This is a genomic window from Ruminococcus albus AD2013, from assembly GCF_000526775.1.
GTDB lineage: Bacteria > Bacillota > Clostridia > Oscillospirales > Ruminococcaceae > Hominimerdicola > Hominimerdicola alba_A.
In genome coordinates this window covers 1,672,474-1,730,144 of record NZ_JAGS01000001.1, presented here as the reverse complement: position 1 = coordinate 1,730,144, position 57,671 = coordinate 1,672,474, and the positions used below count along the sequence as shown (strand labels likewise).

The following is a 57,671-nucleotide window of genomic DNA, read 5'->3' as shown; positions in this document are numbered from 1 at the left end:
TCAAAAGCTGCAGTGGATTCCTATGGTCTGCCGTCGGAATATATGTACGGTGCAGGAGCTATCTGGGAAGAGCATATCCATGAAGAAGACAGGGAAGCTTATCACAACGGGCTGGCGGATATCTTTGCCGGTATCAGCAAAGGCCATGATATGCAGTACAGGGCAAGGCGGATAAACGGAGAATACAACGTATGTACCTGTCGGGGTATCGTTGTCAATGACGAAAACGGTGAGCCTGAATATTTTGCCGGGACTATCAGAGATCACGGAGTGCAAAGCAACATTGACAGCCTTACGGGGCTCAGCAATCAGTACGGGTTCTTTGATGAGGTGCAGTCAAATATCGTCAAAAACAATAAAATGCGCATAGCATTGCTGGGCATAGCAAAGTTTTCTGAGGTCAACGAGATCTACGGTTATCATTTCGGTAATCTTGTACTCCAGAAGGTCGGTCGTTTCCTGTTTGAGCATATCGGTAACTACGGCTGGGTTTACAGACTGGACGGAACAAAGTTTGCCATACTCAGTACGGATATTGATTCTGCCGAACGTTTTATACGGAAATATAATGAGCTGCGTGGGCGTTTCAGGGAAGGTATTGTCATAGACGACAAAAAGATAATGCTTGAACTCAATGTGGGACTTATCAATGTTGATAATTTCAATGTGGATTCGCAGACGATAATGACCTGTCTGTCCTTTGCGTATAATGAATCCAAAATCAAAAAGCATGGAGATGCAGTTGTATTCAACAACGACCTTGGCAGCGGTAAGATCCAGAGGATAGAGAAATTCCAGGCGATCAGGGCTTCGATAACACGAGGATTTGACGGCTTCTATCTTATGTATCAGCCCTTTGTGGATGCTAAGACCGAAAAGCTGAAAGGCGCTGAGGCACTGTTAAGGTGGAAAAGCGAAGAGTACGGTATTGTACCTCCCGATCACTTTATACCTCTGCTGGAACAGGATCCTATTTTCCCTTCGCTGGGCGAATGGATACTTACGACTGCAGTAAGAGATGCGAAGAAGATGCTGGAAAACTATCCTGACTTTACAGTCAATGTCAATCTGTCCTATTCTCAGATAGAGAAGGCTGATTTTGTGGATATGGTGATGGATATTCTTGATAAAACAGATTATCCGCCTGAACATCTCTGCCTTGAAGTGACAGAAAGATGCAGACTTCTCGATATCGATATGCTCGAGAATACTTTATGCAGTCTGAGAAGCAGGGGAGTTAAGGTGGCTCTCGATGATTTCGGTACAGGTTTTTCATCTATCGGCATAGTCAAGGAACTTCCTTTCGATACGATAAAGATCGACAGGAGCCTTGTCAGCAGGATAGAAGAGGATATCAAGGAACGAGAGCTGATAAAGACTTTTGTTATGGTTGCGAACACCTGCGGAGCCAAAGTCTGTGTCGAGGGCATAGAAACAGCCGGCATGGGCGATATACTCAGGCAGTATGATGTTGACAGCTTTCAGGGTTATTATTATTCAAAACCTCTTGTATACGAGGATTTTATGAACTGGAGGAAAACCTGAGTTCTGAAAAACATATATGATTTTTATGGCAGAAATGTCATTCTGCCTATTGACAACAGTGTTGTGCTGTGATATAATTTAGATGTCTTCGGGGCAGGGTGAGATTCCTGACCGGCAGTTATAGCCTGCGAGCCGCAATGCGGCTGATCCGGTGTGATCCCGGAGCCGACGGTATAGTCCGGATGAAAGAAGATGACTGCGCCGTTTTTACGGTAAATCGGATTTCCTGCCCCCGTATGTACGGGGGCTTTTTGTATTTTTACGAGAGGGAGTGTCATCATGGAGCATGAAGATTATATGCGCAAGGCTCTTGCTCTGGCTGAATGCGGTATGGGTCATGTTTCGCCTAATCCGATGGTGGGAGCTGTCATAGTGCGTGACGGTGAGATCATCGCTTCGGGATATCATAAAAGGTACGGCGACCTCCATGCCGAACGCAGTGCTTTTGCGGAATGTGACGCAAAGGGCATAGATTGCCGAGGAGCTGATATGTATGTCACCCTGGAGCCCTGCTGTCATCACGGAAAGCAGCCGCCATGCACCGATGCGGTGATCGAACACGGCATAAAACGCGTGTTTGTAGGTTCTTCCGACCCTAATCCTCTTGTTGCGGGTAAGGGAACAGCTATACTTCGGGAGCATGGGATAGAAGTCACCGAGGGCGTGCTGAAAGATGAATGCGACCGCCTGAATGAGATATTCTTCAAGTTTATCACGACAGGTCTTCCGTTTGTTACCCTGAAATATGCCATGACCCTTGACGGTAAGATCGCCTGCTATACAGGCAAATCTCAGTGGATAACAGGTGAGACGGCACGAAATCACGTACACCGTGAAAGACTGCATCATGCGGCGATAATGGTGGGCGTTGGTACGGTGCTGGCTGATGACCCAATGCTAACCTGCCGCATCGAGAACGGCAGAGATCCTTTGAGGATAATATGTGATACTCATCTGCGCACACCTCTTGACAGCAATATCGTGCGTACATCGGATAAAGTTCCGACACTGATAGTCTGCGGTGATGCGGACAGCGGCCGTATCGGTGAGTATGAGAAATGCGGCTGTAAGGTGCTGAGTATGCCTGATAAAAATGGAAGTACCGATCTTGCGGCACTTATGGCATATCTCGGAAAAGAAAAGGTAGACAGTGTGCTTATCGAGGGCGGCGGAACGTTGGGCTGGTCTGCGTTGGAAAGCGGGATAGTCGATAAGGTGATGGCTTATGTTGCACCTAAGATATTCGGCGGAAGTACCGCGAAAACTCCTGTCGGCGGACAGGGCGTGGCTGTGCCCGATGAAGCTTTCATGCTGGAAGACCGCAGGATAACCGAACTTGACGGCGATATACTTATAGAAGGACGGGTGAAGAAATGTTCACGGGACTGATAGAGGAAACAGGCACTGTATGCGAGGTCTGCCGAAACGGAAATGCATCTTTTATACGCATAGCCGCTGAGAAAGTCCTTGAGGGGACTAAAGTCGGTGACAGTATCGCAGTAAACGGCGTGTGCCTTACGGTTACCGAGCACGACGGCAAGATATTCAGGGCTGATGTTATGAACGAGACCCTTAGCCGATCTTCGCTGGGAACACTGAAACAGGGAAGCAAGGTGGATCTTGAAAGGGCGATGTCGGCGGAAGGCCGTTTCGGCGGGCATATAGTTTCGGGTCATATCGATGGTACGGGCACTGTCAGCAATATTAAGCAGGACGGAATCGCTGTTAGGTATACCATATCGGCGGACGAAAAACTGCTGAGGTATATAGTCGAAAAAGGCTCTGTAACATTGGACGGCATAAGTCTTACCGTGGCTGCGGTGACAGATACGGACTTTACTGTATCCGTGATACCTCATACTGCCGAGCAGACCATACTGCCGTATAAAAAAGTAGGGGATATAATAAATATCGAAACGGATATCATAGGAAAATACGTGGAAAAGCTGCTGCGACCTGCCGAGCCGAAAAAAAGCGGCGTTACCATGGAGCAGCTTATGAAGAACGGATTTATCTGAGGAGTGGGTATATGTTTGAATATAATACTATTGAAGAAGCACTGGAAGCTCTGCGAAACGGAGAGGTCATACTTGTGACCGATGATGAGGACAGAGAGAACGAGGGCGATATGATATGCGCGGCACAGTTCGCGACCACCGAGAATGTGAACTTCATGGCTGCACACGCTAAGGGTCTGATATGTATGCCCGTCAGCGAAGCTATCTGTCACAGGCTGCATCTGCCCCAGATGGTGGATTACAATACCGATAATCATTCGACAGCATTTACTGTGTCGATAGACCATGTGGATACGACTACAGGCATATCTGCGGAGGAAAGGGGATATACGGCAAGAGCCCTTGCAGACCCCAGCTCTAAGCCCGAGGACTTCCGTAGACCCGGTCATATGTTCCCGCTGACAGCCAAGAAAAACGGCGTTCTTGAACGTGAGGGACATACCGAGGCTACCGTTGATCTGATGAGACTGGCAGGTTTGGAAGAATGCGGTCTCTGCTGTGAGATAATGCGCGATGACGGCACCATGATGCGTACAGAGGAACTTCAGGAAAAGGCTAAGGAATGGGGCATGAAGTTCATAACGATCGCACAGCTGAAAGAGTACCGCAAGGTACACGATAAGCTTGTGGAGCGTGTGGCTGATACCAAGCTGCCCACCAAGTACGGCAATTTCCGTGCAATAGGCTTTATCAACAAGCTGAATGGCGAGCATCACGTGGCACTTGTTAAGGGTGATATCGGAAATGGTGAGGATATACTCTGCCGTGTACATTCCGAGTGCCTGACAGGTGATGCTTTCGGTTCGCTGAAATGCGACTGCGGACAGCAGTTTGCGGCGGCTATGACCGAGATAGAGAATGAGGGCAGGGGTATACTGCTTTATATGCGTCAGGAGGGCAGAGGTATAGGTCTTATAAACAAACTGCGTGCCTATGAACTTCAGGACAAAGGTATGGATACCCTTGAAGCTAACTTAGCACTTGGCTTCCCCGGAGATATGAGAGAATACTACATCGGCGCACAGATACTCCGTGATCTGGGCTGTAAGACTCTCAGACTTCTCACCAATAACCCCGATAAGATATACGGTCTGAGCGGTTTTGGCATTGAGATAAAGGAACGTGTGCCGATCCAGATGTCTGCCACCGCATACGATCTGTTCTACTTAAAGACAAAACGTGATAAAATGGGTCATATTCTTGACTACTGATAAATTTATAAGGAGCTGTTATTATGAACACTTTTGAAGGAAAACTTATCCCCGAGAACGTGCGAGTTGGTATCGTAGTTGCACGTTTCAATGAATTCATCACATCGAAACTGCTGGGCGGCGCTGTTGATACTCTTGTACGTCACGGTATATCCGAGGACGCTATCGACACTGCATGGGTACCCGGTGCTTTCGAGATACCGCTTATCGCAAAGAAGATGGCAAAGTCAGGCAAGTATGACGCAGTTATCTGCCTTGGCGCGATAATCAGGGGCAGCACTTCTCACTATGATCTGGTTTGCAACGAAGCTGCAAAGGGCATCGCACAGACTTCACTTGAAAGCGGAATACCTGTTATGTTCGGTGTTATCACCACCGAGAATATCGAGCAGGCTATCGAGCGTGCAGGCTCAAAGGCAGGCAACAAGGGCAGCGAGTGTGCTGAGGGTGCTATCGAGATGATAAACCTTATCAAGGCTATCGAAGGCTGATAAACTATAACATGAAGAACGGATAGACCGTTAATATCGGTGGCTATCCGTTTTTTTGTACATTTATATTATCCTGAACTGTGTGGGTGTCATGCCCTCGTAGCGGCTGAACAGTTTTGTGAAGTAGCTTCCGCTGCAAAATCCTACTTTTTCGGATATAGCTTCAACGGACATATCCGTTGTTGAAAGCAGTTCCTTGGCGGTCTGAATACGCCGCTTGGCGATATATTCCATTGGGCGGCATCCGAGATGACGCTTGAACAGCCTGCAAAGCTGCTGCTTTGAAAGACCCGTCACAGTGCACAGTTCTTCCATAGTGATCTTGTTCATATAGCTGTTATTTATGTGGTCGATAGCCGTGACGATAGCGCGGTTGGAGGTTTTCACAACTCTTCCCGAGTTTTTCTGCTGATAAAGTTCGATGAGAAAATTATACAAATATCCCGATGCTCTGAGGTTGCCGTTTATGCTGTCACCGAGTATTGATTCGTGCATTCGTGAGAAGAAATGTTCCAGCAAAGCCAGATCTTTTATCTCAAAGACTGTTGGCTTTTCCATTCCGATGTACTTCAGCAGATAATCACAGGCATATCCGTCGGGCACGACCCAGTGAATGTCCCAGTCATCGGAAGTGGGATAGTATTCGTGAGGATATCCCGCAGGCAGGAATATCGCGGTATGCGGGGGTATTTCAGTGATATTTCCGTCAATGCTGAGAATTCCGCTCCCCTTTGTGCAGTAGAGTATCTGCGGGTGTGGGAAACCTCCGCTTCTGGCAGTGTGCGGCTGACAGGTGTGCTTGCCGATATTGTCAATGAATATGGGCAGACCAAGCTCCTTGTTTTTGATGGGATAATCATTGAAATACATTTTCGATCCTCCTCAAAAAAGATGGTACTATTGTTATGATAATATACTATCATTTATTGACATCTTTGTCAATATGGGTATAATATATAGTAACAGATTTATTTCCGACTATATCACAATATTAGTTATAGTGGTTGGCTTATGAGAAAATCGTTATATAATTTACCATAACATTATAAAGGAGAAACTATGGATATTTCCAGTATTGCAAAAAAAGGTTCACCAAAATCAGAGATGATATACCACGAAGACCCGCGTATGCTCCATATCGGTACACTGCCCGATCATGCATATTTTATACCATTCGGGAAAGATCAGGACGCTTTTGCCGCGCGTGGGAACTCGCAGTATTATGAACTTCTGAACGGAGAATGGGACTTTTCTTATTACGATAGCATTATCGATATACCCGATGATTTCACGGATATGCAAAAGTGCAAAAGTATTCCTGTGCCATCAAACTGGCAGTTGAACGGATATGATAAGGCACAGTATACCAATATAAACTATCCGATACCCTACGAGCCTCCTTATGTTCCCGATGATATCCCTGTGGGCGTTTACGGCAGAGAATATAATTATACTCCCGACGGCCTGCGGCGAATACTCTGTCTTGAGGGTGTTGACAGCTGTCTGTATCTTTATGTTAACGGAGTTTTCGCGGGATATTCACAGGTATCGCATCATACCTCCGAGTTTGATATCACCGATCTTCTCCATGAGGGCACTAACCGTCTGACCGTTGCTGTACTTAAATGGTGTGACGGAACATATCTTGAAGATCAGGATAAGTTCAGGCTTTCGGGTATATTCCGTGATGTTTATATGCTTTCGCGTCCCGAAAAGCGTCTGCTAAATTTCCGTATCACAGCCGAACCCGACAGCACCTTTACAAAGGGTGAATTTCGTGTTTCGGTAGAGGGTTCATCGGCAAAAATACGCCTGTATGACGGAAAGACCCTTATCTGTGAGGGTGATGTATCTGAGGATAAGCCTTTTGAATGTGAGGTCACAGATGTAAAGCTGTGGTCAGCTGAAAGTCCTTATCTGTACAGTTTGGAGATCGAAACGGAGAGCGAACTGATCGGCGAGAAAGTCGGATTCAGAAAAGTCGAGATCACGGACGGAATTTTCAAACTGAACGGCAAGCATATCATACTGTTGGGTGTGAACCGTCATGACAGCTACCCCGACACAGGCTACTACGCTGACCGAGAGAAAATGCTTCGTGACCTTACACTTATGAAGCGAAATAACATAAACGCTGTGCGTACTTCTCACTATCCGAATGCCCCCGAATTCTATGCCATGTGCGACGAACTGGGGCTGTATGTTATAGACGAAGCCGACCTTGAAACTCACGGCTGTGTGAATGTTTACAATGATCTTAAATGGTCAGCGGAGAACGCATATAACGGTATCGCACTTATTGCAAAAGACCCTCTTTTCCGAGAGGCTATACTTGATCGTGAGCGTCTTCTCGTCAGCCGTGATGTGAACCATCCCTGCGTGGTGATATGGTCACTTGGAAATGAATCGGGTTACGGTGAAAACCTGCGTGAAGCCGCAAAGCTGATAAAGTCGCTGGACAGCACTCGTCCCGTACATTATGAGAGCACCCATAAGCTTGATGAAACATCAGATGATGTTCTTGATATGGTTTCGGAGATGTACACTTCACCCGATGATATTCGCAAGTTCCTTGAAAGAGAGGACGAAAAACGTCCCTTTATACTGTGCGAATATTGTCATGCCATGGGCAATGGCCCCGGCGACCTTGAAACATACCATGAGCTATTTATGGAAAGCGACAGGCTTATGGGCGGACTAGTCTGGGAGTGGGCTGACCATGCGGTGATCTTTGGATATACCGCAGATGGCAAGCCGAAATACGGCTATGGCGGTGACAGCGGTGAACGTCACGATGATGGAAATTTCTGCATGGACGCTCTCTGCTATCCCGACAGAAAACCTCACACAGGTCTTGCCGAGGTGAAGCAGGTATATCGTCCTGTTCGCGTAACTCGCATATCCGCCGACAGATTTGCAGTAAAAAATCTCCTGCGTTTTATTGATGCGGGTGAATATCTCACCTGCAACTGGGAAATAACCTATGATGGAGGAAAGGCGGCATCGGGAAGTTTTGATTTTTCAGCTGAACCTATGGGCTGTGCGGAAATAACTATCCCCGAAGCAGAACAGACTTTTGAGAATGATGCATATATCCGTTTTATTTTCACAGCAAAGAACGGATACAGCGTGTTTGCCGATGGCGAGGAAGTCTGCTTCGATCAGATAAAGATATTCACAGCGAAAAAAAAGACTGTTATCTTCGCAGGTAAAGCTCCCGAATTTACCGAAACACCCCTCAGATATGAGATAACAGCAGGTGAAATAAGATATGTCTTCAACAGGCGGACAGCACAGTTTGATGCTATTTCCAAGAACGGCAGAGATCTGCTTGCAAAACCCATGGAGTACAACTTCTTCCGCGCCCCTGTTGACAACGACACGATGAAGAATGACTGGTACTCGGCGCATCTGAACGACTACATCACAAAAGTATATGAAACGAGTATATCAGCGGAAGACGGCTGTGCAGTCATTCGTGTGAAGCAGTCCTTCGGCTGGAGCATATATCAGCCATTTGCGAAAATGACAGCCGAATACCGTATCGGAAGTGGCGGAGAACTGGATATCAAATGCGATTCGGAGTTCTCAAACAAGGTCGAGTTCCTGCCAAGATTTGGTCTCAGGCTGTTTGTTGAGAAATCTTTTGACACTATCGAGTATTACGGTTACGGCGAAAATGAAAGCTATAGCGATAAGCATCAAGGATCCTATGTGGGCAATTTCAGCGCAAAGATAGCCGATATGCATGAGGACTACATCAGACCTCAGGAGAACGGTTCTCACTGGGGCTGTACGAGAATGTCGGTGACAAACGGGAATGATACCCTCGCATTTTCAAACCCCGATGGCTTTTCTTTCAGCACTTCGGAATATACTCAGGAAGAACTTGCTGAAAAGCGACACAACTTTGAACTTGTAAAGTGCGAACACAATGTAATATGCGCAGATCTTGCGATGGCAGGTGTAGGCTCGGCGGCCTGCGGACCACAGCTTGCTGATAAGTACAGGCTCCCGCTCCCGAAGATAAGCGGTAGGATAAAAATAGTACCAAATTGACAGAAATAAATCAGCGACGGCATCACACAAACGTGATGTCGTCGCTTTGTAATTTATTTAACGGCTTTAAGTTTCCATTTTCCGCTTTTGTATCTCAATATGCTGACTGCACCTGTAATTGCCCATGTTATGGCAGTGGTTATCCAGATACCGCGCCAGCTTATGAAAGGTATCCTTGTAAGTACAAGCGAGAAAAGTATCCTGCAAACTACTTCGGTGATACCGTTGACCAGCGAATAGCCTGTATCGCCCGCGCCGTTTAAAAATCCCCTTGTGATATGTATAGCCCCGAGAGGGATATAGCAGCTTCCTGTGATGATAAGTGCCAGTGCGCCGATTTCTTTTGTACGGCTTCCGTTGACGAAGATACCGATAACATTCCTGCCGAAAAATGCAAACAGAATGAACATGACTGCCGCAAATACCGCGCCTATCTTCATTGAAGCTCTGTATCCTTTGACCGCACGTTCCTGCTTGCCTGCGCCGATATTCTGTCCTGTGAAAGCAGTCACTGCCGCACTCATACTGAAATATGGCTGATGAACAAGCTGTTCTATCCTCATTGTGGCGGTATATGCAGTCATTATGTTCTCATCAAATCTGTTTGTAACGCTTTGCAAAGCTACCATAGAAAGCGATATCAGACCATTCTGTGCAGCTATCGGAATGCCTGTGGTTACACATTTTTGGATGAGTTTAGGATCGATCTTCAGTTCTCCTTCTTTCGGGCGGATATCTGCATTTGTCTTAAAGCAGTAGATTATACAGCTTGCCGCTGAAATTCCCTGAGCCAGAACAGTTGCAAATGCCGCACCGCCGACTCCCATCTTGAAACTGATCACAAACAGCAGATCAAGTATGACATTAAGTATCGTTGATACTATCAGAAATATCAGCGGAGTTTTCGAGTCACCAAGCGCTCTCATGACGGAGTTTATCCAGTTGTAGGCGGCTACACATATCGTACCTGCGCAGGCTATCTGCATATATGTTGCCGCGCGTCCGAGGAGGTTAGCTTTGACTCCCAGAAAAGTCAGGATCTGCCTTGCGAACAGTACAGAGGGGATAGTTGCCGCTATGGCGAATATCAGTGTTATCACCGCCGAGTTGACCACCGCCGCACGGACTTTATCGGGGCGACCCGCACCGAAATACTGTGATATCAGTACTCCTGCACCTATCGAAAGCCCTATGCACAGTGTGTAAAACAGGTATGTTATCGAACCCGTAGCACCCACAGCCGCAAGAGAATCATCGCCAAGATATTTACCGACTATCATTGTATCAACAAAATTGTAGGTCTGCTGCAAAAGGTTTCCCGCTAAAAGGGGAAGCGTAAAGCTGATTATACATTTTGCTTCGCTGCCCTCTGTCATTATCCTGCTGCTTGACATCGTATACCTCCATTATAAAAATAATACTCCTATTATAATGCTGATCAGGTCAAAAGTCATCTGAGATAATGTGAATATTCTTATAATTATTATGGCAGACAGCTTCTGCTTTTGAGATCGATCATGTTACGTCAGAGTAATATTTTTGAAAAAATGCAACCGATGCAATACTTTGGGTTAGCAGTAAAGTGAAAGAATACTGCCAACTGTTGTTACAGCCCATAAGCAGGGTATGTCAGCTGAATAACCATTTTTATTTTCATGTCTGGTGATAATGCACAACAATTTCCGACTAACTATATATGAAAAGTAAACATTAGATGAAAATATATAATTCCTATTGACAAACTAGAGATTACAATGTATAATAAATCATAGCAAAATTATAGGAATAAAATATTTCCTCATACCAGAAAGGAAAGATAAGTATGTCAGAATTACTCAGGATAGAAGATCTCTCGGCTGCGGCTGAGGATAAGGAACTGCTTCACGGTGTATCGCTTGAAGTATCGGAGGGTGAAACTCACGTTGTGATGGGTCATAACGGTGCAGGCAAATCAACTCTCGGCTCGGTGATAATGGGCAGCCCCGAATATAAAGTTACAGGCGGAAAGCTGATATTTAACGGCGAGGATATCACTGCACTGGGTGCGGACAAGCGTGCAAGGCTGGGTATATTCCTCTCGTTCCAGAATCCCATCGAGATACCCGGTATCACACTTTCGGATTTTCTGCGCAACGCTCTTGAACAGGTAACAGGCAAGCATCTGAAGCTCTGGGATTTCAAGAAAAAGCTGGCAGCTGCAATGGAGCTTCTTGATATGGACAGCTCATATGCAGACCGTGACCTGAATGTGGGATTTTCAGGCGGTGAAAAGAAAAAGGCTGAGATACTCCAGCTGCTGATACTGGAACCTAAGCTTGCGATACTCGATGAAACGGATTCGGGTCTTGATGTTGACGCGGTCAAGACAGTATCCAAAGGCATTGAAGAATATAAAAAGCGTACAAACGGTGCGCTGATAGTTATTACACATAACACGAAGATACTTGAAGCGCTGACCGTTGATAAGACACATATCCTTTCAGCAGGTAAGATAGTTTCGGAAGGCGGCGCAGAGCTTGTAAATGAGGTCATCGAAAACGGCTTTGAGCAGTTCGCGGGCAGGGAGTGATATTATGAAGGAAAAAACACAGGTAGTCGATATCGACCGTTCGCGATATGATTTCCGATATGAGGAAGATGAGAGCGAATATCTTGAAAGCGGCATCGCGCCCGAAATAATCAAAGCGATATCCGATGAAAAGAATGATCCCGAATGGATGCGGGAATTCCGTCTTAAATCTCTTGAAATATATGACCGTACACCTATGGTGGACTGGGGTCCCGATATATCAGGGCTGAATGTTGACAGTATCGTTGCATATATCCGTCAGAAAAACCGTATGAAGACTGACTGGGAGGACGTTCCCGAGGATATCAAGGAAACCTTTGAAAAGCTGGGTATCCCCCAGGCAGAGCGTGAATCGCTGGCAGGTGTGGGTGCGCAGTATGACAGCGAACTTGTATATCACAATGTCCGTAAGGAGGTAGCGCAGTCAGGCGTTGTTTATACCGACCTTGAAAGTGCTATGCATGACCCCAAGTATGCTGAGATCATAAAGTCCCATTTCATGAAGCTTGTACCTCCGACAGATCACAAATTTGCGGCACTTCACGGTGCGGTATGGTCGGGCGGATCATTCGTATATGTACCAAAAAATGTACATCTTGATATCCCTCTGCAAAGCTATTTCAGACTCAACGCAAAGGGCGCGGGACAGTTCGAGCATACCCTGATAATCCTTGAAGAGAACAGCTATCTGCACTTTATCGAGGGATGTTCAGCACCGAAATATTACGAAGCATCGCTTCACGCAGGCTGTGTTGAGCTCTATGTCGGCAAGGGCGCAAAACTGAGATATTCTACCATAGAGAACTGGTCGAAGAATATGTACAATCTCAACACAAAGAGAGCTCTTGTAGAAGAAAACGGAACCATAGAGTGGGTATCGGGAAGCTTCGGTTCTCACGTATCTTATCTCTATCCTATGAGTGTATTGAACGGCAGGGGAGCTAGCGCTGAGTTCACAGGCATAACCTTTGCAGGTGAAGGTCAGAACCTTGATACAGGTGCAAAAATGGTTCATAATGCTCCCGAGACTTCTTCGTATATGAACACAAAATCCATCTCGAAGAGCGGCGGCATAAGCACTTTCAGGAGCGCTGTTGTCGTTAAGGAAAACGCTAAGGGCAGCAAGAGTTCGGTGAACTGTGAGTCCCTTATGCTCGACAGCATATCTCGTTCGGATACGGTTCCTGTTATGGATATACGCACAAAACAGTGTGATGTCGGACATGAAGCTAAGATAGGACGCATCAGTGATGAAACAGTTTTCTATCTGATGTCAAGAGGTCTTAGCGAAGAACAGGCGAGGGCAATGATAGTCCGCGGTTTTGCAGATAACGTTTCTAAGGAGCTCCCTCTGGAATACGCAGTTGAGATGAACAATCTCATCGGTCTTGAAATGCAGGGAGGCATAGGGTGAATAATATGAGCGATACAAAAATTAATATTCTGCCCGTGCCCACATTCAGATGGCTCGGGGTCAATGATTATAAACACGATATAAAAGAATTTCAAACCGGATCAAGCGAGATATCGGTTTCCGAAAATGAAACCAAATCGGAAGTAGTATATATTGACCGTGAGGGTTCAACCGATATCCGTATCAGTGCTGAAAACGGTTCAAAGATAAAGCTGGTTCAGGTGTTTGATGTAAAGGGTCAGGCAAAGTCGAAAGTTACGGCTGAACTTGGTGAGAATGCATCACTGGAACTGGTCGAGCTGTTCCTCGGCGGAGAGGTCGTAAACGAGATAATCACCGATCTTAAAGGCAGAAAAGCATCATTTGAAGCTGATATCGGATTCAAGCTTGACAGCGGTGACAAACTTGACATAAATCTTGTAGCCGATCATCACGGCAGAAAGACGATATCCCGCATAAACGCAAGCGGTGTTCTGGGCGGCGATGCGGAAAAGACTTTCAAGGGAACCATCGATTTCAAAAACGGTTCTGACGGTGCAAAGGGCGCAGAAAAGGAAGAAGTTCTCCTTATGAGCGATACCGCCGTCAACAAAACAGTTCCGCTGATACTTTGTGCCGAGGAAAATGTTGAAGGAAATCACGGTGCATCTGTGGGACGTATCGACGAAAAACAGTTCTTCTATATGCAGTCCAGAGGTATTGACGAAGAAAAGATCTATGACCTTGCGGCTCAGGCAAAGCTTGCAAAGGTCATCAGCAGGATAGATGACAAGGAGACGCTTTCCAGAATTTATTCGCGTCTCGGAAGAGGTGATGACAGTGAGTGATAAACTATTTTCAAAGGCAGATTTTCCTGTTTTTGAAAAGTATAAAGATCTGGTCTATCTCGATAATTCCGCAACTCAGCAGAAGCCCCGACAGGTGCTTGAACGTGTTGAGGAATACTATCGTGAGGAAAATGCCAATCCCCTGAGAGGACTTTACGATCTCAGCGTAAAGGCGACAGATGCATATGAAAATTCCCGTGAAAAGGTACGAGAATTCATCGGTGCCAACAGTACCAAGGAGATAATTTTTACCAGAAATGCCAGCGAGAGCCTGAACCTTATCGCGTACAGCTGGGGCAGAGAAAATATCACCAGCGGTGATGAGATACTTGTGGCGATATCCGAGCATCACTCCGATCTTCTTCCTTGGCAGCTGCTTGCAAAAGAAAAGGGCGCGACCCTTAAATATCTCGATTGTGATAAATTCGGCAAATACACGGCAGATGATCTGAAAAAAGCCCTGACATCCCGTACAAAGATATTTGCAATAGCGCAGATATCCAATGTATTCGGCAGGGTAAATCCGATAAAAGAATTTGCAAAGATCTGTCATGAAAATGGTACACTGATCGTATGTGACGGAGCACAGAGCGTGCCCCATATCCCTGTCGATGTCAATGATCTTGACGTTGACTTTCTTGCATTTTCGGGACACAAAATGCTGGCACCAATGGGTATCGGTGTACTTTACGGAAGAGAAGAACTTCTTGAAAAAATGCCCCCATTCCTGTCGGGCGGTGAGATGATAGAGTACGTTACCCGCGAGGGTGCGACTTATGCCGAACTTCCCCACAAGTTCGAGGCAGGTACTGTAAATGTCGGCGGTGCAGTTGGTCTTGCGGCGGCTATCGATTATATCAATGATATCGGTTTTGAAGCTATCGAGAAGCGCGAGAACGAACTCACAGAACTTGCTTTCAACGAGATGAAAAAGATACCTTACGTGAATATCATAGGTTCAGAAAAAGCAGAAGATCACCATGGTATACTGACATTTACCATCGAGGGTGTTCACCCCCACGATATCGCAGCGATATTCGATGCAGACAATATAGCGATACGTGCGGGACATCACTGCGCTCAGCCACTGCATCAGCATCTGAGTGTGCAGTCAACTACGAGAATGAGCCTTGCATTTTATAATGACGAAGAAGACATAAAGCGTTTTATCGAAACACTTAAAACAATAAGAAGGAGAATGGGATATGACAGATAATTTTTACGGCGAGGTACTTGCCGACCACAATCTGCATCCGCTACACAGGCACGACCTGCCCGATGCGACCCATGTGTGTAAGGGTCTGAACCCTACCTGCGGTGATGATATCGAACTGCATCTTGATATACATGACGGTGTTATCACGGATGGTTCCTTTACGGGTCTAGGCTGTGCGATATCCCAGGCATCGGCAGATATAATGCTGGAGCTGATAATCGGAAAAACTCCCGATGAAGCAAGGTACTATGCTTCACTTTTCCATAAGATGATCGAGGGAATAATAACCGACGAAGAACTTGAAGAACTGGAAGAAGCAGGAGCATTGCAGAACGTTTCAAAAATGCCCGCAAGGGTGAAATGTGCAATGCTCAGCTGGAATACTATGGAAAAACTTTTGAATGGAGGTGACAGTTGATATGAAGATCTCAACAAGAGTCGAACTTGGTATCGTAGCGCTTGCGGATATCGCAGTGAATTCCGAAAAAGGCAATACCGTATCCTCTGCGGAGATAGCTGAAAGACAGAATATTTCCCAGAAATATCTTGAACAGATAGTATTGGGACTTCGTCAGGGCGGTTTTGTAAAGGGTCAGAAAGGTTCTCACGGCGGATATGTCCTCACCCGTCCTGCGGATAAAATATTCCTCTCCGAGATACTCAATGCCCTCGATAACAATATCCTTGCAGATACCTACGAGGCAGAAGACGACCAGGATAACAACAATATCAGGGCTTCCGTAAACAGTTGTCTCTGGGGAAATATAAACAACTATATGCGTCGTTTTACCGAGCAGATGTCCCTTGCCGATCTTATCAAAGAGTGTCAGAACGAAACTACCGAAAAGAAGAATTATATGTACTATATCTGATAATACTTTTAAATGAATACCCCCGAAGCGGACAGATCTGCGCTTCGGGGGTATTATTATTTGTCATGAAATATCAGGGCTGGCTATATAAAACATAGAAATCTTCGCCGTCATTCACAGCCTTGACCAGTTCCATCAGTTCCTGTATAGAATGTTTGTCAAGCCATTCTTTGATCTCATGCTTTGCGCATAAATAGTGAAATTGACGCTCGTCTTCATCTTTAGATTGGAACTCGGAGAATGAATCCATATCTTTCAAAGGAGTAGCTTTTTTACCGTTGTCAGTCCTTTTGACCCAGTTCTCATAGCTATATTTTTCGCGGTAATCATTCTGTGTTGCAAGTCCTTCATCGAACCATACCGGCAGATTTCGCTGAGTGTCAGATGAAATATATGAGTGCAGTTCAGCATGAGTAAATTCATGTGCAACTACATCAACATTGAAATACTCATTCGATAAACAGATATAATCTTTCTTGGTAGGGAATGGAAACGTTGTTGTGTCTTTTTCACCTATCTTATCAGATATCTTCTTGTCATCGCAGATGACGACCATTGTGTTATCAAGACATTGCATATCCCCGTAAAAGTTTTTTACACGTGCTTTTGCTTCTGAGGTCACTTCAAGGATCTCGTCGGGGGTCAGTGAATTATCCTTGTTGAGATATACATTATTCTCTATTTCCTGAAATTCCGGTCTGAATGGGATACTTTGGATATAGCCGATCTTTGTGAACTGAAAATACCAGACTGCTGTAATTAAAAGCAGTGCCAGTACAATAAAAATGATTAAAAATTTTTTCTTTGATCTTGCTTTCATGGTGTCCGTCTCCTTTATATTTTTTGATCTGTCTGTGATTAATATTATACTGCTAAATATTGATAATGTCAACAGTTAACTTTATATTATATCTGCTGTAAAAAATCCCCCGTCATCTGACAGGGGATTTTGCATCTATATTATCTTATCTTCAACGAACTTATCAAGCACTGCATCTATCTGTCCGCTTACCTCAAACACGCGGACGTTTTTCGATATCAGATACGCTGCTGCACCTTCGCCGATTTTCTGCACCAGCAAAGCATCGCAGTCCGAAAGCAGTTCGATAATTTTATCGAAACGTGTAGTATCATGACCGAGTGAATGCTGACAGGCAGCTAATGCATCGCGTACATCAAGAAATTTATGACCTGTTTCATTCAGCTCATATACTCTAAAGAAATTTGCATGACCGAAGTGTTCGTTTACTGTAAAACCATCGGATGTTGCTACAGCTATTTTTGACATTTTATGTACCTCACTTTTAAAAATATCTCCTGCCGTCTGACAGGAGATATCTGTTATTATTTATATGTTGCCAACGCAGTGTTGTAGATATCCTCTATAACTCTGAGTCCGCCTGTATAACCAACATAATTCGTTGTCATAACTATGCGGTAAGGTGTAGGACAAGCGATGGAGAGAAAGTCTGCATTGATCTCGGCTGCAAGTTCCTTATCCCAGCCGCTGCCGAGGATAAGACCTCTGCCCTTGTGTTCAAGACCTCTGATAACGTCCTGCATAGCACCTGCATCGGGGTCGAAATATACAGGGATCTCACGCTTGTCAGATGTAGCCTTGATGTCTGCTTCGATCTGTTCCTGATACTTCTTCGGAACATTATCAACTATGAACTGCTCCTTTGGAACAAGTCCTGTTTCGTGAAGCAGGAACTTTGTCAGACCAACAACATATCCGGCATCGTGGAGGATATGTACATAGCTGGGAAGACCGTAACGGAATTCCAGCAGGAAAGTTGCAAGGTTGTCAAGCTCCTCATAGTAAGCTTTTTCCTCTTCTTCGATGAACTTTCTTGCCTTCTTTTCATCGATCTCCGCACCCTGTTCAAGTGCAAAATCTACCACGCCGTTCAGGAACTTTGTAGTCTCGTTTGCACCGACAGGCAGGTAGCCGAACTTGAAATAAGGCTGACCGTATCTGCGCTGGAGATTTTTTACGATGGGCTCACCGTACCAGGGAGATACGAACACATTGAAGTTCGCCTTGGGTATAGTCTGCCATTCCTTTACGCCACCCGAGTGAGGTCCGAAAAGGATATTTACTTTCAGACCCAGACCTTCAAGCAGTCTCTTGTACTCTTTCAGGTTGCCCTTCCAGAACTGATCCTGATAGGGTATGGAAGCTATAACATTTACCAGATTTTTCTCCGAGCGGAAGGGATTTTCTTCCTCAAAACGGCTTACGTACTGGTCGATGATAGCATTTACCACAGCCGAATGTGATACATAGTTGTTGGATTTGAAGCCCGAAGTTTCAACATGAACGATGGGTCTGTCTTCTTCAAAAAGGAACTCATCTGTAACACTTGCAACGTCATCACCAACGATACCTGCGGTACATCCTGTAACGACAACCTGCAGATCTGTATCCAGAACCTTGTAGGTGTTCTTTATAATATTGCGGAGTCTGTCGGTTCCGCCGAATACAACTTCTTTCTCGCTGAAATTCGTGCAGGGTGCAGTTTCACCGCCTGCGTAACCTGACGAACGTTCAAAAAAGCCCTTTATCATAACTCCGCAGCCGGGACCCGAGTGAAGTATCGGTACAGCGCGGGGGATAGCTACTACAGTCTGCAATGCGCCTATGGCACAGGTGTAGCGCTCCTGTTCAATAAGTCCTGCCATATTTATTTCTCCTTTACTTTCCCAAGAATGTGTAGGGCTCCTGATCCAGCCACCACTTTGTATAAGGGTTAGCTGAGTGCTTAGCCAGATTCTTTACGAACTCATCGTTCTCGATAGTTTCGAGTATGCGCTCGCCGTAGTTTACCAGACCCTCATAGCCCATGCCGAAATGCTCATCGCCCACCAGCAGTGAAGGTATGCCAAGCTTTGCGCCCCAGAGAGTCATGCCGCCGTGACGTGCCAGAAGTATATCGGGCTTGATGCGGTTGAGTACGTTAACAAGTTCAAACTCCTGCTTGTTGCAGACGTTGTAGTTGGGAACATCGCCGTAATCCGATACGGTATGTCTTAGGGTATCAGCACGCTCGTCCTCGTTATCGTACTGAGGATCGTGGTGGAATATCGCAGCGCCCTGAGGCTCCATGCCCAGTTCTTTCAGCAGAGCCAGCAGAGAATGTCCGTGGGAAGCACCTGCCGTAACGTAAGCGGTCTTGCCCTTCAGCTTCTCTCGCAGAGCTTCGATCTTGGGCAAATATTCTTTCTTCTTGCGTGCGAGGAATTCTTCAACTTCCTTTTCCTTGCCGATTATCTGACCCAGTTCTCTGAACCAGCGGTCGGTCTGTGCGATACCGTAAGGGGGAGAATTGCGTATCTCGGGTACTCCGAACTGCTGTTCCAGTGCTGCGCCGAGATATGAACCAAGTGTGGAACAAGCCTGTATAGTAAGTGCAGCTTCACTTGAATAGCTCAGGCTGTCAACAGTTGCAAAGGGAGTGATATAGTTTGGCTCATAACCGAACTCTGCGAACCATTCACGGAAAATATCACTGCCCCAGAAGTTGATAACATTGATGATATTTCTCTTCTGTCTTGCAGGCTTGATTATCTTTCTTGCGATACCATGGTATCCCGCATCGAAGCCCGATGTCCACATCTTTGAACGGAAGCCTTCGCAGAATACTGCAACTACGGGTATACCAAGTTCTTTCTGAGCCGCATTGGTAACGCTCTCAACGTCATCACCGATGATACCTGCCGCGCAGGTGGTTATAACGAATATCGCACTGGGCTTAGCGCGTTTATGTACCTCACGGATAGCAGCTTCAAGCTTCTTGCTTCCGCCGTAGATGGTATCCTTTTCCTCTAAGTTGGTGGAGTATATCTTTCTCTGTGTGGGGTGGTCAAGCTGTCTGAGATATGCGTTTACGCGGTAGGTGAAAGCAAACTCATGCAGACAGGTCGAACATCCGACAGGGCCGTGGGAGATTATAGCAGCGTCCTGTATAAGTGTCAGGGTACAGGCAGCATTGGAAGTACCGCAGCCGAGGCACTGGCTGAAAGAACGGTTCTTGTCCTTCATTTTTCCGCCGCAGGCAGAGCAGGCATCTACAAGCTCCTTTGCAGTACCCTGAAATCCTGTGATCGAGTTGAGACGTATCTCACGTATCTCGACCTCAGGTATATTCAAATTAACTTTACTCATTATCAAAACTCCTATTCTGAACGGGTCATACCCGATCCCATATAAGATTCAGCTTCCGAAAAAGTATGTCAATATATTCAGACCGTATCAGATCTTGTAATCGTCCTTCAGATCGTCCATCAGACCATACTCAACAAGGATCTCTTCAAGTCTTTCCTGAGTCATGGGCTTGGGTATTACGAACATATCGTTCTGCTCGATCTTCTCGGCAAGTGCTCTGTATTCGTCAGCCTGCTTGGATTCGGGGAAGTGCTGGATAACTGTCTTCTTGCGGATCTCTGCACGCTGTACATCGTTATCACGGGGAACAAAGTGGATCATCTGTGTACCCAGTTCCTTAGCGAATGCTCTTACCAGTTCAGCCTCACGGTCAACGTTTCTGGAGTTGCAGATGATACCGCCCAGACGAACACCGCCCTGTCTTGCATATCTGGCGATACCCTTTGAGATATTGTTTGCCGCATACAGAGCCATCATTTCGCCCGAAGCGACGATGTATATCTCCTTAGCCTTACCTTCACGTATAGGCATTGCGAAACCTCCGCAGACAACGTCACCAAGTACATCATAGAATACATAATCCAGATCTTCGGTATATGCACCCAGTCTTTCCAGCAGACCGATAGATGTGATGATACCGCGTCCTGCGCAGCCTACGCCGGGCTCAGGTCCGCCTGATTCAACGCACTTTGTGCCCATGAAGCCTTCCTTCAGGATAGCGTCCAGCTCGATCTCGTCCTCACCCTGATCTCTCAGTGTATCCAGAACGGTCTTCTGATGCAGACCGCCCAGCAGAAGTCTGGTGGAGTCAGCCTTAGGGTCGCAGCCTACTACCATTACGTTGTTGCCGCGTTCTACAAGTCCTGCGGTAAGGTTCTGTGTTGTAGTGGACTTACCGATACCACCTTTACCGTATATTGCGATCTGTCTTAATTCTTTAGCCATTTTACTTTACCTCATTTCAAATCTTAATTAATATCTTTTATATTAAATACCGTATATGGTATTTTGAAATACGATCATATATTTCATATGGTATTTTAACCGTGTGAGAATGTATCTTTTCTTGTCAATCTCTGCAAGTTCTGATATATCTCTTCGCCGTAATCCTTGCCGCCGGGGATACCGACCGCATCTGCGCGGCATCTCTGGCAGTGTCTGAATACATCGATATATTTCGATGCTTTCAGTATCACTCTTTCAAGTTCCACGCAATCGGGTTCGCGGCAGTCTTTCAGTTTGTGATTTGGTATCAGCGGTATGATATTGTATATCGTAGCGCCCGCTTCGGCAACTGTTCTTGCGACTTCTTCGATATGGTCGCCGTTTATCTCGGGAACGAATACCGTGTTGACTTTAAGCGTCATACCTGCATCACTGAGTATCTTTATACCTTTCAGCTGCTGCTCGATAAGTATATTTGCAGCTTCTACACCTGTATAATGCTTGCCGTGCCAGATGATACCATCATTGAGCTTTGCTTCTATCTCGGGATCAACTGCATTAACCGTGACCGTAAGGGAATCTATCCCCACATCGAGTATCTCCTGTGCTTTTTCAGCAAGCAGAAGTCCGTTTGTGCTCATGCATTTCACAAGCTCGGGATATTCCTCCTTTATCAGCTTGAAAGTCTCCAGTGCATATGGACTTGCAAGTGTATCTCCCGGTCCTGCTATTCCCGCAACGTGTATATCGGGACAGACCTCAAGTGCCCTTCTGATAGCATCTAATGCTTCCTCCGGGGTTATAACTGTCCTGCTGACACCGGGTCGGATCTCGTAATTGTTGAAACTGCGTTCGCAGAACCGACATTCGATATTGCAGCTCGGGCTTATGGGAAGATGTATTCGTCCCGACCCGTTTTTCTCGCCTCTGGCAAAGCAGGGATGCTTTGTAGTCAGTTCTTCGTATGAGATCGCCATTTGTCCACCTCCCATTGTTTTTCTTCCATCAGCAGACATATAGCCTGCTCGATATCTAGCGGTATCTGATAAACAGTCTTTCCGTTTTCTTGAATATACTTCTTTGCCCCGGGACCAATCCTTTGCGCAACTATCGCTGATACATCACCAAGCTGTTCAAGCACTGCGCCGAACTTTGAAACTTCGTGCCATCCGCCGTTGCACGGGGGACGAACTTCTGTCTGACCTGTTATGTCATATTCTTCTTTCTCGGTATCAAGTGTGACGATATAGAATCGTTCAGCCGAACCGAAATGACTGTCTACCCTAACTCCGTCGGAGCTGGCAAATGCAATTTTATATACCATTAACTCACCGCTATCCGAATAATCCTGTACTGAAATATCTGTCGCCTCTGTCAGGGAGAACGACTACGATATTTCCCTTATCTATTGTTTTAGCCAGCTTTAAAGCTGCTGCCACAGCCGCGCCCGAAGACGAACCGGCGATTATGCCTTCTTTCCTTGCGAGATCGCGTACTGTTGAAAAAGCTTCCTCATCATTGATCTTTATGACCTTATCCACAAGGCTTATATCCATCGTTTCGGGGATAAAATCATTTCCGATGCCCTCTATGTTATAATCGGCGTGTTCGCCGCCGCCTATGGTCGAGCCTTCGGGATCAGCGAGGACACCTATTGTTTTACTGTGATCTTTGAGATATCTCACGATACCCGAATAAGTTCCGCCGCTTCCTGCACCTGCTACCAGATAATCGATATCACCGTTAAGGTCATCGAATATCTCCTTGCCTGTGCCCTCATAATGCGCCAGAGGATTGTTCGGGTTTTTGAACTGTCCCAGAGATATCGAATCAGGTATCTGCGCTTTCAGTTCTTCAGCCTTGCGTACTGCACCCAGCATACCCTCGGCACGGGGAGTATTTATTACCTCCGCACCAAGCGCCCTCATGAGCGCCTGCTTTTCAGCGGAAAATTTCGTCGGGACAGTGAAGATCACTCTGTAACCTCTTCCGAGTGCTGCGAATGCAATTCCAAGTCCCGTGTTTCCTGCGGTAGCTTCAATTATCGTACCGCCCTTTTTTAAGAGACCCTCTTTTTCGGCTGCCTTGACCATGTATTCACCTATGCGGTCTTTGACGCTTCCCGAGGGATTATACATTTCCAGCTTGCCATAAATATGTACATCGGGGGAGACCCCCATATTTTTCAGCCTGACAAGTGGTGTGTGACCGATAAGGTCATGCATATTCTCATACAGCATATTACTTTACCTCACTTTTTGCGATAGCCTGATCAAGGTCATTCAGAATATCATCAATATTTTCGATACCGATCGAAAGTCTTATCAGACCATCGGTTATACCGACCTTTTTGCGTATCTCTTCGGGTATCGAAGCATGAGTCATGCTTGAGGGGTGGCATACCAGCGATTCAACACCGCCCAGGCTTTCAGCCAGTGTTATCAGCTCAAGGCTCTCGAAGAATGTGTTGATATCGTAATTGTCCTTCAGTTCAAAGGATATCATCACACCGCCGTTCTTGGCCTGACGCTTGTTGACTTCGTATCCCTTGTCGGTAGGAAGTCCCGGGTAGTGAACGCTCTTTACAGCACTGTGTTCAGTCAGATACTTTGCAGCAGCTTCTGCATTTGCAACGTGTCTGTCGAGACGTACACCCAGTGTCTTGATACCTCTTATCAGCAGAAAACTGTCAAAAGGAGGAAGTACACCGCCTGTGGAATTCTGTATGAACGCCAGCTTTTCTGCAAGTTCAGGTGTCTTGACTACTGCCAGACCTGCAACGACATCGCTGTGTCCGCCGAGATATTTGGTAGCTGAATGAAGAACTATATCAGCACCAAGTTCAAGGGGTCTCTGTAAATACGGTGTCATGAACGTGTTGTCCACGATAACCAGGAGACCATGCCTGTGAGCTATCTCAGCGATCGCCCTTATATCGGTTATCGTCATCAGAGGATTTGCGGGGCTTTCTATCAGTACAGCCTTTACATCAGGTGTTATATCCTTTTCAAAAGCCGCAGGATCCTCTGTATCAGATATGGTATAGTTTATATCAAAGTGATCGAATACCTTGGAAAGCAGTCTGAACGTTCCGCCGTATACATTTGAAGATATCAGCACTCTGTCACCTGTATTCAGCAGACTGAGTACTGCTGTTTCAGCGGCAAGACCGCTTGCAAAAGCAAATCCTGCGTGGCCGCCTTCAAGTTCTGCGATAAGCGCTTCAAGAGCTTCTCTTGTGGGGTTGCCTGTTCTTGAATACTCATAACCGCGCATCTTTCCGAGACCGTCCTGTTTGAAAGTCGAGGTCTGATAAATGGGAACATTCACAGCACCTGTTCTTTCATCTATTGATATACCGCCGTGTATCAGAGCAGTTTCAATATTGTTGTAGCTCATAGTTCATACTTCCTTTCATATTATTCTTATCTGTTTAGTATGATTTATATCGTGACTATATTGTACAACATATTCTGCTATTTGTCAACACCTAAACAATACCTAAATGTGATAACGTTATCACGCCCTCAGATGTAATATTCAGGCTCGTTCAGCTCACCGTAAGGACGGCAGCTTTCGCGTATTATCAGCGTGCCCTCAACTTCAAGCCGTGAGATTATCCTGTGTCCGCCCTTTATACGGTCCAGCAGGAGCATCAGCGAAAAGCGCACCATCTCGTTCTTTGGCAGTGATATCGTTGTCAGCATGGGTCTTGTGTACTGCGCCGCATCGATATCATCGTTGGATATGATCGAGGGTGAATATATCTTTGATCTTCGTCGGCTGAGAGCTTTCAGCATACCCACCGCAAGGATATCATTTGCACAATATATACCCGACGGCGGATCTGCAAGCCCTGAAAAGTATTCCAGAGCTGCGATACCGTTTGCTTCGTTAGGCGTAGTATCATAGATATAGTCAATATCGGGTGTCAGATGATATGTTGTCATCGCCGTCTGATATCCCATGAACCTCGATTCATTGTGGCAGTCGCCTACATATCCTATCTTTGTGTGACCGAGCTTTGCAAGATATGCTATCGCAGTGCGGGCTATCCTGCTGCCGTCACACAGCACCTCATCAACTTCATAATTTGTCGAGTTTCGGTTTATCGAAACGATATTCTTTTCCTTGGTCTTCAGCTGTTTCAGCGCACGGCTGGTCGCCTTGCCTATTATGATAAGTCCGTCAGACTTGTGTGTGCTGTCGCGGTAGAGTTCTTCGACAAGGTTTTGCAGTCTGTCGTTCTGGATTATCCTTTCATCTGAAAACTCACTCCGATGCCATACGTTATTCACTATACAGCTGCTGTTTCTCAGCTCTTTTTCAAGTATCATCAGAAGCTCATCATAGAATGGGTCGGCGGCACCGCTGCCTAAGTGGGTAACAAGGATATTTATGTGATATATCCTGTCCTCATTCCTGCCCCCCGCTCTGAGTGAACGGGCATTTGCATTCGGGATATAATTTATCTCACGGGCAGCCTCTATTACCCTTTGCCTGACTTCCTCACTGGAACATTTATGGTTCGGATCGCTGAGTATCCTGCCCACGGTCGATACCGATACTCCTGTCATTTTTGCTATTTCTTTCAGAGACATAATTTTGCTCCCTTTTGTGAAATATAAGAAATCCTATCTGATATATATGATTATATCACTTTATTTCCTAGTTGTCAACTAGGTTAATTGTTAAATTTTTGTAATTTCGACTCTTATAAAAAAGACATCCCTGCAAAATACAGAGATGTCCTGATGTCAGAATTATCACAGCAGACCTGCTGCCTTGAATGCCTGTTCAAGATCTTCGATAAGATCGTCTGCGTCCTCTAATCCCGCGGAGATACGTATCAGATTGCGTGGTATCTCAGCCAGCTTGAACTCGTCCTCGGTCAGCTCTGAATGAGTAGTATTTGGAGAGTCAACTATGAGAGAACGTGCGTCACCGAGGTTTACATGATAGTGGAAAAGCTTGATGTTGTTAAGGAACTCAGCTTCCTGCTCGGGTGTGCCCTTTATACCGAAGGACAGTACTCCGCCGCCGCCGTTTGTGAGATGCTTGTCAGCCAGTTCCTTGAACTTGTAGCTTGCAAGGCTGGGGTGACGAACCCATTCAACAGCAGGTGAGCTTTCCAGATATGCAGCGATCTTAGCAGCATTCTTTGACTGTTTGGATACACGTTCGGAAAGTGTCTCAAGACCGATAATACCCAGATATGCGTCCTGAGGTGAGAGCGCAGCGCCCAGCAGATTCAGGTATACAAGTATCGCACGGAATATAAAGAAATTATCCGGGAATATATCCGCAGGAGACTTGCCGCCCAGCATTACTATCGGCTTGTAGAACTGAGGATATCTCTCCTTGGTGTACAGTGACATATCACCGTTATCAAGTATAAGTCCCGCAATGAGATTGCCGTGACCTGTCAGTGCCTTTGTTGCAGAGTATACAACGATATCAGCACCGTGCTCGAGAGGTCTGTAAAGATAAGGTGTTGCAAGGGTATTATCAACTACAACAGGTACGCCGTGCTTGTGAGCAACTTCGGATATAGCATCGATATCCAGCAGATATGCATTTGGGTTGCTGATGGACTCAACATATATAGCCTTTACATCATCGGTTATCTCAGCATCAAGCTTTTCAGGGTCAAGTATAGCATCGGTGAGCTTGATATTTACACCGAACTCGGGGAACAGTCTGTCGAATGCGTCTATCGTGCCGCCGTATACGTAAGGCGAAGCAAGTATCGTGCCGCCGCCTACTGCCAGGTTCAGCAGTGTGTAGCTGATAGCAGCCATGCCCGAACCTACTGCAACTACGTTCTTAGCGCCGTCAAGTGCCTTGACTCTCTCTGCGAAATAGTTAACTGTGGGATTGCCAACACGGGTGTAAAGATATCCTGCTTCCTTGTATGTAAAAAGGTTCTGTGCGTGCTCGGTGCTCTTGAAATCATAAGCCGCAGTCTGATATATAGGGGGAGATATCGCCAGGTTGTTATCCAGAGGGCTGTAACCCGCCTTTATTTTCTTTGTATCAAATCTTAATTCTGCCATGATGATCTTCCTTTCGGTTTTGGTTTGTTTTCGATGTTTACAGTTTACCCGAAAACAGCAGAAAGGTCAATGATAAAAGGTGATATCGTTGTCATATACACGGCAGAAGATGTTTGTATATCGTCATTACGCGGTATCGATATATACCATTTTCTGCATATTTTAAGCTTATTACGATGAAAACATGACAACGTTATCTGCACGTAAATACGGGCTTTTTGATATCAATACAATGCCGTGTTCCAGCCGTCTGATATATTATCACTATGATAATAAGAATACGTTATCATATATATCATATGTTATAAATAATATTTATTGCTCCTGATAAACACTATTTATCGGTTAGGGCTTTGCATTCTTTTGCAGACTCAGTTTCAGCTCCTCGATATATCGTTCACCTATCTCACTTAATGAACCGTGCTTCTTTCTGATATATCCTATCTCCATCACGGTATTGTGATTTTCGCTGTCCTCGCGGAATGGAACAACCACATAATCACTTCCGTTCATCTCTTCACATAGTATACCCGAACAAAGTGTATATCCGTAAAGTGTTTTCATAAGTTCACCCATAGCGGCGCGATCGGTGGCTTTTATCATTCGGGGATATATATTCTCGCTGAGTATCTCTTCTGCAAAAAGATATCCGTTGCTTCCGTTCTGTTCAAATGAAAGGCAAGGGTACGGCGCAAGCTGTTCCAGTCCGATAGATTCTTCCCCCGCAAGAGGATGTTCCCGCCACATATAAACATATGCGCGGCATTTTATCAGCCCTGTAAATTCAAGTTCGTTCTCCTCAAGCATTTTGGTTATGGGCTTGCGGTTAAATGAACTTATATACAGCACGCCTATCTCGCTTTTCAGGCTTCCCACATCATGTATGATATTCAGTGTCTCGGTCTCTCGTATAGCAAATTCAAATTCCAGTGTGCCGAACTGTTTTACAGTCTCGATGAATGCACTTACCGCGAATGAGTAATGCTGTGTCGATACTCCGAATTTTCGCTTCATATCCTTGTTGATATATTTTTCGCAGACAAGTTCGTACTGCCTGTACAGCTGTCCGATACTGCAAAGAAATTCCTCACCCTCTGCCGTTGGTACGACGCCTTTTGGCGTGCGCAGGAATATCTCTGCACCTATCTCGCGTTCTAGTTCGCGCACTGCATTGGTCAGCGTAGGCTGGGATATCCCAAGCTTGTCTGCCGCTTTGTTCATTGAACCGCTCTCGCTTATCATGAGGGCGTAGTTTATCTGCTGAAGTGTCATGGCTAACCTCCTGATTATTGGATTGTATAAACGAAAACGCTCATCGGTATTGTTATCTCGATGAGCGCCCTGAATATTGTTTCCGAAAGACAATATACACGATAGTCGGATCAGATATGCATAGCATCCATCGCCTTGATGTATTGCAGGCTCGGGATAAATATCCCTTCATGCTTATTTCCGCTGTATATCTGTTCGCCGTCTTTGTATACAAACAGCTGTGCGATAGGCACTTCCGTCCATTCATCGCCGTCAAGTGCTGTCGTAGCAAAAATATATCCCGAACCGAGTCTGCGGAACTTCATAGTGTCTTTCATGTTTTTATGTATATAAAGCAGCTCTCCGTCGTATATCATGAGATTAAGCTTGTTTTTATGTGACATCTCCTGAATGAGACCGTCCACAAGCTCACAGCGCTCCTGCTGTGAAAGTTCACCGTTTTGCTGTGCGTTGTTGAGGGTATCCATCAGGAATAAAAACAATCTTTCCGAATCCGTATCTCCGCATTGATTGTTAAGATATGGTATCAGTCTGCTGCCGGAATATATCGTCCCGTTGTGTATGAGTGTCCATTGTCTGCCTGTGATATCGCGCCCCGTGAAAGGGTGGCAGTTTTCCAGCTTTATCGAGCCTACGGTAGCAAATCTTATATGCCCGAGTACAGTTTTCTGTTCATCGATATTCTGCAGCAGCATTTCCAGCATAGCACTGTCAGATGCACGTTCACAGCCCCTTATCAGCCTGTCACCGTACATTATTCCCCAGCCGTGAGGATTGCTTTCACTGTGGGAGAAAAATACCTTTAGCTGTTCTTTGATATCTGTTGGTCCAGCGGCGGAAAAGCCGATAAGTTCACACATCTGTATCACCTTCTATCCGTAAATATTTTCATTGATTATCCTACTGCACAGGCGGTCACTGAGTTTAGCTTTTTCATATGCTATGACATTAAGATATTCTTCATTGTCAGTAAAACGCTCCGCCATCTTATCAAGTATCTGCTCTGCACGTTCAAGTATCGGTATACCATCTATCGTCACACCGTCAAGATCAAGCAAAGCCGCATTCTTGTGATTTTCAACAGCCTGTATCTGCAATTCATCCGTGTATTCAAAATCGGGCTGTTCCGAAAGATATACCGCCAGAAGATGTGCAAAGCGCAGATCGTCAGCGTTTATACCCAGAGTCTCCAGCGGGTTGATATCGAACATTCTAAGCTCGATATGGCTGACACCATTTTCAAAGTTCTCGATACTGTTAATACCCTTTGGTTTCAGTCTTATGGGCAGATACAGCTCACTTGCCGAAAACAGTCTGCCATCATCAACATAGCGCTGTATACTGTCAACATATGCTGAAAGGCTTTTAAATCTGAGTGTCGGTACAAAATTGTTCCAGTATCCTTTTTCGCTGCTTCTTATTGAAGCATATCTGCTCACCGCAGCGCCCTTTGCACCGTCTTCAAAAAGTGAACGGTCATATACGGGGCTTGAGGCAGTAAGCACCAGCGGCAGCCAGCTGTGTCTGCTGAACTGTTTGTACAGCCTTAGATAGAATTTATTTTTGAATTCGGAAAAGTTTTCGCCTGAAGATATGCTTTTCAGATATTCGTCATCAAAAGAAAAATTGAAATGTATACCCGAAAACAGCATCAGCTTTTTTCCGTAGCGCTGTTCCAGTTTTTCACGGTATAAACGCTTGCCCGAATGATCTCCTCTGAAATCTGCCACGTGTATCTCACTTTCGTCCGAAAAATGCGGCGGATTACTGTATATATGGAGTTGCTCATCCATCTCATTCAGTATTTTATTTACATTTCTATCCAGGCGTTCAAGCTCCTTCATAACACCGTCGATACTTGTACAGACAGGTGTTACCAGCTCTATCTGATTTTCACAGAAGTCGCGGGTTATCTCGCCGTCAGCATCGAATGGGTGAGGTATCTGTGAAAGTCTGCCGTTTTCATCAACACGGAGCGTCTCGCGTTCCAATCCGAAATTTCCTTTATATATAAGCTGATTATCCATTTGTCCTCCTTATATAGAAGTTAACGTCCTTATATGCATCTCCATATTATGGAATTAATCCTATTAAATCAATATGATAAATAGATTATATCATATAATTCCTATAATGTCAATATGAAATGTTGTAAACGAATTATTAACACCATTGCATATCAAAAAGCGCGGACAATTCATATCGTCCGCGCATCATATCAGAATTCATAAGGGGTTATCTGATAAACAAAATAGTTCAGCCAGTTTGAGAACAGCAGGCTCGAAGCCGATATCCAGCGGCTCTCGGGTTCTTTATCGGGGTCATCATCAGGAAAATAATTCTTAGGTATATCAGGTGAGATACCTTTATCCGTATCACGGATATATTCCTCAGCCAGTCTGTAAAGATCATACTCGGGATGACCGTTCACGAAAATATTCTTGCCGCCGTCTGAAACGATATATACACCTGTTTCATCGGACTCGGCAATTATGGAAAGTTCATTGACTTTCAGTATCTCATCTCTGTCGATGCCAGTATATCTCGAATGCGGCGCAAAAAAATTCTTATCAAAACCGCGTACAAGTTCATTGCCGGGTTCAGTTACAGTGTGTTTGAATATTCCCGAAAGCTTTCTTTCGAGATCAAACTTTGGCACGCCGTAGTGATAGTATAGCCCCGCCTGAGCCGCCCAGCACAGATATAATGTCGATGTTACGTGTATCCTGCTCCATTCAAATATCGCCGAAAGCTCACCCCAGTAATCCACATCTTCATATTCAAGTTTTTCAACAGGCGCACCTGTTATTATCAGACCATCATAATACTTGTGTTCTATCTGATAAAAGGGAAGATAGTTTTTTAAAAGATAGCTCATGGGAGTATTCTTATATTTATGTGTGGTAAGCCTTATAAATGTAACTTCGGTCTGCAATGGCGAATTGGAAAGCAGGCGCAGAAGCTGCTGCTCTGTCTCTTCCTTGTCGGGCATTATATTCAGCACAGCTATTTTAAGCTCTCTTATATCCTGGTGGATCGCACGTTCTTCTGTCATTGCAAAGATGTTTTCCTTTTTCAGCTTTTCAATAACGGGCAGTGTTTCCTTTAATCTGATCGGCATACGCTAGCTCTCCTTTTCATTATAGTTATCATATAGGTTTAGTATGTTTTTAGATTATAACACATTTTTCTACCCCTGTCAATAGTTTTTTTTCAATTTTTTCTCCCTGAATATCATATCGAAGCTCATAATATTTCAGCCGATATACGCTGTCTATTACACGTTATAAATTCTATCGATAACAAAGCCATTTTGCGATAACGTATTCTTATTATTACACATGATCCACCCCTAATGAAATATTTTTTTATCCTTATGACCCTGCAGACTCCCTTATTATCGGGAAAGATATCGTTATCACCATTGCCGTGAGAAACTGAATAAAATACCGTATCCGATAATAACAGCCCTCTGATATTGCGCAGTAAAGTGCTTTATCAGCACAAACCAAGACAACGTTATCACATTTCCAAATTGACTTTTGCCAATATTTCGGATAGAATTTAGTCATCGAAAAAACAGCAAACACAAAGGAGTTTTGGAAATGAAAAAGGAAAGTATTTTAGCAGCTATAATGGCATCGGCAATATTGCTGGCATCATGTTCGGTAAGCGAACAGGGAAGTTCCGATAATGAGAAAAAGGGCTCTGCTAATAACACTGCACAGAGCACAGGTGATTTCAAATACGGCAAGATAGATATCCCCGGCAAGGACGGTGCCCTCTGCGGCGCTCCTATCTATATAGCTTACGAGAACGGCTATTTTGCAGAAGAGGGCTTCGATGTGACCCTTATATCTGCCGATTTTGAAACAAGAAAGATCGGTCTCAACAACGGTTCCATACCGATAGTAAACGGAGATTTCCAGTTCTTCCCCTCGATCGAGAACGGTATAAACGTTAAGGTCGTCGATGGTCTGCACGAGGGCTGTATCAAGTTTGCAGTCAGCCCCGATTCCGATATCAAATCAGTTGATGACCTCAAAGGCAAGAAGATAGGCGTTGACGAAATAGGCGGCACACCTCATCAGGTGGCATCTCTCTGGCTGGAAAACGCAGGTATCTCCGCAGATCCTTCCGATGGTGAGGTAACATTCCTGCCTTACTCCGACGGCAACCTGGAGTTTGAAGCACTGGCAAACGGCGAGATAGATGTTGCAGCCCTTTGGGATCCGCTGGGTTCTATACACGAAAAAGCAGGCGATGTACGCATACTCTTCGATCTGGGCAAAGACCCCTATTTTGCAGATCACTTCTGCTGCTTCCTCTATGCATCGAATAAGGTACTGGAAGAAAACCCCGAAGAGGTCGCAGCTCTCCTCAGAGCATACCGCAAGGCTCAGGAATGGCTTTATGAGAACCCCGAAGAAGCCGTTGATATCATTATCAACAAAAATTACGCTTCCATCGAGGATAAGGAACTGGCAGTCGATCTGATAAAGAGCTACGGTTTCCCCTCAGCAGCCGAACATGATGCAAACTGGGATGCTCACGTTGAAGAGGACGTTAAGTATTTCGTTGACGGTCTTTCACAGATAGGCTACCTCAAGAGTGATCCCGACCAATTTGCAAAGGATATCTACCAGAAAGTTGAAGTAAAATAATAATCAGTACAGAGAGGAGATACAGTAACGTATGAACGGACAGATAGCTTTAAAAGGCAGCCTTCGGAACTCCGCTGAAAAGGAAAAGCCGACTGCCGAAAAGAAAGCAAAATGGGGATACAGGCACAACGGCTATTATGCCCTGAAAGCGCTGCTCACCATCTCGGGCTTTGTTGCTGCCATAATAATCAATATAGTATTCCCCCAGAAGGCGGCAGTCGAATTCAAGACCTACGTGATAAACGCATTTGGTCTTAGCGTCAGCCTTAATATAAACGATGCTTACATCTTCGTGCTTGTAGCGCTGATATTGATATTCACAGGCGCAGGCATCGTATCACTGAAAGATAAAAACAAGCGCAAAAAATTCTGCAAGGCAGCTGCATTCAGGTTTGCGCTGGGTATCGCCCTTGCGGTATGGGATATAGGCGGAACAAAATTACAGGTGTTCGCACAGCCCTTTTTCCCGGGACCCGCACAGGTCATCGAAGCATATCTTGCCGATGGTGAATATGTGGTACAGAATACCCTTTATTCCCTCAGGCTATACGCAGCAGGATTTTCCAGCGGTGTACTCCTCGGAGTCGGTACAGGCATACTCATCGGCTGGTTCCCGAAAGTATATTACTGGGTCTTCCCGATACTGAAAATAACAGGCGTTGTCCCCGCAGTGGCATGGATGCCCTTTGCACTTACCTTACTGCCTAACTCATTCACAGCAGCTGTGTTCCTCATCGTGATATGCGCATGGTTCCAGATAGCATTCCTTACTGCCCAGGGCATACAGTCCACACCCAAGCAGAATTATGAAGCCGCAAGGATACTCGGCAGTTCCCAGTTAGGTCTGATATTCAACGTTGCCATACCCCATGCTATGCCCGATATCTTCACAGGCATAAGTTCGGCAAATGCTATGGCTTTCACTACCCTCGTCATGAGCGAGATGCTGGGTCAGCCCGGCGGACTGGGTTACTACATAAACCAGTCGAAAGTCTGGAGCGCATATTACAAAGTTCTGGCAGCCATAATCATAATGGCAGTGCTGTTCTCTCTGATTAATTACCTTATAGGACGTATCCGCAAGCGTGCACTGCGCTGGCAGGAAGGAGTGCTGAAAAAATGAGCAGTACCATATTTGTAAATAATGTCAACAGGATATATACCGATGCCGAGGGCAATAAAGTCAACGCTCTTTATAATGTTGACCTTGATATCCGTCCCGGTGAATTCATTTCGATAATAGGACCCTCAGGCTGCGGAAAGACCACACTGCTTCGCCTTATAGCGGGTCTTGATAAACCCCAGTCGGGTGAACTTACCATAGACGGCAGCAAGATAACAGACGTTTCTCCCGAACGCGGATATGTTTTCCAGCAGGGCGGTCTGTTCCCCTGGCTGAATGTTGAGAACAATATTGCCTACGGACTTAAAGCCCGAAAGGTGTACAAGAAAAACAAGGACAAGATAAGCAGATATATCTCAATGGTGGGTCTTGACGGATTTGAGAGATCCTATCCCCACCAGATATCAGGCGGAATGGCACAGCGTGTCGCAATAGCAAGAGCACTTATCAACGAACCTAAAGCTCTTCTGCTTGACGAACCTATGGGCGCACTGGATTCCTTCACCCGTGCCGATCTTCAGGATAAGATACTAGAACTCTGGAAAGAGAACGGTATAACAATGATACTCGTCACCCACGATATCGACGAAGCTATATATCTCAGCGACAGGATAGTCATAATGACACCCCGTCCCGGAAAGATCAGCAAGCTGATCGATGTCGATCTTCCGAGACCCCGTCACCGCGGCGGTTCGGAATTTCTTGCAATGAGAAAATCAATACTCGAGCATTTTGAACTTGCGCAGGCACAGCCTCAGCCAGAGTATATGATATAAGGAAGAAGAATTATTGTGAAAGAAAAAATACGGGATACAGCAGGACTGATATTGTCGCTTCTGCTGACGATCGGATCGCTGACTTTTTTCAGAGCCTGTGATTCGGCAGAGGGCAGACATATGGCTTGCCACTGGGCACAGAATGCGATCACATTGATCGGCATAGTTCTGGTATTACAGTCCTTTATCAAACTTGTAATAAATCAGAAAGGTATAAAAACAGGACTTGCCATCGGTACAGCCGCTCTTGCCATAGTGGTCATATTCATACCCGGTACTGCCATAAACCTCTGCATGATGAAGCCCATGCGCTGTCACACAGTGTTCCGACCTGCCGTTACGGTGGTATCATCACTGCTTGCGATAGTATCAGTTATAGATATCATAACGAACCTTAGAAGATTGGGGAAAGAGAAATGAAACTGAAAACTCTGCCGCTGAAAAATCTGATAAAAAAGCCTTTCAGGACAGGTGCGCTCATACTCATCGCGGCACTGATGACCATAGCACTTTTCGGTGGTTCGGTGGCTTCTGCAAGTATGAAAAACGGTCTTGACAGCCTTGAACAGCGGCTGGGTGCTGATATAATAGTAGTTCCCGAAGAAGCAGAAGCTAAAGTCGAACTTGAAAATATACTGCTTCAGGGCACCCCGGGTTATTTCTATATGGATAAGTCGTTGGAGGAACAGATTGCAGCAATAGAGGGTGTTGAACTCACCTCCCCCCAGTACTTCCTCGTTTCTGCAAATGCCGAATGCTGTTCCGTTCAGGTGCAGATAATCGGTTTTGATGAAGAGTCGGATTTCTCAATAAAGCCTTGGCTGAAACAATGCTATGACGGTACTCTCGGCGAGAATGAGATAATCGTCGGTTCATCTCTTTCAACAAAAGTCGGTCATACGCTGAAACTCTACGGCGTTGACTGCAAGGCGGTCGGCAAGCTTGATGCAACGGGAACAGGACTTGATACAGCCATCTATACCACCCCCGATACGGTCCGCACACTGATAAAGGCTTCGCAGGAAAAGGGCATAGGCGTTCTCTCGAAGCAAAATCCCGATGATGTGATATCCTCGGTGTATGTAAAAGTCAGGGAGGGCTATGATATATCGGAAGTTGCAGGTGCTATAAATCTTCAAGTTGACGGCGTTGAAGCTGTACGCACACGCTCGATGATAACAGGCACCGCCGACAGACTTTCAGCAATTTCTGGCAGTATAGGCATCATCAGGAACGCTGTCTGGATACTTGCGGCAGTGCTGATGACAGCGGCATTTTCCGTACTGGCAGGTGTCCGCAGACGCGAATTTGCAATACTTAGGACAATAGGTTTCTCCCGCAGACAGCTTAGCGCAGAAGTATTTTCCGAAAGCAGTCTGATATGTGCAGGGGGGATAATCGCAGGCATACTGCTGACAGCAGTGACAGTTTTCCCCTTCGGAAGTCTGATAGAACAGCGCACGGGACTGCCGTATCTTTCCCCCGACTTGTTAAGCAATGTCAGATATGCAGTTTTAACAGCCGCGGCAGTTCTGCTGACAGGTGTGATATCCTCCGCATATTCGGCGTACAGACTCAGCCGCGCGGATACGGGAAATATACTCAGAGAGGGTGACTGACATGAATATAAGTGCTGAAAATATTGGAAAAAAATACAGCAAAAAAAGCCGCACTGTCACGGCTGTGCAGACCACTTCTGCCGAGTTTGAAAGCGGTAAACTGACAGTCATTTTCGGTCGCTCGGGAAGCGGAAAAACCACACTTCTGAATATCCTTTCGGGTCTGATAAAGCCGACTTCGGGCAGTGTTACATATGACGGAAAAGATATTTTCTCCCTTGATGACAGGGAACTTTCCAAGTTTCGTGCCGGGAATATAGGTTATATCCCCCAGGGTCAGAGTTCGCTTTCAGCACTTACGGTCGCAGAAAATCTGATACTTCCCGCGGCACTTATCGGCAGAGATATTCCCGATGACGAAGTCGAAAAACTGCTGATAACAGTGGGTCTTGCAGATCTGAAAAACGCATACCCGAATGAACTTTCCGGTGGCGAACTCAGAAGACTTGCCATCGCAAGGGCGCTTATAAACAAGCCCTCTGTGATATTTGCCGATGAACCCACAAACGATCTTGACGACGAGAACACAAGGATTGTTTTTGAACTTTTGAAAAAAACAGCAAAGCAGGGAACAGCAGTGATCGTTGTCACCCACGATACAACAGCGGCAGATCATGCCGACACCATATACCGCATGGACGCAGGAGTTTTAACAAAACAGGAGGGGATAAAACGTGAGATCGCGTAAAGGAAATATAAAAGATCTTGAAGAACTGGCGGCGATAGAAAGTACCTGTTTTCCGCCCGAACAGGCCGCGGGACTTGAACAGTTCCGTGCAAGGCTTAAAAAATACCCGCATCATTTTCTGGTGCTTTGCGATGACAATGATAGGATAATTTCATTCATCAACGGCTTTGTTACCGACATTCCCGACCTTACGGACGAAATGTACGCAAAGCCCGATATGCATAATGAAAAGGGTTCGTGGCAGATGATATTCGGACTTAATACCCTGCCCGACCACAGGCGCAGAGGATATGCGCAGACCCTTATGAACGAGTTTCTGTCCATAGCAAGATCAGAGGGCAGGCGCGGTGCAGTCCTCACCTGCAAGGAATCTCTTATAGAATTTTATGAGCGTTTCGGTTTTGTCAACGAGGGCGTTTCCGCAGGTTCGGTCATAGGCGGAGTTAAATGGTATCAGATGAGGAGATCATTCTGATGCGAAAAACTTATATCCCAATACTCACAGCGCTGTTCCTTATAGGCTGCGGAACTTCCGTAAATGCAAGCGTAGCCGAACCTGTAAAAACGCAGGCGGAAGTGAAGTCCGAGACCACTGATGTCAGCCGCGGAGAGTACGATACATTTTTCGGCGTGCTGATGGACGAGTGCTGTTCCGATATCGAAGACCCCGCATTTCACGAAACCAACTGTATGTTTATGGAAGGCTGCCGTGAAAGCGGATACGGTCTTGATATTAGGCAGGAAGACGGTTCATGGGTGTTTTATATGTTCGATGAAGCAGGTCAGCAGCTGACCCTTGATTATCTTGAACAGACAGAACGCGTTGACGGTCTTTATGTCACCGTTACAGGCACTATGGAAAATGAAGTAATAAAAGTAATATCAATTGAAGAAAGTTGAGGAAAGAAAATGAAGAACAGTATCATCAAAAACGGCACAGCAGTGCTTGCATCATTCGTGGCAGCAGGAGCGATCATTTCTGCGAATACAGCATTTGAAGCATCAGCCGAACAGACAAACAATGTACAGGTCGTAGTTACCGATTATGCCGATCTCTGGACAAGCGAGGATATAACCGTTGAGGAAGGCACCACAGTTCAGTGGTATGTATCTGTACCCGAAGACACCGAACCCAGAGGATGCGGTGCTACCGTAAAGATACCGGGTCTGGGATTCGGTACCGATACTCACAACAAGGAAGAGGGTCACATTGTATTGCAGAAAGGTGAGAACTTTATCTACGAGTTCACCACCGATGAACCCGGTGATATTCTGTTCACCTGCTGGATGGGTTCAGGCTGCCACAAAAATTATATCCATGTAAAACAGGCAGTATCTCCCGCACTGGAAGATCTCAGTTCAGCCGAAGTTGAAGCCCCCGAAAGTACCGTTTCAGTAGAATCAGCCCCTGAAAGTGCTGACGAAAATGCTGCAAATGCAGAGATATCTTCAACATCAGGAAGTACATCTTCAAGTGAAAGTTCAGCAGTATCTTCTTCTGCTTCCGAAGTTTCAAGCAAGGCTGACAGCACTTCAAGCAATACTAATACCGCAGCTGCAAAAGCAAACAATAATCCGCAGACAGGCATAAACCTTGTCGGCGGGACCCTGGCATCAATACTGATGGTAGCCAGTACAGCATTTGTGATAAGAAAAAGGAAGAACTGATATCAGTACATAAACCTGAGTAAAAAATCAAGCCGTAGTATTTCTGACATTTAGTCAGAGGTACTATGGCTTTTATCATTGATCTGTTTTTTTGAAAGTATACGAGTTCGCACCTCTTCACTCCGAACTCGTGCGCGGAAAAAAGAGCGCAGACGTCTATCCGCGCTCTGAATATTTTTATTTGCAAAATCTGCCCGGTCGGGAAGTACGGTCTCTGTCAATTATTCCTCATCGTCAGAGGGCATATTCTCCCAGTTGTGGTAAACGTTCTGAACGTCGTCGTTGTCCTCCAGATACTCCAGCAGCAGACCCATCTTCTTGATGGAATCCTCGTCTGTCAGGGTAACATAAGTGGAAGGTATCTTGTCAGCCTCAGCGGAAAGTACCTTGTATCCCAGACCCTCCAGTGATTCTCTTACAGCAGTTACGCTGTTGGGAGCGCAAGCTATCTCAACAACATCGTCTTCAACGTTGAAGTCGTCAGCGCCTGCCTCAAAAACGTCGTCCATTATCTTGTCTTCGTCAGCGCCGTTGTTCTCGATAACAACAGTACCAACATCAGAGAACAGATAGGATACACAGCCCGAGTTGCCCATGTTTCCGCCGAACTTGCTGAAATAGCTTCTTACATCGGCAGCAGTTCTGTTCTTGTTGTCTGTCAGGCACTCAACGATAACAGCAACACCGTTAGGACCGTAGCCCTCGTATACCATTGATTCGTAGTTGTTCTTGTCGCCGTCGCCCGCAGCCTTCTTGATTATTCTGTCGATATTGTCGTTAGGCACGTTGTTAGCCTTTGCTTTAGCGATAAGATCTCTCAGCTTTGCGTTGCCTGCAGGGTCGGGACCGCCCATCTTAACTACAACTGCGATCTCTCTGCCTATCTTGGTGAATATCTTAGCTCTCGCAGCGTCGGTAGCACCCTTTTTTCTCTTGATATTTTCCCACTTTGAATGTCCTGACATAAAATTCACTCCTTGATCTTTTCCTTGAATTCGTCCTCGCCGTGTTCCCAGCAAAGACCGAACAGCACATCGATTCGTTCATGCTGTGCTGTAAGATATAAATAACCGAATAAACATTCCAACCCCGTAGCATTGCGGTATTCAGCTATCGTGGAATGTTTCGGTGCATTAACTTTAGTGTTGCGTCCGCGCTTGAAGACCTCAGCTTCGTTCTCGGTAAGCACGCCATGCTCCTGTAAAAGCGCCGCACATTCCGATTGATACTCCGCGCATACCCTGCTCACAGCCAGCCTGTGCAGCTTGTGTGAGGGCATATCCGCCGCAAGAAGTATCTTTGTCCTCACCAGCTGTTCATATACAGCATCGCCCAGAAAAGCCAGCGAAAGAGGTGAGTACTGATTAGCTTCGTGTCGCGTCATCTCAATATCCATAGGTATCACCCTTACGGAATATACTCAAACTCGAAATCGAATACCGCAACGGTATCGCCCTCCTGAATGCCCATAGCTTCAAGCTTTCTGATTATGCCGCTTGATACCAGCACATTCTGGAAGTACTGAAGTGACGAGTAGTCGTCCATATCCGCAACTCTGAGTATATCGTAAAGCCAGTCTGCCTCCACGAAGTAAACACCGTCCTCCACCGTGATGGAAAATTCGCGTTTGTTGGTGTTCTTTCTCTCGACTTCCTCGGGTGTGAGGGGCTGTGCTTCAAATCTCTTGACGGGGGGAAGCTCTGCAAGCTTCTCGTTTATACCGTAGATAAGCTCCTGCGTGCCCTTTGTGGTAGCCGCAGATATCTCGTAGTAGGGAAGTTCCAGCTTTTCGATGTATTCCTTGAATCTTGCTATCTGCTCGGGGGAAGCCATATCGGTCTTGTTTGCCGCAACTATCTGCGGTGCCGCAGCCAGGTCCTCCGAGAAATTTGCAAGCTCCTTGTTTATGGCTTCAAAGTCCTCGATGGGGTCACGACCCTCGATGCCTGAAACATCCACCACATGGACTATCAGTCTGCACCTTTCAACGTGTCTCAGGAACTCATGTCCCAGACCGATGCCCTCGCTTGCGCCCTCGATAAGTCCGGGGATATCAGCCATAACGAATGACCTTTCCTCACCCACCTTGACAACGCCCAGTACAGGCACAAGTGTGGTGAAGTGGTAATTGGCTATCTTGGGCTTAGCCGCTGAAACTACCGATATCAGCGTAGATTTTCCCACATTCGGGAATCCCACCAGACCAACGTCCGCCAGAAGCTTCAGCTCCAGCCTGATATTGAATTCCTCGCCCCTGAAACCGGGCTTTGCGAATCTGGGTATCTGTCTTGTAGATGTGGCAAAATGAGCATTTCCGCGTCCGCCCTTGCCGCCGTGTGCCACGGTAACAGGCTCGTCCGCAGACATATCAGCCAGTATCCTGCCTGTATCAGCGTCCTTGATGACCGTACCTCTCGGTACTTTTATCACAAGGTCGGGAGCGCTTCTTCCGTAGGAATTCTTAGCGCCGCCATTCTGACCCTTTTCTGCCACGTATTTTTTCTTGTATCTGAAATCAATAAGGTTCGAGATGTTGTCATCGACCTTAAAGATGATATCTCCGCCTTTTCCGCCGTCACCTCCGTCGGGACCGCCTGCTGCGACATATTTTTCGCGGTGGAACGATACCGCACCATCGCCGCCGTCGCCTGCTTTGATATAGATTTTTGCCTGATCGACGAACATTCTCCGACCTCCTTATCAAAACCTGTAAACTATATTATAAATCATATCCGATGAGCTTTAGAAATAGCCTCTGTCCCTGCGCTCTCTGCGCCGCCGTTCTTCTTCCTTTTCACGCTGTATCCTGGCGTGTGCCATCATCACAAGTGCGTCTTCTTTGTCTGAAAAAGTGAACCCGGGCTCATAAACTCTGTCACTGCTGTAATTATCAGCTACACTCTTTGACTTTAATCCAAGGAATATATTCAATAACCCGATGGCACCGAATATTCCCAACAAAAACTGCGTTCCGGTGGGAGGATCCAGCTTTCTGTATTCACGCTCGGCTTTTTTGCTATTACATTTCAGCTGCGAAACAGGATAGTGCCTGCCCCAGTCGGTGGTGTACATCGTCACCTGTGAGCTTTTGTAATTCCTGAAAAGCTTGTAATACTCATATGGAACAATATCCGAAAACAGTACAGTCTTGCCGTCATTGTCGCTGTCGCTCTCATCACGGTAGTTTATATTGACCTTCATCCTGCCTTCTTCTTTTTTCTGCGTTTTTTTCTCAGCTTTATCAGCCTTATCGGCATCATAGTCGGGATCTTCACGGACTACTTTTACGTAATACGTCGTTGCCGTTCCGCCTTTTGAAGTTCTGCGATGCTTTGAACTTGTAGTCACAGTGCAGTTGTCATAGGTCTCATACTGCTTGACTTTAGTATAGCCGAAAGCCGTTTTATACGCAAAAACAGCGAGAGTAATGCAGATAATGAATATTCCAATCTTAAAGTAAGACCTGCTCATCTCTCTATTGATATTTTGATTATTATTCATTTTTGCTGTCCTAAGATATCATCTGTTGTTTATTCAATATTATGTCGGTATTACCGTCGTTATATCCGATCTTTTTATCTTTTTCTCTTTTATAAAAAGACCCCGAGCAAAGTAAGCTCAGGGTCTGTCTTTTCGCAATTAAGCCTGAGGATAAACAGAAACCTTCTTACGGTCCTTACCCATTCTTTCAAATCTTACAACACCGTCGCTGGTTGCGAACAGAGTGTCATCAGAACCACGCTTAACGTTCTCACCGGGATGAATGTGAGTACCTCTCTGGCGAACCAGGATGTTGCCGGCCAGTACGAACTGTCCGTCAGCTCTCTTCACACCAAGTCTCTTGGACTCGGACTCACGGCCGTTCTTGGTAGAACCCATTCCCTTTTTATGAGCGAAAAACTGCATTGAGATCTTTATCATTTGAAATTACACCTCCATGTAACGTGATAAGTCAGCCTCAGCCGACTTTCAGCTTGATATGCCCAGGAAATTCGTCCTTCAGATTATACAGATGGATCAGAAGTCCCATCAGAATCTTGTCCGCGTTCTCATCGGGCTTTTTCATGTCAAGCCTTATCTCGTTCTCTCCCACCTCGACATCAGCTTCCAGCCTGAAAGCTTCAGTGATGGTGTTAGCCGCCATCATAACAGCGGAACTGACGCTTGCACAGCAAACATCGAACCCGAGATCTGCAAGCCCTGCATGACCCGAAACGCGAAAGCCTGTAAGCATATCGCTTTCATTCTTGAAAAAATCTGCGGCGATCATAAGACCAACTCACAAATTATGCGTTGATAGCTTCGATAACTACCTTGGTGTAGGGCTGTCTGTGACCCATCTTTCTCTTCTCACCCTTCTTGGGCTTGTAAGTGAAAACTGTGATCTTCTTAGCCTTGCCGTTCTTGACTACCTTTGCGGATACGGTCGCACCCTCAACGTAAGGAGCACCAACCTTGATACCTGCATCAGAACCAACTGCCATTACCTTGTCAAAAGTAACGCTCTCGTCTGCATTAACGCTGAGCTTCTCGATGTAGAGCTCGTCGCCTGCCTTTACCTGATACTGCTTTCCGCCTGTTTCAATTACTGCGTACATCTATATGCACCTGCCTTTACATGAACTCGCTACGCGCGGTGGTGTCATCAAGACACACTTATATAAACCGTGAATATGCGGCTTTATTATCATAACATACTTCATTGTAAAAGTCAATATATCTTTCACGCTTAACAGAAATTTTACACTTTCTATCCGAGCTCTTTAAAAGCGTCCTTTATTGACTTAGCTCCGATGACCTTTATGCCGTACTTTGCGGTGTTTATCTTCTTCGCCGCATAATAGGGGATTATCACTTTTTCAAAGCCCATTCTCTCGGCTTCCTGTATGCGCTGTTCCGCATGGGTGATGTTCCTGAGTTCTCCGCCAAGACCTATCTCGCCCAGTGCAATGGTCTTTTCGTCCACCACCTTGTCGGTCACGCTTGAATACAGCGCCATAGCCACAGTCAGGTCAGCCGCCGTATCGTCCAGCTTCAGACCTCCTACTATATTAATAAATACGTCCAGCCCGCCGAAGAAGTATCCCAGCCGCTTTTCAAGCACTGCCAGTATTATGGACATCCTGTAATAGTCAAAGCCCGTAGCCGTCCTCCTGGGCTGTGAGGTACTGCTTTTCGATACAAGTGCCTGAACTTCCGCCATGATAGGGCGTGAACCCTCCATTACGCAGGCGACACAGCTGCCCGAAACGTTAAGCGGTCTGCCCTCAAGCATCAGCATCGAGGGGTTGTCCACCTCCAGAAGTCCCGCGTCAGCCATCTCGAAAACGCCTATCTCGTTGGTTGAACCGAAACGGTTCTTGACCGCACGGAGTATCCTGTAAGTCATATTCCTCTGACCCTCAAAATACAGCACGCAGTCAACGATATGTTCCATTACCTTAGGTCCTGCGATGGCGCCGTCCTTGTTGACATGACCCACGATGAATATGGGTATCTCCTCGGATTTCGCCGTCCTCATGAACATATTGGTACACTCGCGCACCTGTGTCACCGACCCCTGTGCCGAGGATATGCCGCTTATGCTCATGGTCTGTATCGAGTCGATAATGACTATCTCGGGCTTTTCCTTGACTATCGCCGCGCATATGCTTTCTGCGTCCGTTTCAGCCAGCAGGTAGAGGTTCTCGTTATCCACGCCCAGTCTGTCAGCTCTGAGCTTTATCTGCCTTGCGGATTCCTCGCCCGATACATATAATATAGTATGGTCGTCGCCCATGGTCTGGCATATCTGCAAAAGCATGGTGGATTTGCCTATGCCGGGTTCACCGCCCAGAAGTACCAGCGAACCCTTTACAAGTCCGCCGCCAAGCACTCTGTTGAGTTCATTCATGCCCGTGTCATAGCGTATCTCGCGGACACTTGCGTCCACCGCACCGATGTTCAGTATGCTGTCGGAGATATCCTTTACAGCCGAACCTCTGCTTTTGCCCGCAGTTCTCGCGGATACCTGTATCTCCACCTCTTCAAAGGTGTTCCATTCGCCGCATTCGGGGCATTTTCCGTTCCATTTGCTTGCTTCAAACCCGCAGTTCGAGCATACATAAGCGCTTTTCGCCTTAGCCATCACTCACCTCAGAATTCGTAGTCGATGCAGGCTCTTTCTTCCTTTACGGTCGCCACAAATTTGCCGAAGTTTATATGCGTATCCGAAGTCTGATAAGCGTTAAGGTCTTCAACGCTGTCAAAATCGAATATCAGCGAAACATCATAGTTGCTGTCGGGAGTTCTCTTATCGTTGTATACTACCTCGTATCTTTTCAGCTGAGGGATAGCTTTCAGGCTTTCAGCCCTCTCGCAGAATTCCTTTATCAGCGCGTCCTTGTTTTCGTTTTTAAGTTTGAACATACAAATGTGTCTTATCATTTTTTTGACCTCCTCAGATCATTACTGCAACCATTATAACACCTGATAGTGCAAATGTAAAGCCCCAAAAATCAGAAGTCCGTTTTTTTACCCTGAAACAGATCTCTTCTGCGAATGGACACATCTGTCTGTTACCTGAAATCTACCATTAAAACAATGTGAGAAATGCACATATCCGCATCTGTGACGCTGTGCAAACAACTGTTTTTAAATTTAACTCAGACATATTTCTGCAAGAGTTGTACAAAAACGTACAACTTTTCCACCAAGATCGCTGATAGTAGAAAAACATAAATTTTTCTAAGCATAGCAAAAAGCACGAAGCCACTTCCGATACTGCGATGCCCGACCGTGATACTGACCGAGTTTGCGAAGCGTGAAACGATGTAAACGCAGCCGACACTGTCGCCATCGGGGTACGTTGGTGCGGATCTTGGATAAAGCTTTTTCTAATATTTCTTCCGATCATACGCACGATGGCAGGCAGCACCGACTATGACTACGGGATATGAGGTGCGTGTCATACTGTATAAAAGGGGGATATCTCAGGATCTTGACAATACCCGCGTAGATCTTATATCGTTTTTTAGTAAGTATTTCCGCGGGCTCATATGATTTTAGGACGCACAATACGATCGGCGACAGCACACCTGTTTTAATTATAAACATCAGACAAAGATCGCAGTTGACAACTTCGGCCTTTTGCAGTATCATATACAAAAAGGAATTATAGTAAACGAAAGGATGATTATCATGAAAAAATATATACTTTCCCTCGATCAGGGTACAACTTCTTCACGTGCCGTGCTTTTTGACAGAAACGGTGCAAAGGTATTTTCAGCACAGTACGAATTCCCCCAGATATTCCCGAAAGCGGGCTGGGTGGAACATGACCCCAAGGATATACTCGATTCACAGCTTCGCGCCGTCAACGACTGCATCGCCTACCTCACCGCCAACGGAGAGGATATATCCGAGATAGCCGCCATCGGTGTGACCAACCAGCGCGAGACTACCATGATATGGGATAAAAACACAGGTGAACCCGTCTACAACGCCATAGTCTGGCAGTGCCGCCGCACCGCCGGTACCTGCTCGCGTTTTGCGGGACAGGGGCTTGAAAAATTCTTCCGCAGCAAGACGGGTCTGCTGATAGACCCCTATTTCTCCGCCACAAAGATAAAGTGGATATTCGATAACGTTGAAGGTGTGCGCGAAAAAGCACAGCGGGGCGAACTCCTTTTCGGTACGGTGGATACATGGCTGATATGGAACCTCACAGGCAGAAAAGTCCATGCCACCGACTATACCAACGCTTCCCGCACCATGCTTTTCAATATCCATACCCTCCAATGGGATAAGGAGATACTGGGCCTTCTCGGCATACCCGAAAATATCCTCCCCGATGTAAGGGATTCCTCGGGGGATTTCGGCATTACCGACAAGTCGCTGATAGGTGCCGAGATACCCATTTGCGGCTGTGCGGGAGACCAGCAGGCGGCACTTTTCGGACAGTGCTGTTTCCTCAAAGGCGATGTTAAAAACACCTACGGCACAGGGGGATTTCTGCTGATGAACACAGGCGATGAATGTATCGAAAGCGCCAACGGTCTGCTGACCACCATCGCATGGGGCATGGGCGGAAAAGTCACCTATGCGCTGGAGGGTTCTGTATTCGTATCGGGTGCGGTGATAAAATGGCTTCGTGACGAACTCTGCATGATCTCAACCGCCGAGGAGACCGCCGCCATAGCCGAAAGCGTACCCGATAACGGCGGAGTATACTTCGTTCCCGCATTCGTGGGTCTGGGCACTCCCTACTGGGACAGCGATGCCCGCGGCGTTATCTGCGGCCTTACCAGAGGTTCCGGGCGTGCCCATATCGTCCGTGCCGCCCTTGAAGCCATAGCCTACCAGACAGCAGATGTGATAAAAGCCATGGAGGAAGACACCTCAGCCCTCGGTCTTATCAAGGTTGACGGCGGCGCATCACAGAACGATTTCCTGATGCAGTTTCAGGCTGATATCCTTGGCAGAAGCATGATACGTCCCCGCAATATCGAATCCACCGCCGCAGGTGCCGCATTCTTAGCGGGACTTCACTGCGGTATGTGGCAGACCCGCGAAGACCTCAACCGCATCTCCCAGAAATTCCGCGAATTTATCCCCGCCATGACAGATGATAAGCGAAAAGAACTCATCGGCGGCTGGAAAAAAGCTGTGGGGAGAAGTGTGATGAAATAAAAAAATACAAGAATTATAGGAGAATAATATGGGTAACTTTTCAAATACAGTGCATTTTAAGATAGGTGACAAAGAAAAATTTGTCAAGGGATTTAATGCATATATGAAAAAGAAAGGCTTCGTGCCATGTGATGACGATGAAGCCGTGAAAACTTATATCATTGCGTTATCTGTTGATCAGCAGTGGTCAACTCTTGCTGATATGGACAGCAGTGATGATTCAAGAGCGCTTTTTAATGATGCCAAGGCTATTTCAAAAAGCATGAAACTTCCTTGTATTACCGAGGTTATAACCGACAGCGATATCGCAGTACTTGAACTCTTTGACAAAACAGGAGAGAGTGCAGATAGGATCGTTGTGGGCGATGGTGAGATCTACGGCATGGGAAATAATGAAATAAAGCCCGAATGCTGGAAACCATTGCTGAATAACAAAGCAGATATCGAAAAACTCATTGAGTTGACCGGCGAAAGTGATCTCATGGCTGATGAAAGACTTAGCATGATATCATCGCTTTTCGGCGTGGATATGCTCGCTGATAGTGATGAACTCGGCATAAGAAATGACGAAAGTATACTAAAACTCAGTTTTAAAAGGGCTGAAGAAAAAAAGCCGACGTTAAACACTTTGTTTACGCAGATCTACGGTGAGGCACTTGAACCATTAGGCTTTAAAAAGCCAAAAGTTCGTATCCCACTGTACGTTCGTGTTATCAACGATGAGATCATACATATTGTCGGTATCCATGATATGAAAAATCAGCTGGTACCCTTTGGTGCGATCGCTACTGTTTACCGCAAAGATCTTTGTATTGACCGTACATTCCGACAAAACGAAACTTGGTATAAAGATCTATGGGATTTCTATCATGAGTGGCATATAACAGACAAGCCATTTGATAAGGGCGGTTTTGACTATTATAATCTTATGCCTTTATCAGACGCCGTTCAGAATTCATTTAATGCAACTATGACATGGATACTCCCTGTTCTGGATAATGTTAAAACGCTCAAAGATGTAGCAGATTATAATGAATGTATGTTTAAAAATCATATTACGGTTATTTCATTGCCAATAAATGAATCTCTTGCTGCGCCATATAGTGATACTGTGATCAAGTATATTTTAGATAATCCGCTGGCTGATCTTGAAAAACGGTACTCTACTGCGTTGGAAAAGATTGATGAATCAAATAAAAGATACAATTTTTCACAGGAAAAAATAACACAAGATCGTTTAGAATATGAACAACGATATAATGAATCTCGTCAAAGAGTGAAAACATTTCTTGAAGATGAAGAAATACACAAGCAGACAATGGAAGAACTTGAAAGGCGAAAAGAGCATAACCTTGAATTACTCAGGAAATACAAGATTATTTACTGAAATATCATTGACATCAGGAAAAATATGTTATATAATTTAGCCATAATAATACGCCCGTAAAACTCTGTTTCGATTGGAGGAAAAATATGAGGAAAAAATCTGAAAGATCATTGAGCTTTTTAACGGCACTTATGATGGCGCTGACACTGGCATTATTTCTGCCGGATACTGCTGTCAGGGCAAAGGCGGCGCCTTATGAAAACTATTTCAACAAACAGGACGACAAGGAAGTAAAGTATGACAGTTCCTACTGGATACAGCCGCCTTCGTGGAACACCCCGAAGATCGATCCGAGGGATTTTGACGGCTGGGTAATGTTATTTGCCGACAAGATAGGTCTTGAACCCGAATACGCGCACGGCAAGGTGCAGAGGGTATATTTCAGCCTGCTTGGTGTTGAAACGCCTGTAAGCACAATGAAATTCCATATTTTCTATGACACCAGATTGAAGGTCGTTGAAAACTCCAAGGGCGAACTGATAAATCCCGGAAAAGCTGTGGAAGGATTTACCACAGGTTCTGCAATGGTGGAGGAAGGTCAGCTGGCGTTCTATGCCTATTCCGACACAGCGGTACCTATCGAAAAGGCAAGCCTTTTTACGATAGATTTCCGTGTACCCGAAGATGCCGAACCCGGGGAACTTTATCCTATCGGTATGTCATACGTCGATGATGGTGTAGTATGTGATACTTTTATGGGTAATAATCATGACTTTGCTGAAAAATCCCAGATGACATTCGTGTTCACCAAGGGCATATATAACGGATACATATGGATGATCGGCGACCCGAGAACCAAAAAAGCCGACCTTACCCTTAAAACACCCCGCGAGGGCAGAAAAACTTCAACCGACCCCAATGAATGGTTCGGCAATATCCCCGCCGGTGTCGAGATAAGTGATATGGAGTGGACTGAACTGGATTCTCTCAACGAATTCGGCGAGGTCGATCAATTCACGGCAGGAAAGGTCTATGGTCTGAAGTTCAGGCTTTCCCCTGCAAACGGCGGGCTTTTTTCAAAGAAGTTTGAAGCCTCAGTCAACGGAGAAAAGGTTGAATATCATGGCGATGATATAACTAATGGCGGAGTTTTCTACACCGAGATAGAAGCTCTTGATAAAGTGCTCGGCGATATCAACTATGACGGAATAGTCAATATCGCAGACCTCGCGCGGCTTGCCGCCCACATCAAAGGCAGAAAAATGCTCCCCGACCCGACTATCGCCGACTTCAACGGCGACGGAAAGCTCAACATCATCGACCTTGCAAAGCTGGCGGCACATATCAAGGGAAAGAGACTGCTTATCGATCCGGAATATACTGATATCATTGATATACCTGATTGATCGGTGCTGTATCGGAACATTAAATACTAAGGCTATTATTCTCCTCCCGACGCAGTCGGGGGGAGAATAATGTCAACACGATATTTACAGCGCTTTGTAGTGGTGCGGTAAATGGATGACCGTTATTAATAATTATTGTCAGGGCAACAACATATTTTTTGATAGCAATTGAGGATAGAAAGACAAGGAGCGGTTGTTAAGTAATCAAATGAGTTGACAAATGTGATTAAATGTGTTAAAATATACTCAAAGGAGTATATTATTATGAATACATCAAATATCACAAATTACAAACCAAAAGATTTTGCCGAATTGTTAGGTGTTTCAGTAAAAACACTTCAACGATGGGACAGAGAAGGCATATTAAAAGCAAACCGAACCCCAACTGACAGGCGTTATTACACTTACGACCAATATCTTCAGTTTAAAGGTATAAATACAGAAAACGATAATCGTCAGATCGTTATTTATGCCAGAGTGTCTACGAGAAATCAAAAAGATGACTTACAAAAACAAGTATCCTTTTTACGACAGTTCTGTAATGCTAAAGGCATTAGTGTAGACCAATGTATTGAAGATTATGGAAGTGGTTTAAATTATAACCGTAAAAAGTGGAATGAACTATTAGATGAGGTGATGGAACAAAAAATCAAAACTATCATAGTCACACATAAAGATAGATTTATCAGGTTTGGCTATGACTGGTTTGAAAAATTCTGCATGAAGTTTAATACAACTATTGTGGTGGTAAACAATGAAGAATTATCGCCACAAGAAGAACTCGTGCAGGACATTGTTTCAATTCTTCATGTATTTTCTTGCAGGTTGTACGGACTTCGTAAGTATAAGAAACAAATAGAAGGGGATGAGGAAATTGCTAAAGAGCTTCAAGACGGAAATTAGTCCAACATTGGAACAGAAAGCTAAAATCAATAAGACTATTGGAACTTGCAGATACGTTTATAACTTTTATCTTACTCATAACAAAGAACTTTACGATAAAGGCGAAAAGTTCATGAGTGGAAAGAGTTTTAGCGTCTGGCTAAATAACGAATATCTTCCAAATAATCCAGATAAACTATGGATTAAGGAAGTAAGTTCTAAATCTGTAAAGAAATCTATTGAAGATGGATGTGCTGCTTTTACAAAATTTTTTAAGCATCAAAGCGGTTATCCCAACTATAAGAAAAAGGATAAATCTGATGTGAAAATGTATTTTGTAAAGAATAATCCAAAAGATTGTGCTTGTGAAAGACATAGAATAAATATCCCTACTCTTGGTTGGGTAAAACTTAAAGAAAAGGGTTATATACCAACAACTAAAGATGGTTGGAAAATCAAAAGCGGTACAGTTTCTAAAAAAGCAGGAAGATATTATGTATCTGCACTTGTAGAAATACCTGACAACAAAATCACCAAAAACAGCAGCGAAGGTATCGGTATTGATTTAGGATTAAAGGATTTAGCGATTATTTCTAACGGTAAAACATTCAAGAATATCAACAAGTCTGGCAAAGTTAAGAAACTTGAAAAACAATTACGAAGAGAGCAAAGATGTCTTTCTCGCAAATATGAAAATTTAAAGAAAGGAGAGTCCGCTCAAAAAAATATACAAAAACAAAAGCTCAAAGTACAGAAACTTTATCATAGGATAGATAATATCCGTACTGACTACATCAATAAGACAATCGCTGAGATAGTAAAAACCAAGCCATCTTATATAACGATTGAGGATTTGAATGTAAAAGGAATGATGAAGAACAGGCATCTTTCAAAAACGGTTGCGGCACAGAAGTTTTATGAATTCAGAGCGAAACTTCAGGTCAAATGCAACGAAAATGGTATTGAATTAAGAGTTGTAGACAGATGGTATCCATCATCTAAAATCTGCCACTGTTGCGGATGCATCAAGAAAGATTTAAGGCTTTCAGATAGAATCTATAAATGCAGTTGTGGTTATGTCGAAGACAGAGATCTCAATGCTGCCCTTAATTTGAAAGATGCCATGACTTACGAAGTTGCATAATTAAACGCAAACGTAAGTATGTACCGAAGGCTATTTCGGGAATTAACGACTGTGGAGTGTACAAGAACTTGTGAGTAGATATGATTTCGGTCAATCAAAAGCATACATTGTGAAGCAGTAAGTAATGTTCGCGAGAACTTACAACATCTCGATGTAAGTATATTTAATCACATTTTGAGTGGCAGAACCAAAATGAGCAAAAAGAAATACAAGAAGAATAAAAAGAAAATCGAGAAGATCGAAAATAACAAAAAGAATAAAAAGTACCAGTATAACCAAACGCCGCCCAAAAAACCAAAACGAAAAGTTTCCAAAGCCACAGAAAAGCCGAAAAAGACCTCACCTGTCAAGGCAGTGATTATAGCTTCTATCTGTTGCCTGCCATTTCTGATCTTCGGAGCAGCTATGATAAAAATGGGTATATCCGAGATCACACACCAGATCGCCTGCTCAGCCGAAGTTAAGGGCGAAATAGTCACAGATGTATCCGTACAAATAGTAAGGGGAAGAACCAGTAAGGGGATCCGTTCTACAAGCTATAATTATTCAGCCAATTATACTTTTGAATACAATGGCGAAACTTTCACTGATACAATTAAAACCAGCCACAAAATCGAAAAGGGAGATGAGATCAAAGTCAGATGTGATCCCGATGACCCTGAAGATCATTATGTCAAGGATCTTGGTGATTCGGTAATGTATGTATTTCTCATCATCTTCGGGATAATCTGGGATGCAATATGGGTCCTCTTGATCCTTATGATATGGCGGCTGTATCAGAAACCTAAGCAAGAGGTCAAAAAACAAGAGATCAAAAAAGATGAAGCTACAATCTGAGAATGTTGATTTGCGAAAGAAGGTCATACTATGGGGCTGTTTACAAAAAAGAAAACCACAGATGATTATGCCGAAGAGGGAAATGCACTTTTTGATGAGGGTAAATATTCCGAGGCTATACAAGTATGGCTGAAAGGCTTGGATTTTCTGGACAGACCGCTGAATGCGCAAAGTGAAGCAGTGTGGTTTCAGACATCTGTTGCAGATGCCTGGTTCATGGTGGGCGAATATGAGAAAGCATATTCCTATCTGTGTGATGCAAGATCAAATATATCGGGCGAAGGTTATACAAATCCATTTGTGATGCTGCGTCTGGGACAGTGTTCCCATGAACTGGGAAAAGATGATGCTACGGAATATCTTATGCGTGCCTATATGCTTGCAGGCGAAGATATTTTTAAAAGCGATGATGAAAAATATTTTGATCTTATCAAAGATATGATATAGATCATGATTCGGAGGTGAAACAAATGGAGCTGTCAAGAAAGCAAATCAATGATCTGATCACAGGTGTTTTGCTGTCTGCGGAAATATCATCTTCTTCCCGCGATTTGCGACACTTTGTGTCTGTGCGAGGATATGTTGAAACGGAACGCGGTAAAGAAATGCTTGATAGATTCATAAATGAAAACAAGATAGAAACAACAGTTTTTTTGATAATGGATTATGAAGTCCCGAAAGAATATATTGAAAATGACTGGGAGATACCGGACAATAAAATAATAAATGGTATCTTCATTGAAGGAATAGTCGGTATTGAAAATGTTCAGAAAGAATTAAAAGAACATATCCCTGATCTATCCCTGCTGGAGCCGCACTGGAAGTGTGATGCGCCTCTTGGATAGCGAGGAAAAGCAAGAGATCAAAAGAATAAAGTCGATACTTATCCCCCGAGGGTTTCCAAACTCGGGGGCATTCCTTTCGTATCCACCCATCTCAAAATAGAAATAACCTGTCCTTGAACTGTTGACAATTTCGTCACAATGTACTATAATATATAATAGCTTATTATATACGATAGGAGAAAATATCGTGAAAAACAGGGTATACGATAACCGTGAGCTTTCATGGCTCAAATTCAATCAGCGAGTGCTTGAAGAAGCCCGTGACGAGCGCAATCCTCTGCTTGAAAGACTGCTGTTCCAGTCCATATATTCCAGCAATCTTGACGAGTTCTTTATGGTCAGGGTAGGGTCGCTTTATGACGCTTCTCTTGTTGATGATTCCCATAAGGACAACAAATCCAAGATGAAGCCCTCGGAACAGCTGAGCGCTATATATTCAAGGGTGCGTGAACTTATTTCCACCGAGGACGAAAGCTTCAAGACCATACACAAAGCCCTCGAACCCAAGAATATCATGCACAAAAGCATGAAAAATCTGACAATACAGGAGCTTGAATTTCTGGAGGCTTACTATGCCTACGAGATCAAGCCTTTCTTAAATGCGCTCGTTATCGATAAGCGTCACCCTTTCCCCTTTCTGCCCAACAAGAGCATATACGTGGCGGCAAAACTGTCTTCAAAAAGCGGCATAACACTGGGTATAATCGGTTGCAGTGAAAAATTCGAGAGGGTGATATTCCTGCCCCGTCAGGACGATTCCATCGCCTATATACTGGTGGAAGAACTGATATTCCACTTTACCGACAAGATATTCACAGGCTATAAGGTGGAGGAAAAGACCCTGATGCGCATAACCCGCAACGCCGATATCGACGTTGACGAAAGCTTCGACCGCGAGCTGGATTTCAGGCAGAATATGTCTGAACTGATAAACAAGAGAAAGCGCCTCTGCCCTGTGAGATTGCAGCTTTCCAAGCAGATATCCGACCCTTTGCAGAAAGAACTGTGTACAAGGCTGGAACTGTCCAAAAAACAGGTCTTTGTTGAAAAGACTCCCCTTGACCTTTCCTACGTATTCACGGTGTTCGATAAAGCGGCTGACAAGAAAGAACTGTTCTTTGAACCCCAGACTCCACAGCTTTCACGCATGATAGATGAAAGCCGACCCATGATAGACCAGATCGATGAGGGCGACCTCTTCCTGTCCTATCCTTACGAATCCATACAGTCCTTTATAAGACTTCTCAACGAAGCCGCAAAGGACGAAAGTGTTGTATCCATAAAGATGACACTTTACCGTGTGGCAAAAAATTCCAAGGTGATAAAGGCACTGTGCGCCGCCGCCGAAAACGGCAAGGAAGTATGCGTGCTTGTGGAACTCCGCGCGAGGTTCGACGAGGAGAACAATATCGGCTGGTCGAAACAGCTTGAAGAAGCGGGCTGTAGAGTTATGTACGGTCCCAAGGGGCTGAAAGTACATTCAAAACTCTGCCTTATCACCCGCAAGACCCCCGATGGCGTGAAGTATACCACCCAGATAGGCACAGGCAACTACAACGAAAAAACAGCGGGTCTGTATACCGACCTCTGTCTTATGACATCAAACAGGGATATCGCCAAGGACGCTGTTGAGGTATTCCGTGCCCTGTCCGTGGGAGAACTTGTGGAGAAAAGCGACCTTCTGCTGGTAGCCCCCAGATGTCTGCAAAACCGTGTGCTTGAAATGATGGACAACGAGATAGCCATAGCCAAAGCAGGCGGTGACGGTTATGTTGGCGCAAAGCTTAACTCCCTGACCGATAAGGTGATAATGGATAAGCTTATCGAGTGTTCACAGGCTGGCGTTAAAGTCGAACTGGTGATACGCGGGATTTCCTGCCTTGTTGCAGGGGTGGAGGGCGTTACCGAAAACGTGCGCATACGTTCCATAGTTGGACGCTACCTCGAACATTCACGTATATACATCTTCGGCAGCGGTGTGAGAAAAAGCGTGTATATATCCTCAGCGGATTATATGACAAGAAATACCACCCGCCGTGTGGAAGTAGCCGCGCCTGTTCTCGATGCCGGGATAAAAAAGCGCATACTCGATATCTTCGAGACCCAGATGAACGACAACGTAAAGGCAAGGGATATGCTCCCCGATGGTACCTATGTCCGCAAACCCTCAGCAGGAGTTTCCGTAGATGCCCAGAGCAGATTTTTTGCAGAAGCTTATGCGAATGTCCCGAAGCCAAAACCCGAACCCAAACCGGAACCGATACCCGAACAAAAGACGGAACCAAAACCCGAGCAACCGGCAGAATCACCCACGGTGACTCCTGTGACCCAACCGGAGCAAAAACCCGAGGATACCCCAATTGTTCAAACGGATATCGCAGAAAAAACCGAAACCCCTCCCGCGAAAAAAAAAAGCCTCTGGTCAAGGTTCATCGCATTATTCCGTCGTAAAAGTAAAAGTTAAAAAAACCAAATAGCTTCCGTACCTGCACTGCCGCGAAAGTTCATTTATCGCACGGAATGCGGAGCCGATTGGGGGAAAACCCTTTTGGAAAAAAGGGTTATTCCCCCAAACCCCCTTTCCTAAAACTTCTGTTTCTTTTTGGCAGGGGGCAGCTATCCTTATAGAGTTCAGCATATGATCGTACTCTGCTATGCTTTGTAAGAATGTCTGCCCCCTGCCAAAAAGAGTTAAAAGTCTTTGGAAAGGAGTCTGAGGGATAACCTTTCTTCAGAAAGGTTTCCCTCAGTTGACCCCGCACTCGGTAGGATAAATGAGCGTTTGCGGCAAGGCAGGTGCGGAACTGTCTGTGTATGGAGATAAATATGTTCAGACTATTTCGTTACCTGAAAAACTACAAAAAGGAAAGTGTCATAGGGCCTTTGTTCAAGCTTATCGAAGCTTGCTTTGAACTTGCGGTGCCTGTGGTGATGAAGCGCATAATAGATATCGGCATAAAAAACGAGGATATGCCTTATATACTTCGCATGGGCGGTATAATGGTGCTTCTGGGATTTCTGGGGCTTGCCTGTTCGCTGACGGCGCAGTTTTTTGCGGCTAAGGCATCTGTGGGCTTCGGCACGGCACTCCGCACTGACCTTTTGCGCCATATCGACCGCCTTTCCTATTCCGAGATCGATAAGATAGGCAGCAGCACCCTCGTCACCCGAATGACATCGGATATCAACACGGCGCAGTCGGGAGTGAATATACTGCTTCGACTTCTTCTGCGTTCACCGTTTATCGTTATCGGTGCGGTGATAATGGCGTTCACCATATCGGTGAAGCTTACGCTGATATTTCTGGTGATAGCACCCTGTCTTGCCTTTGTCATCTATAAGATAATGAGTATCACCAT

57 protein-coding genes and 1 riboswitch (2 of these 58 only partly in view) are annotated in these 57,671 nt (G+C 45.3%); of the genes, 31 read left to right on the top strand and 26 right to left on the bottom strand.

The window, feature by feature from the left end; translation table 11 throughout:
• The 5 genes from N773_RS21160 to ribH all read left to right on the top strand — a co-directional run.
• Positions 1-1,545, top strand: partial view of an EAL domain-containing protein gene (locus N773_RS21160; protein ID WP_024857234.1) — the final stretch only. 1,905 nt of this gene lie to the left of the window's left edge; 1,545 of the gene's 3,450 nt are visible here — the last part of the coding sequence; the start codon falls outside the window, past its left edge; it ends in the stop codon at positions 1,543-1,545.
• An 80-nt stretch (positions 1,546-1,625) separates the two neighbouring features.
• Positions 1,626-1,743, top strand: a riboswitch (FMN riboswitch).
• 81 nt (positions 1,744-1,824) lie between these two features.
• Positions 1,825-2,934 (top strand): bifunctional diaminohydroxyphosphoribosylaminopyrimidine deaminase/5-amino-6-(5-phosphoribosylamino)uracil reductase RibD, encoded by a 1,110-nt coding sequence (gene ribD, locus N773_RS0107620; RefSeq protein WP_024857233.1) that lies wholly within the window; start codon positions 1,825-1,827, stop codon positions 2,932-2,934.
• Positions 2,919-3,563: a riboflavin synthase gene (gene ribE, locus N773_RS0107615; RefSeq protein ID WP_013498284.1), complete on the top strand. Its 645-nt coding sequence runs from the start codon at positions 2,919-2,921 to the stop codon at positions 3,561-3,563. The genes ribD and ribE overlap by 16 nt, the downstream gene beginning before the upstream one ends.
• A gap of 11 nt (positions 3,564-3,574) precedes the next feature.
• Positions 3,575-4,774: a bifunctional 3,4-dihydroxy-2-butanone-4-phosphate synthase/GTP cyclohydrolase II gene (locus N773_RS0107610; protein WP_024857232.1), complete on the top strand. Its 1,200-nt coding sequence runs from the start codon at positions 3,575-3,577 to the stop codon at positions 4,772-4,774.
• 23 nt (positions 4,775-4,797) lie between these two features.
• Positions 4,798-5,265 (top strand): 6,7-dimethyl-8-ribityllumazine synthase, encoded by a 468-nt coding sequence (gene ribH, locus N773_RS0107605; RefSeq protein WP_024857231.1) that lies wholly within the window; start codon positions 4,798-4,800, stop codon positions 5,263-5,265.
• A gap of 63 nt (positions 5,266-5,328) precedes the next feature.
• Here ribH and N773_RS0107600 read toward each other — a convergent pair whose 3' ends face one another.
• A complete protein-coding gene (locus N773_RS0107600; protein ID WP_024857230.1) occupies positions 5,329-6,135 on the bottom strand; it encodes an AraC family transcriptional regulator in 807 nt (268 codons plus the stop codon).
• A 189-nt stretch (positions 6,136-6,324) separates the two neighbouring features.
• Here N773_RS0107600 and N773_RS0107595 point away from each other — a divergent pair, with 189 nt between their 5' ends.
• On the top strand, positions 6,325-9,324 hold the full coding sequence (locus N773_RS0107595; RefSeq protein ID WP_051454268.1) for a glycoside hydrolase family 2: 3,000 nt from the start codon (positions 6,325-6,327) through the stop codon (positions 9,322-9,324).
• Positions 9,325-9,377: 53 nt separating this feature from the next.
• On the opposite strand, the gene N773_RS0107590 is transcribed toward N773_RS0107595, so the two are convergent.
• Positions 9,378-10,718 (bottom strand): MATE family efflux transporter, encoded by a 1,341-nt coding sequence (locus tag N773_RS0107590; RefSeq protein WP_024857228.1) that lies wholly within the window; start codon positions 10,716-10,718, stop codon positions 9,378-9,380.
• Positions 10,719-11,146: 428 nt separating this feature from the next.
• Between N773_RS0107590 and sufC the strand changes: the two genes are divergently transcribed.
• Genes sufC through N773_RS0107560 form a run of 6 tightly spaced genes read left to right on the top strand, consistent with a single transcriptional unit; the run spans position 11,147 to position 16,222 of the window.
• On the top strand, positions 11,147-11,893 hold the full coding sequence (gene sufC / locus N773_RS0107585; RefSeq protein WP_024857227.1) for a Fe-S cluster assembly ATPase SufC: 747 nt from the start codon (positions 11,147-11,149) through the stop codon (positions 11,891-11,893).
• A 4-nt stretch (positions 11,894-11,897) separates the two neighbouring features.
• Complete coding sequence (gene sufB / locus N773_RS0107580; protein ID WP_024857226.1) at positions 11,898-13,307, top strand: Fe-S cluster assembly protein SufB; 1,410 nt, start codon at positions 11,898-11,900, stop codon at positions 13,305-13,307.
• 5 nt (positions 13,308-13,312) lie between these two features.
• Positions 13,313-14,134 (top strand): SufB/SufD family protein, encoded by an 822-nt coding sequence (locus N773_RS21155; protein ID WP_155250867.1) that lies wholly within the window; start codon positions 13,313-13,315, stop codon positions 14,132-14,134.
• Positions 14,121-15,350, top strand: a complete 1,230-nt coding sequence (locus N773_RS0107570; RefSeq protein ID WP_024857224.1) for a SufS family cysteine desulfurase — start codon at positions 14,121-14,123, stop codon at positions 15,348-15,350. The genes N773_RS21155 and N773_RS0107570 overlap by 14 nt, the downstream gene beginning before the upstream one ends.
• Positions 15,340-15,768, top strand: a complete 429-nt coding sequence (sufU, locus tag N773_RS0107565) for a Fe-S cluster assembly sulfur transfer protein SufU (protein ID WP_024857223.1) — start codon at positions 15,340-15,342, stop codon at positions 15,766-15,768. Before N773_RS0107570 ends, sufU begins: the two co-directional genes overlap by 11 nt.
• Before the next feature lies 1 nt (position 15,769).
• Positions 15,770-16,222 (top strand): RrF2 family transcriptional regulator, encoded by a 453-nt coding sequence (locus tag N773_RS0107560; protein WP_024857222.1) that lies wholly within the window; start codon positions 15,770-15,772, stop codon positions 16,220-16,222.
• 73 nt (positions 16,223-16,295) lie between these two features.
• Here N773_RS0107560 and N773_RS0107555 read toward each other — a convergent pair whose 3' ends face one another.
• The 15 genes from N773_RS0107555 to N773_RS0107485 form a co-directional block, all read right to left on the bottom strand.
• Positions 16,296-17,042 carry a hypothetical protein gene (locus tag N773_RS0107555; protein WP_024857221.1) on the bottom strand — a complete coding sequence of 249 codons (747 nt, stop codon included), beginning with the start codon at positions 17,040-17,042 and terminating at the stop codon, positions 16,296-16,298.
• A gap of 135 nt (positions 17,043-17,177) precedes the next feature.
• Positions 17,178-17,510: a NifB/NifX family molybdenum-iron cluster-binding protein gene (locus tag N773_RS0107550; RefSeq protein WP_024857220.1), complete on the bottom strand. Its 333-nt coding sequence runs from the start codon at positions 17,508-17,510 to the stop codon at positions 17,178-17,180.
• A 56-nt stretch (positions 17,511-17,566) separates the two neighbouring features.
• Positions 17,567-18,907 (bottom strand): nitrogenase component 1, encoded by a 1,341-nt coding sequence (locus tag N773_RS0107545; RefSeq protein ID WP_024857219.1) that lies wholly within the window; start codon positions 18,905-18,907, stop codon positions 17,567-17,569.
• 13 nt (positions 18,908-18,920) lie between these two features.
• Positions 18,921-20,390, bottom strand: coding sequence for a nitrogenase component 1 (locus N773_RS0107540; protein ID WP_024857218.1), 1,470 nt, complete (start codon positions 20,388-20,390; stop codon positions 18,921-18,923).
• Positions 20,391-20,477: 87 nt separating this feature from the next.
• Positions 20,478-21,335: a nitrogenase iron protein gene (nifH, locus tag N773_RS0107535; protein ID WP_002851636.1), complete on the bottom strand. Its 858-nt coding sequence runs from the start codon at positions 21,333-21,335 to the stop codon at positions 20,478-20,480.
• A 95-nt stretch (positions 21,336-21,430) separates the two neighbouring features.
• Positions 21,431-22,312, bottom strand: a complete 882-nt coding sequence (locus tag N773_RS0107530) for a radical SAM protein (protein WP_024857217.1) — start codon at positions 22,310-22,312, stop codon at positions 21,431-21,433.
• Positions 22,288-22,659 (bottom strand): NifB/NifX family molybdenum-iron cluster-binding protein, encoded by a 372-nt coding sequence (locus tag N773_RS0107525; RefSeq protein WP_024857216.1) that lies wholly within the window; start codon positions 22,657-22,659, stop codon positions 22,288-22,290. Before N773_RS0107525 ends, N773_RS0107530 begins: the two co-directional genes overlap by 25 nt.
• 10 nt (positions 22,660-22,669) lie before the next feature.
• Positions 22,670-23,575: a PLP-dependent cysteine synthase family protein gene (locus N773_RS0107520; RefSeq protein WP_024857215.1), complete on the bottom strand. Its 906-nt coding sequence runs from the start codon at positions 23,573-23,575 to the stop codon at positions 22,670-22,672.
• A gap of 1 nt (position 23,576) precedes the next feature.
• On the bottom strand, positions 23,577-24,734 hold the full coding sequence (locus N773_RS0107515) for a trans-sulfuration enzyme family protein (protein ID WP_024857214.1): 1,158 nt from the start codon (positions 24,732-24,734) through the stop codon (positions 23,577-23,579).
• A gap of 128 nt (positions 24,735-24,862) precedes the next feature.
• Positions 24,863-25,936, bottom strand: coding sequence for a LacI family DNA-binding transcriptional regulator (locus N773_RS0107510; RefSeq protein ID WP_024857213.1), 1,074 nt, complete (start codon positions 25,934-25,936; stop codon positions 24,863-24,865).
• A gap of 165 nt (positions 25,937-26,101) precedes the next feature.
• Complete coding sequence (locus tag N773_RS0107505) at positions 26,102-27,391, bottom strand: O-acetylhomoserine aminocarboxypropyltransferase/cysteine synthase family protein (protein ID WP_024857212.1); 1,290 nt, start codon at positions 27,389-27,391, stop codon at positions 26,102-26,104.
• Positions 27,392-27,736: 345 nt separating this feature from the next.
• Entirely contained in the window at positions 27,737-28,663 is a 927-nt protein-coding gene (locus N773_RS0107500) for a LysR family transcriptional regulator (protein WP_024857211.1), read from the bottom strand.
• 110 nt (positions 28,664-28,773) lie between these two features.
• On the bottom strand, positions 28,774-29,523 hold the full coding sequence (locus N773_RS0107495; RefSeq protein WP_024857210.1) for a class II glutamine amidotransferase: 750 nt from the start codon (positions 29,521-29,523) through the stop codon (positions 28,774-28,776).
• 12 nt (positions 29,524-29,535) lie between these two features.
• Positions 29,536-30,690 carry a glutathione synthase gene (locus N773_RS0107490; protein WP_024857209.1) on the bottom strand — a complete coding sequence of 385 codons (1,155 nt, stop codon included), beginning with the start codon at positions 30,688-30,690 and terminating at the stop codon, positions 29,536-29,538.
• A 191-nt stretch (positions 30,691-30,881) separates the two neighbouring features.
• Positions 30,882-31,784, bottom strand: coding sequence for a homoserine O-succinyltransferase (locus N773_RS0107485; protein WP_024857208.1), 903 nt, complete (start codon positions 31,782-31,784; stop codon positions 30,882-30,884).
• A 514-nt stretch (positions 31,785-32,298) separates the two neighbouring features.
• Here N773_RS0107485 and N773_RS0107480 point away from each other — a divergent pair.
• The 9 genes from N773_RS0107480 to N773_RS0107440 are packed head-to-tail and all read left to right on the top strand — an operon-like array spanning position 32,299 to position 39,201.
• Entirely contained in the window at positions 32,299-33,327 is a 1,029-nt protein-coding gene (locus N773_RS0107480) for an ABC transporter substrate-binding protein (RefSeq protein ID WP_431602478.1), read from the top strand.
• Between the two features lie 31 nt (positions 33,328-33,358).
• Positions 33,359-34,450, top strand: a complete 1,092-nt coding sequence (locus N773_RS0107475; RefSeq protein ID WP_024857206.1) for an ABC transporter permease — start codon at positions 33,359-33,361, stop codon at positions 34,448-34,450.
• The gene (locus tag N773_RS0107470; protein WP_024857205.1) at positions 34,447-35,226 is read left to right on the top strand and encodes an ABC transporter ATP-binding protein; all 780 of its coding nucleotides are present in this window, start codon (positions 34,447-34,449) and stop codon (positions 35,224-35,226) included. Before N773_RS0107475 ends, N773_RS0107470 begins: the two co-directional genes overlap by 4 nt.
• A 15-nt stretch (positions 35,227-35,241) precedes the next feature.
• A complete protein-coding gene (locus N773_RS0107465; RefSeq protein ID WP_024857204.1) occupies positions 35,242-35,646 on the top strand; it encodes a DUF4418 family protein in 405 nt (134 codons plus the stop codon).
• Entirely contained in the window at positions 35,643-36,845 is a 1,203-nt protein-coding gene (locus tag N773_RS0107460; RefSeq protein ID WP_024857203.1) for an ABC transporter permease, read from the top strand. Before N773_RS0107465 ends, N773_RS0107460 begins: the two co-directional genes overlap by 4 nt.
• 1 nt (position 36,846) lies before the next feature.
• Entirely contained in the window at positions 36,847-37,533 is a 687-nt protein-coding gene (locus tag N773_RS0107455; RefSeq protein ID WP_024857202.1) for an ABC transporter ATP-binding protein, read from the top strand.
• Positions 37,520-38,008: a GNAT family N-acetyltransferase gene (locus tag N773_RS0107450; RefSeq protein ID WP_043537844.1), complete on the top strand. Its 489-nt coding sequence runs from the start codon at positions 37,520-37,522 to the stop codon at positions 38,006-38,008. Before N773_RS0107455 ends, N773_RS0107450 begins: the two co-directional genes overlap by 14 nt.
• Positions 37,981-38,433, top strand: a complete 453-nt coding sequence (locus N773_RS0107445) for a hypothetical protein (protein WP_155250866.1) — start codon at positions 37,981-37,983, stop codon at positions 38,431-38,433. Before N773_RS0107450 ends, N773_RS0107445 begins: the two co-directional genes overlap by 28 nt.
• Before the next feature lie 9 nt (positions 38,434-38,442).
• Positions 38,443-39,201: an NPXTG-anchored protein gene (locus N773_RS0107440; RefSeq protein WP_024857199.1), complete on the top strand. Its 759-nt coding sequence runs from the start codon at positions 38,443-38,445 to the stop codon at positions 39,199-39,201.
• 221 nt (positions 39,202-39,422) lie between these two features.
• Here the strand turns inward: N773_RS0107440 and N773_RS0107435 are convergent, their stop codons facing one another.
• The 9 genes from N773_RS0107435 to N773_RS0107395 form a co-directional block, all read right to left on the bottom strand.
• Positions 39,423-40,166: a YebC/PmpR family DNA-binding transcriptional regulator gene (locus N773_RS0107435; RefSeq protein WP_024857198.1), complete on the bottom strand. Its 744-nt coding sequence runs from the start codon at positions 40,164-40,166 to the stop codon at positions 39,423-39,425.
• A 5-nt stretch (positions 40,167-40,171) separates the two neighbouring features.
• Complete coding sequence (locus N773_RS0107430) at positions 40,172-40,597, bottom strand: Mini-ribonuclease 3 (RefSeq protein WP_024857197.1); 426 nt, start codon at positions 40,595-40,597, stop codon at positions 40,172-40,174.
• Between the two features lie 11 nt (positions 40,598-40,608).
• Positions 40,609-41,886: a GTPase ObgE gene (gene obgE, locus N773_RS0107425; RefSeq protein WP_024857196.1), complete on the bottom strand. Its 1,278-nt coding sequence runs from the start codon at positions 41,884-41,886 to the stop codon at positions 40,609-40,611.
• A 57-nt stretch (positions 41,887-41,943) separates the two neighbouring features.
• Complete coding sequence (locus N773_RS0107420; protein WP_196231609.1) at positions 41,944-42,672, bottom strand: hypothetical protein; 729 nt, start codon at positions 42,670-42,672, stop codon at positions 41,944-41,946.
• Positions 42,673-42,840: 168 nt separating this feature from the next.
• Positions 42,841-43,122, bottom strand: a complete 282-nt coding sequence (gene rpmA, locus N773_RS0107415; protein ID WP_013498949.1) for a 50S ribosomal protein L27 — start codon at positions 43,120-43,122, stop codon at positions 42,841-42,843.
• Positions 43,123-43,159: 37 nt separating this feature from the next.
• Positions 43,160-43,471 (bottom strand): ribosomal-processing cysteine protease Prp, encoded by a 312-nt coding sequence (locus N773_RS0107410; protein WP_024857194.1) that lies wholly within the window; start codon positions 43,469-43,471, stop codon positions 43,160-43,162.
• A gap of 16 nt (positions 43,472-43,487) precedes the next feature.
• Positions 43,488-43,799 carry a 50S ribosomal protein L21 gene (rplU, locus tag N773_RS0107405; RefSeq protein WP_024857193.1) on the bottom strand — a complete coding sequence of 104 codons (312 nt, stop codon included), beginning with the start codon at positions 43,797-43,799 and terminating at the stop codon, positions 43,488-43,490.
• 152 nt (positions 43,800-43,951) lie between these two features.
• Positions 43,952-45,328 carry a DNA repair protein RadA gene (gene radA / locus N773_RS0107400; RefSeq protein WP_024857192.1) on the bottom strand — a complete coding sequence of 459 codons (1,377 nt, stop codon included), beginning with the start codon at positions 45,326-45,328 and terminating at the stop codon, positions 43,952-43,954.
• A gap of 8 nt (positions 45,329-45,336) precedes the next feature.
• Positions 45,337-45,627, bottom strand: coding sequence for a Dabb family protein (locus N773_RS0107395; RefSeq protein ID WP_013498945.1), 291 nt, complete (start codon positions 45,625-45,627; stop codon positions 45,337-45,339).
• Between the two features lie 753 nt (positions 45,628-46,380).
• Here N773_RS0107395 and glpK point away from each other — a divergent pair.
• From glpK to N773_RS0107345, 10 genes are all read left to right on the top strand, one after another.
• Positions 46,381-47,871 (top strand): glycerol kinase GlpK, encoded by a 1,491-nt coding sequence (glpK, locus tag N773_RS0107390; RefSeq protein ID WP_024857191.1) that lies wholly within the window; start codon positions 46,381-46,383, stop codon positions 47,869-47,871.
• A gap of 28 nt (positions 47,872-47,899) precedes the next feature.
• Positions 47,900-49,258 (top strand): hypothetical protein, encoded by a 1,359-nt coding sequence (locus N773_RS0107385; protein WP_024857190.1) that lies wholly within the window; start codon positions 47,900-47,902, stop codon positions 49,256-49,258.
• 86 nt (positions 49,259-49,344) lie between these two features.
• A complete protein-coding gene (locus N773_RS21150; protein WP_024857189.1) occupies positions 49,345-50,604 on the top strand; it encodes a dockerin type I domain-containing protein in 1,260 nt (419 codons plus the stop codon).
• 279 nt (positions 50,605-50,883) lie between these two features.
• Positions 50,884-51,507: an IS607 family transposase gene (locus N773_RS0107375; protein ID WP_196231664.1), complete on the top strand. Its 624-nt coding sequence runs from the start codon at positions 50,884-50,886 to the stop codon at positions 51,505-51,507.
• Positions 51,479-52,630 carry an RNA-guided endonuclease InsQ/TnpB family protein gene (locus N773_RS0107370; protein ID WP_347495411.1) on the top strand — a complete coding sequence of 384 codons (1,152 nt, stop codon included), beginning with the start codon at positions 51,479-51,481 and terminating at the stop codon, positions 52,628-52,630. The genes N773_RS0107375 and N773_RS0107370 overlap by 29 nt, the downstream gene beginning before the upstream one ends.
• A 192-nt stretch (positions 52,631-52,822) precedes the next feature.
• Positions 52,823-53,467, top strand: coding sequence for a DUF3592 domain-containing protein (locus N773_RS0107365; protein ID WP_024857186.1), 645 nt, complete (start codon positions 52,823-52,825; stop codon positions 53,465-53,467).
• Positions 53,468-53,497: 30 nt separating this feature from the next.
• Entirely contained in the window at positions 53,498-53,914 is a 417-nt protein-coding gene (locus N773_RS0107360) for a hypothetical protein (protein WP_024857185.1), read from the top strand.
• A 23-nt stretch (positions 53,915-53,937) separates the two neighbouring features.
• The gene (locus tag N773_RS0107355; RefSeq protein ID WP_024857184.1) at positions 53,938-54,312 is read left to right on the top strand and encodes a hypothetical protein; all 375 of its coding nucleotides are present in this window, start codon (positions 53,938-53,940) and stop codon (positions 54,310-54,312) included.
• A gap of 187 nt (positions 54,313-54,499) precedes the next feature.
• Entirely contained in the window at positions 54,500-56,776 is a 2,277-nt protein-coding gene (gene ppk1, locus N773_RS0107350; RefSeq protein ID WP_024857183.1) for a polyphosphate kinase 1, read from the top strand.
• 362 nt (positions 56,777-57,138) lie between these two features.
• Positions 57,139-57,671: the beginning of an ABC transporter ATP-binding protein gene (locus tag N773_RS0107345; RefSeq protein WP_024857182.1), read on the top strand. The gene runs 1,207 nt beyond the window's last position; only the first 533 of its 1,740 coding nucleotides appear in the window; the start codon lies at positions 57,139-57,141; its stop codon lies off the right edge, out of view.

What these genes read in the sequence shown, in the direction of transcription:
- N773_RS0107515 (WP_024857214.1), bottom strand. Translation starts at nt 24,734, where the DNA reads ATGAGCTACAACAATATTGAAACTGCTCTGATACACGGCGGTATATCA.
- N773_RS0107435 (WP_024857198.1), bottom strand. Translation starts at nt 40,166, where the DNA reads ATGTCAGGACATTCAAAGTGGGAAAATATCAAGAGAAAAAAGGGTGCT.
- N773_RS0107570 (WP_024857224.1), top strand. Translation starts at nt 14,121, where the DNA reads ATGACAGTGAGTGATAAACTATTTTCAAAGGCAGATTTTCCTGTTTTT.
- N773_RS0107410 (WP_024857194.1), bottom strand. Translation starts at nt 43,471, where the DNA reads ATGATCGCCGCAGATTTTTTCAAGAATGAAAGCGATATGCTTACAGGC.
- N773_RS0107560 (WP_024857222.1), top strand. Translation starts at nt 15,770, where the DNA reads ATGAAGATCTCAACAAGAGTCGAACTTGGTATCGTAGCGCTTGCGGAT.
- N773_RS0107550 (WP_024857220.1), bottom strand. Translation starts at nt 17,510, where the DNA reads ATGTCAAAAATAGCTGTAGCAACATCCGATGGTTTTACAGTAAACGAA.
- N773_RS0107365 (WP_024857186.1), top strand. Translation starts at nt 52,823, where the DNA reads ATGAGCAAAAAGAAATACAAGAAGAATAAAAAGAAAATCGAGAAGATC.
- N773_RS0107600 (WP_024857230.1), bottom strand. Translation starts at nt 6,135, where the DNA reads ATGTATTTCAATGATTATCCCATCAAAAACAAGGAGCTTGGTCTGCCC.
- N773_RS0107460 (WP_024857203.1), top strand. Translation starts at nt 35,643, where the DNA reads ATGAAACTGAAAACTCTGCCGCTGAAAAATCTGATAAAAAAGCCTTTC.
- sufC (WP_024857227.1), top strand. Translation starts at nt 11,147, where the DNA reads ATGTCAGAATTACTCAGGATAGAAGATCTCTCGGCTGCGGCTGAGGAT.
- N773_RS0107540 (WP_024857218.1), bottom strand. Translation starts at nt 20,390, where the DNA reads ATGAGTAAAGTTAATTTGAATATACCTGAGGTCGAGATACGTGAGATA.
- N773_RS21155 (WP_155250867.1), top strand. Translation starts at nt 13,313, where the DNA reads ATGAGCGATACAAAAATTAATATTCTGCCCGTGCCCACATTCAGATGG.
- sufB (WP_024857226.1), top strand. Translation starts at nt 11,898, where the DNA reads ATGAAGGAAAAAACACAGGTAGTCGATATCGACCGTTCGCGATATGAT.
- N773_RS0107510 (WP_024857213.1), bottom strand. Translation starts at nt 25,936, where the DNA reads ATGTCTCTGAAAGAAATAGCAAAAATGACAGGAGTATCGGTATCGACC.
- N773_RS21150 (WP_024857189.1), top strand. Translation starts at nt 49,345, where the DNA reads ATGAGGAAAAAATCTGAAAGATCATTGAGCTTTTTAACGGCACTTATG.
- ribE (WP_013498284.1), top strand. Translation starts at nt 2,919, where the DNA reads ATGTTCACGGGACTGATAGAGGAAACAGGCACTGTATGCGAGGTCTGC.
- N773_RS0107595 (WP_051454268.1), top strand. Translation starts at nt 6,325, where the DNA reads ATGGATATTTCCAGTATTGCAAAAAAAGGTTCACCAAAATCAGAGATG.
- obgE (WP_024857196.1), bottom strand. Translation starts at nt 41,886, where the DNA reads ATGTTCGTCGATCAGGCAAAAATCTATATCAAAGCAGGCGACGGCGGC.
- N773_RS0107530 (WP_024857217.1), bottom strand. Translation starts at nt 22,312, where the DNA reads ATGGCGATCTCATACGAAGAACTGACTACAAAGCATCCCTGCTTTGCC.
- N773_RS0107475 (WP_024857206.1), top strand. Translation starts at nt 33,359, where the DNA reads ATGAACGGACAGATAGCTTTAAAAGGCAGCCTTCGGAACTCCGCTGAA.
- N773_RS0107470 (WP_024857205.1), top strand. Translation starts at nt 34,447, where the DNA reads ATGAGCAGTACCATATTTGTAAATAATGTCAACAGGATATATACCGAT.
- radA (WP_024857192.1), bottom strand. Translation starts at nt 45,328, where the DNA reads ATGGCTAAGGCGAAAAGCGCTTATGTATGCTCGAACTGCGGGTTTGAA.
- N773_RS0107455 (WP_024857202.1), top strand. Translation starts at nt 36,847, where the DNA reads ATGAATATAAGTGCTGAAAATATTGGAAAAAAATACAGCAAAAAAAGC.
- N773_RS0107555 (WP_024857221.1), bottom strand. Translation starts at nt 17,042, where the DNA reads ATGAAAGCAAGATCAAAGAAAAAATTTTTAATCATTTTTATTGTACTG.
- N773_RS0107395 (WP_013498945.1), bottom strand. Translation starts at nt 45,627, where the DNA reads ATGATAAGACACATTTGTATGTTCAAACTTAAAAACGAAAACAAGGAC.
- ribD (WP_024857233.1), top strand. Translation starts at nt 1,825, where the DNA reads ATGGAGCATGAAGATTATATGCGCAAGGCTCTTGCTCTGGCTGAATGC.
- rpmA (WP_013498949.1), bottom strand. Translation starts at nt 43,122, where the DNA reads ATGATAAAGATCTCAATGCAGTTTTTCGCTCATAAAAAGGGAATGGGT.
- N773_RS0107385 (WP_024857190.1), top strand. Translation starts at nt 47,900, where the DNA reads ATGGGTAACTTTTCAAATACAGTGCATTTTAAGATAGGTGACAAAGAA.
- N773_RS0107490 (WP_024857209.1), bottom strand. Translation starts at nt 30,690, where the DNA reads ATGGATAATCAGCTTATATATAAAGGAAATTTCGGATTGGAACGCGAG.
- nifH (WP_002851636.1), bottom strand. Translation starts at nt 21,335, where the DNA reads ATGGCTAAAGAATTAAGACAGATCGCAATATACGGTAAAGGTGGTATC.
- N773_RS0107525 (WP_024857216.1), bottom strand. Translation starts at nt 22,659, where the DNA reads ATGGTATATAAAATTGCATTTGCCAGCTCCGACGGAGTTAGGGTAGAC.
- ribH (WP_024857231.1), top strand. Translation starts at nt 4,798, where the DNA reads ATGAACACTTTTGAAGGAAAACTTATCCCCGAGAACGTGCGAGTTGGT.
- N773_RS0107445 (WP_155250866.1), top strand. Translation starts at nt 37,981, where the DNA reads ATGGTATCAGATGAGGAGATCATTCTGATGCGAAAAACTTATATCCCA.
- rplU (WP_024857193.1), bottom strand. Translation starts at nt 43,799, where the DNA reads ATGTACGCAGTAATTGAAACAGGCGGAAAGCAGTATCAGGTAAAGGCA.
- N773_RS0107360 (WP_024857185.1), top strand. Translation starts at nt 53,498, where the DNA reads ATGGGGCTGTTTACAAAAAAGAAAACCACAGATGATTATGCCGAAGAG.
- N773_RS0107500 (WP_024857211.1), bottom strand. Translation starts at nt 28,663, where the DNA reads ATGACACTTCAGCAGATAAACTACGCCCTCATGATAAGCGAGAGCGGT.
- N773_RS0107355 (WP_024857184.1), top strand. Translation starts at nt 53,938, where the DNA reads ATGGAGCTGTCAAGAAAGCAAATCAATGATCTGATCACAGGTGTTTTG.
- N773_RS0107520 (WP_024857215.1), bottom strand. Translation starts at nt 23,575, where the DNA reads ATGCTGTATGAGAATATGCATGACCTTATCGGTCACACACCACTTGTC.
- N773_RS0107430 (WP_024857197.1), bottom strand. Translation starts at nt 40,597, where the DNA reads ATGGATATTGAGATGACGCGACACGAAGCTAATCAGTACTCACCTCTT.
- N773_RS0107420 (WP_196231609.1), bottom strand. Translation starts at nt 42,672, where the DNA reads ATGAGCAGGTCTTACTTTAAGATTGGAATATTCATTATCTGCATTACT.
- N773_RS0107495 (WP_024857210.1), bottom strand. Translation starts at nt 29,523, where the DNA reads ATGTGTGAACTTATCGGCTTTTCCGCCGCTGGACCAACAGATATCAAA.
- N773_RS0107440 (WP_024857199.1), top strand. Translation starts at nt 38,443, where the DNA reads ATGAAGAACAGTATCATCAAAAACGGCACAGCAGTGCTTGCATCATTC.
- N773_RS0107610 (WP_024857232.1), top strand. Translation starts at nt 3,575, where the DNA reads ATGTTTGAATATAATACTATTGAAGAAGCACTGGAAGCTCTGCGAAAC.
- N773_RS0107590 (WP_024857228.1), bottom strand. Translation starts at nt 10,718, where the DNA reads ATGTCAAGCAGCAGGATAATGACAGAGGGCAGCGAAGCAAAATGTATA.
- N773_RS0107505 (WP_024857212.1), bottom strand. Translation starts at nt 27,391, where the DNA reads ATGGCAGAATTAAGATTTGATACAAAGAAAATAAAGGCGGGTTACAGC.
- N773_RS0107480 (WP_431602478.1), top strand. Translation starts at nt 32,299, where the DNA reads ATGGCATCGGCAATATTGCTGGCATCATGTTCGGTAAGCGAACAGGGA.
- N773_RS0107485 (WP_024857208.1), bottom strand. Translation starts at nt 31,784, where the DNA reads ATGCCGATCAGATTAAAGGAAACACTGCCCGTTATTGAAAAGCTGAAA.
- N773_RS0107545 (WP_024857219.1), bottom strand. Translation starts at nt 18,907, where the DNA reads ATGGCAGGACTTATTGAACAGGAGCGCTACACCTGTGCCATAGGCGCA.
- sufU (WP_024857223.1), top strand. Translation starts at nt 15,340, where the DNA reads ATGACAGATAATTTTTACGGCGAGGTACTTGCCGACCACAATCTGCAT.
- glpK (WP_024857191.1), top strand. Translation starts at nt 46,381, where the DNA reads ATGAAAAAATATATACTTTCCCTCGATCAGGGTACAACTTCTTCACGT.